Source organism: Candidatus Paceibacterota bacterium (assembly GCA_035530615.1).
In the GTDB taxonomy this organism is placed as follows: domain Bacteria; phylum Actinomycetota; class Actinomycetes; order Nanopelagicales; family Nanopelagicaceae; genus QYPT01.
The window spans coordinates 1038085-1082356 of record DATKUL010000002.1 but is presented as its reverse complement, the minus strand read 5'-3'; the positions used below and the strand labels follow the sequence as shown (position 1 = coordinate 1082356).

Sequence of the window (44272 nt, the reverse complement as noted above, 5' to 3'; positions counted from 1 at the left end):
ACTTGGAGCAAGACCAGACAGGTAGCGCTTGAGAACTGCTCGTTCGAGCTACCGGGTAGGTCGCTTGATTCCGTGAGTAATTGCGGAACTAGATGGATGGTGATCCTAGACAGGATCCGGCTTATAGGGCGACTCTTCTTTTAAATAAAATCCTTAAGACTTCGGACGAGGGCGGGAACGTCCACGGTGGCTGCGATCCACAATTGAGACCTCTTTATTCGTTGATAGTTGTGGGCAAGCATTATTCAGCGGCTAATTCCATAATGTCTTGAATGCGACGCTTATCGTTCTGATTCACAGAACTAACGCCTCTTCCCGGATGTGGGCATCTCGAGGAAACAATCCACCTTGATCGACTAGATCTACATCGACCTGGAGAAAATCAATGAGTTCTTGGCGCATGTGAACGAGGTCAAAGAGTGATGCAGTGGGGTCACAATCGACGAGAAAATCAATATCACTATCCGGGCGGTCTTCTCCTCGGGCAACGCTTCCAAATACAGAGATAGAGCGAGACTTATGGCGAGCAGCGATAGCCCTAATGGCCCCACTGTTGGCTCGGAGGTATTCCAGGCGCTGACTCATGGGTTAAAGGGTATCAGCGCGTTGCAATTTCTAGCCATGACAAACTCCGTCATGGCTAGGCAAACCCCACTTGGAGCAAGACCAGACAGGTAGCGCTTGAGAACTGCTCGTTCGAGCTACCGGGTAGGTCGCTTGATTCCGTGAGCAATTGCGGAACTAGATGGACGGTGATCCTAGACAGGATCCGGCTTATAGGGCGACTCTTCTTTTTAAGCGTATCGGCTTCGTAATACTTTTGCAGCTGCAACCATATTGGCCAAAGCTGGCAAAACTTCACCCCATTGTCGAGTCTTTAAACCACAGTCTGGATTAACCCAAAGTCTTTCATAAGGTATCCGTTCAGAAGCTTTGATCATCAAGTCAATGATGTGGTCTTGAGTTGGGATATTAGGTGAGTGAATGTCATAGACGCCGGGGCCCATCTCATTTGGGTATTTGAAATTATCAAAGGCATCAAGCAATTCCATATCAGAGCGTGAAGTTTCTATCGTTATTACATCAGTATCCATGTCAGAAATTGAACCCATAATGTCATTAAATTCGGAGTAACACATATGTGTATGGATTTGTGTCTTATCTTGGACCCCATTGGCAGCTATTCGGAATGATTCTACCGACCAATCCAAATATTTTTTCCATTCAGATTTGCGCAGAGGCAATCCTTCACGTAAAGCGGCCTCATCGATTTGAATTATCTTCACTCCGGCCCATTCAAGATCGATTACTTCCTCGCGTATCGCGAGGGCTATCTGTCGACAAGAAATTGAACGAGGTTGATCATCGCGCACAAAAGACCAATTGAGGATCGTAACTGGGCCAGTTAACATACCTTTCATTACCTTCGTAGTGAGTGATTGCGCGTACGTAATCCATTCGACCGTCATGGCTTTTGGCCGACTAATGTCACCGAACAAAATCGGCGGCTTTACACATCGCGATCCGTAAGATTGAACCCATCCAAATTGGGTAAATGCATATCCTTCTAGTTGCTCACCAAAATATTCGACCATATCATTTCTCTCGGCTTCACCGTGAACTAATACATCAATTCCCAATTTTTCTTGTTCGTGAACTGCGTATGCGATTTCTTGCTTCATGGCTTCTTTATATTCAGCAGAATTAATTTCACCTTTTTTGAACTTACTACGGGCATTTCTAATCTCAGTTGTCTGCGGGAAGGATCCAATTGTAGTTGTTGGAAACATTGGAAGTTTGAGAACCTCGGCCTGTATCTTCTGTCGACTTTCATAAGGGCTCTTTCGATTTCCCCAACTTTTATCAATGTTTTCTAGCGCTTTCTTAACTGCTTGATTATGTGCCCGGGGAGAAGTACGACGTGAATTTGCAGTTTGTGCATTTGCCGCTAGTTCCGTTGAAACTGAGCCACGACCGTGATTGAGCGCTTGTCCGATAATTTCGATTTCTTCAAGTTTTTGTTTGGCAAAGGCCAGCCAAGATATTATCTCGGCATCCAATTTTTCTTCACTTCCAAGGTCGACTGGAACATGTTGAAGAGAGCATGACGGCGCTATCCATAGTCGGTCACCTAATTTATTGGCGATTGGCTCTAGCCAATCGAGAATTGAATTAATATCACTTTTCCAAATATTTCGGCCATTTACAACACCTAATGAAACCACTTTATCGCTTGGCAACTTTGAGATCATAGTATCAACTTCCTTGCGAGCATTGATCGTGTCAATGTGCAGTCCGTCGATGGGTAAGCGAGTAACTAAATCCAAATTATCTTCTAAAGAACCAAAATAAGTTGATAGAAGGATTTTAACATCCGTCATGCCGATCTCTTCATATGCCTGAGTAAAAGCATTTGCCCATCCGGGATCTAATTCTGTTACGAGAATCGGCTCATCTAACTGAACCCATTCGATTCCTTTTTGTGACAGGGAATTCAGTAATTCAATGTATGCTTCTATCAATTGAGGAAGTAAATCCAATTTCTTTACATCATCTTTTGTTTTACCAATTGCAAGATAGGTCAGAGGTCCAATAATCACAGGTTTTATTTTTAGACCTAGATTTTCCGTTTCTTTCAATTGAGCGAATAGCCGTGATGTATCTAATGTGAATCTTGTTTGACTAGTAAATTCAGGAACAATATAGTGATAATTGGTGTCAAACCACTTCGTCATCTCACCAGCGACCACGGATTCCGCAGGATCAACTGATCTACCTCGAGCTAATCTAAACACGTTATCTAAGCTAGATCCGCTGTAACCCTGAATTCTATCGGGCAAATTACCTAGCATGAACGTCAAATCAAGAATGTGATCATAGAAACTGAAGTCACCTACTGGAACGAAATCTAATTGTGATTGGGTTTCCCAGTTAACTTTCCGAACACGTGCACCAATGTTCTGGAGTTCGTCACGAGAAATTTTGCCCGACCAGTAAGCATCTAGAGCAAATTTCAGTTCTCTTTGAGCCCCGATGCGTGGAAATCCAAGATTATGTGTTTTAGCCATTAAAACTCCTCCCGACTTTCTTCCGAAGTCAGTAAAAAGAAATTCACGAGGCGACCTGGCTGAGGTCTTTCGACCATTACAGTTGCGGGATAGCGCTGGAATCACACCAGACTTCGCTATATAAATTTCTACTATTTTGATTTCAAAATAACGTTGTCAGTATACCAGTTATAAATAAACCCAACTTGGAGCAAGACCAGAAAGGTGATGGGCTGCTCGCTCAATTCACCAGGTAGGTTGCTTGAGCACGTGAGCAATTGCGTGCCTAGATGGATGGTGATCTTCTCGCAAGAGAAACAGGATCCGGCTTATAGGGCGACTCTTCTGTTTCATAATCCTCAGGTGCGTGCGAGCGTGCCTAACTTGGACGTGGTATATGGTCACTAGAGTTGATTGAATAATTTGAATCGAGGGATGCCATTAAGGTAAATCGATGCGAGCTTGATAAGTTTTTGGCCGAATTCCGGAGATTAAGTTATTCGGCTCGCCATATTTTGCTCGTGATAACACTGGTGTTTGCGTCCGTTCTTGCATCTGCTCAGTTTGACCCAGCCGTGGCGGCGCGAACACCAAAAATTGTCTCCTCATTCAGCTCTCCTGATTGCCCTGGCTCTGCACACTGGCATATGGCCATGCTCGAATACTTCGTGGATACAAATGGTACGACTCTGCCTCGTGATGCAAGCGTGACAAGAGTAGGGACGATGTCCGTGCAACCATTTCTCAATGCCATCGCCAAGGCATCTGAGTGCGGTGTTACTGCTGATGTAGATATTTGGGATATGGGAGACAACATTTTTCCGGTAATGAGTGCAGGCTTGGATGTGATCCAAGCAGATTTCTTGGTTAAAGGTTACGACGCCGTCATGTTTCGATATCCCGATCATGGAGAGAGGGCGTATTTTGCGGGTGCGGCAGGGTCGAGGCGCGTGGTGTTTCCAATTTTGCCACAGGACCTTATTGATCCTGATGTGGGAGCACCTTATGTTGGATTACTTTGGCATGAGTGGCTACACCTGGCCATATCCAATGTTGAAGGGCGGGTTTTAGATAAAGGTTTACCTCCCGACGACCTCCACTACAACTATGCGCAGGACCCTGAGTATTTAGCCCAGACGAATGATCCAGCTCATCCATTCAAATACTTCGAGGATTTTATGAGCGGGCGTGTCTTAAGAGATGGGAAGGCATATGGATTTACAAAGAAAGATTGGATAAGAATTGGCACTCCAACTCATACTAAGACTAGAATTGGTGCAATCACAATAGATAACGGCTCCTGGGACGCAGGAACTGGTGTATTTAGCGCCACCGTTTCCAATCCTCAATTTTCAATCACTTTAACCATTGGCGGAACGAGCCCTCGGACTATAACCCCTTCCCATGTTTACGATGCAGCTAGCCGTAGTATCAAGTTCTCGCTGCCACTCGCCGCAGAATGGAACGTGTGCATAACTACAAAAAAATCCAGTGATGGCTACTGGGCAGGAGCAAAAGAATGTAAGTACTTGCTTTTTAAAGATGTAACTCCCATGCGCATCACTATTTCGCTCCCGATTTACCACCCTGCGAGTGTTGATTCCCCCACTGTTTCTCGAGAATACCTGACTATTTCGCAAGACCACTTGACTGGATACAACCAAGCGCTCTTCAAATTATGGATTGATGTGGACAAGGATGGCTGCGATACCAGGGCTGAGGTTCTAATCGAAGAGGCTGTGATAAAACCAAAGATTGGCAAGAACTGCACTCTCACTGGTGGCAAATGGTTAAGTCCCTATGATGCAAAGAAAACATCGAAGGCATTCGATTTACGTATTGACCACGTTGTCCCACTCGCAGAGGCTTGGCGCTCAGGTGCCTGGGCTTGGACCCCTGCCCAGCGCCAGGCGTTTGCAAATGATCTAGAGGAACCACAGGCTCTGGTGGCTGTCTCCCTTGGCCAGACCCGGTCCAAGGGGGATAAGGACGTTGCTAGTTGGTTGCCACAAAAAGATGTTTGTACTTATATGACAAATTGGCTTGCAATTAAATATCGGTATTCGTTGACCGTTGATATTGCCGAAGCACGAGTAATAAACTCTTACTTGGCCTCTTGCATAATCAAAAATATCGCTGTGACCGTTCTGCCCGAATACTTAGGATACTTGGGAGATAGAACTCCACAATTTACCCACAAACCTGCTCCGCAACCATCAGATACACCAACGCAACCAGCCTTAATAAATATGCCTTCTCTTCCAACCCCTGCTCTTAGGGAGTTGGATGCAACTTCATTCGAAATTTCTGTTCCTGAAATATCGGGTTGGGACTTCTCTGCAATGAAGTTAGCGTTAAAATTTGTAGGAACTGGGCCTGGGGATTGTGCAAAAGTAACTGCAATCTCTTCGCTACCTTTTACTCTCAAATGTAGTGGAATTTTGACTAAGCAACTTTGGATTGTATACCTCACGGGCAATGGTACTTACGGAAAAGTTGAACCGGATATTTTATTCTCTGAATCACTCACTTTTGATTCTCGCCCCAAATCTGCAACATCACAAAGACCCTGAGCAAAACTTCGAAGAAGTCAGCAATCCAAAACTCACAGGATCCGGCTTATAGGGAGACTCTTCTGTTATTCATTGACATCCATTTGGTAGATATCTCTACGGTGACCGATTTTAATAACGAGGATGGTTAAGCGTTTACTGTTGAAAGAGTAAATAATGCGATATTCACCAATTCGAATTCGATAACCGTCGCGGCCTTTGAGTTTCAAGGACTTTGGTGGGAGTGGATTCTCTCGGAGTAACTCTATTGCCCCAACGATTCGGAGCTTGTCCTTCTTCGGAATTGTGCTGAGGTATTTTTGAGCTTTCCTTTTTACCTCGATCGAATAATTGGTCAAAGAAGACCTAGGTCTTTCTTAACCTGCTCCCATGGAATTGTTGGATCTTTGTCGGATATCGCGTCATCAAATGCGGCAATGTCTTCCAGTTCTTCGATTGACTCAACAAATTTCTCGAACAGTGATGGGCTAATCAGTACAGCAACAGGCTTGCCATGCCTTGAGATAGTCACTGGATTTCTTTTGGCGCGAGAAACGGCTTTGGCAAGATCCGCGCGAACATTCGAGATGGACAAATCTGACATAAGAAGATTGTACTAAAAAGGGTCAATTTTGTACTATTTATCCTTGGACCTGAGCAGCGGTCAAACTCTTCATCCGGAAATTCAGAGGGGATCGAAGTCAATTTTTGCTATTAGTCGAATAGGAAGAGGTATTGACACATTAATTTTGGCAGTAGAGAATTCCTTTACCGTAGCAAATAGGTAATTTAGATCTCGGAGAGGATGGAATTGGCATGACTTTTGATCGTAGCCGCTTCGACCATATAGGAGTTATCACTGAATCGCAGCAGAGCGACGAGACTTTCGTGGATTCCACTCGAGTCTGGGTGACGAACCCGCGAGCTCATGCGGCAAATGTGGAGTTTCTTCGCTACGAGCATGACACTCCCGTTACCGGCCCAATTCGAAATCTTCCCCATGTCGCATACCGGGTAGACAATTTAGATGAATCCATCAAAGGTTACGAAATTTTGCTTCAGCCTTTCGACGTTGCCGATGGCTTTGTACGTGTTGCATTCGTTTTGGTCGGTGGTGCGGTTGTCGAATTCATGCAGTACAGAAATCCAAATGAAACTGGCTGGTTCTAACCTTAAATTCCGATTTGATCAAAGGGAGCTCCAATGAATAATGCAATTTGTCTAAACAGCAACACCTACCATGGGTTCACGTTGGAAGAGGCCGTCGAAGGTGCTCATCGCGCCGGCATTAAACTTATTGAATTAGCTGCGGTGAATGGTTGGACCGAACATGTGCGAAACGACTATTCAGATGCAGAGGTCGCGCGAGTACTAGATTTGCTAAAATTAAATGACATCAGAGCAATTGGAATGTGTGGTCATACGAATATTCAGACTAAGGATGGACAAGAGACCTTTAGGAAGAATCTTCAATTGGCAAAACGCCTTGGAGTTCAGTATGTAACTTTAAGCACCGGTGAGACTCATGGTGATGATTCAGTTGTCGGCGATGATACTGAACTCGTTGGTATCCTTCGGGAGCTCGGCGAATTTGCGCAAAACCTCGGACTCGACCTGGCAGTTGAAACTCACGGTAACAATTATGCAACGGGTCAAGGAGTTATTGCACTTCTTAAGAAAGTAGATTTACCAAATGTTCGCTTGAATTACGATACGGGTAATGTAGTTTTCTACGGAGCCACTGAGCCCTATGATGACTTAGAGGCGTCAACTGATTCGATCATAGGCATACACCTAAAAGAAAAATCCGGTGCGCAAAATGAGTGGAACTTCCCTGCGATCGGACGTGGTGACCTCGATTTCCACAGGATCCTAAATATTCTAAAGAAGAAGGGATGCACAACAGCCCTTAGCATTGAAATCGAATTCACGCCTTCTGGACCCAATGGGGTTGAAGACGTCCACGAGTCATTGGCTTACTCGGTAGATACCATTAAACGACTGTCTGCGTGAGTATGTATGCCTGACAAGTCCTCAATAGCAATTATCGGTCAGGGCTATATGGGTAATGCCCATGCAGCGGCGTGGGCAAGTGCTGGTCAAGCAGACGCGATCAAATACATATGCACACCAAGGCCGAAAGAAGGATCAGTTCCGCTTGCAAAGCATGCTACGTATATTTCGGATCTTGATGTGATTTTGAAAGATAAGGGCGTGAAATTTGTTTCTGTATGTACGCCCACTCCAACACATAAAGATATCGCAATAGCACTTCTCTCTGCTGGCAAGCATGTATTACTAGAAAAGCCCATTGCGCTGACAATTGCTGATGCAAAAGCGATTGCCGATGTGGCCTCAAGAAGTTCAGGATCGTTGATGGTCGCACACGTTGTTCGCTTCTTTTTGGGATATCAAAAATTACGTTCGGCTAGTGATTCGGGCGAGTTGGGTAAAGTCCTTTCGGTTCATGCGCGTCGATTTTCACAAAAGCCCTCATGGGCAGCGTGGCTTGACGATGCCAGCCAAACGGGCGGAATGTTGGTAGATTTTTCGATTCACGACTTTGATCAACTGAACCTCTATTTGGGAAATCCAACAGAAGTATTCGCGGTGCAAACTAGTCCGAGCGGTCCAGCCGAAATAATTGTTCAATACGAAAGTGGTGGAATAGGTCAAGTCCAAAGTTGCATGAATACAGGCGAGGGGGTTCCGTTTACTAGCACTATAGATTTACTGGGGACAAAGGGTATGGCGCACTATGAATTTTCCGCGATGTCCGCAACCGAAGAGTCTTCTCAGGGCAACGATGCGGGCGTAAACAGTTGGCACATTTTTTCGTCATTAGGAAACGCGCAACAGAGAATTGCAAACGACGACCCCTATGGCCGACAAGTTCAATACTTCTTTGAACAGGCTAGTAACGGCGGCACTTTTGACGTTTCTCCCACGTCGTCAGCAATTGCAGCACTTCAGGTGGCGCTGGCCGCTAGAGCTTCACTTTTAGAGGGTCGCTCTATCTCGATATCAAGCCTTAGATAGTTACGACCTTGCCTGTACGTGCTGATTCTTCGGCAGCGAGCGTTGCTTCGAGCGCGCGCATAGCATCTACTGGAGTGCTCACCGTGGGCGGTATACCTTTCATTGCACAGTCCGCAAAGTAAAGGAATTCTTCCCGCAGAGCGCCTCCGCGATAACCATCAAACTCTGGCCAGTAAGTTGTATCTGGACTTCGTAAGCCACTTGTCTTTGTAACGATTCCAAGATTCGGGAAAGTATCCTGAATATGAATCAGGCCCTCAGTGCCGATAATTGTCATACGTTCGTCAATATCAAACGGAGTATGTTCTGGCATGCACCATACAGTCTCTAACGTGGCGGAGGCTCCGTTTGCAAAACGGTACATAGTTTGCGCGATATCTGGGTTTTTCAACTTACGCAGGTCAACCGTTTGGGCGTAGGCGCTGATGATTCTGTCACCGGTTAGCCAGAGCATGATGTCAGTATCGTGGATCGCATCTCCGACGATTGGTCCGATCTTGTTCAAGATGTCTGGAGTCCATGCTGCGGGGATATTTCGACGCGAGCTCAATGAGAGAATCTGGCCGATTGCACCTTCACTAATTGCCTTCTTCGCCGTCCGGTAGCGTGGATTAAAGCGCACAATGTGGCCGATTTGAAGTATTCCTTTCGACTCCTCAGACGCTTCAATAATCTTCTGACAGTCGGCAACAGTGGAAGCCATAGGCTTTTCTAGGAATACATGCTTCCCGGCTCTGAGAGCGTCTATGGCGATATCTGTGTGTTGATCCCACATTGTGGTAATCGAAACGGCATCTATCTCTGGATCCGCCAGAAGATCCTGGTAATTTGTGTGTAATTTTTCGACGCCGAATTTCTCGCCTAGACTTTTAAGCCGGCTTTCGTTTCTGGTACAGAGTGAAGTCAACTTCAAACTTGGAGTCCCGATGATTGCATCGCAGTGGATTTCGCCGAACCAGCCGAGCCCAATTACTCCGATTCTTAGTTCACTCATATCTTCTTCCCTTGCTAGTAGTTAGAAATCTTCCAAAGTCAATTCACGGGACATGACAATGTTTCCAGCTGTGAGTCCGCAATCCACTGTCAACTCAGCACCACTAATCGCAGAGGCTTGTTCTGAGGCAAGGAACAGGACTGCATTGGCAACTTCAGATGGCTCTACCAAGCGAGCCAATGGGTACCAGCGGACGAGTTTTGAAAGGACCGACGGATCCTTAGTTGCCCTGTCATTCCAAATAGGGGTGCGGACGGTACCTGGCAATACGACGTTTGCGCGAATTCCGTAGCGACCGTTCTCCATCGCGATGGCTTTAGACATGCTGACAAGAGCCGCCTTTGCGGCACTATAGGCTGGATCTCCCAACGCAGAGAGCCCATTAACTGAGCCAACCGTGATGATTACTCCTTTGCGTTTCTTTTGCATTCCGGGTAGAACGGCATGCACACAGTTGTACGCGCCATTGAGATTTCCATTTATGTCAAAGCTCCATGCCTCCGGTGGAGTTTTTTCCAACGTTGGATGATCCGAAAAGCCAGCATTGTTAACCAATACATCAATAGAGCTAATATCTTGACTAAATTTTGCAATGCTCTCGGCGATGGCGGAAGCATCGCTGATGTCACAGACTTTTGCGTGTACAACAATGCCCTCCTCTGCCAGCTCGTCAGCAAGCGCCAGAACTGTCTCCTTTTTATCGACAGCAAAGATAGTTGCGCCCTCGCGCCCAAATTGGCGACAAAGCTCCTGCCCAATTCCACCAGCGGCCCCCGTAATTGCCACCACGGCTCCATCAAATCTTCCCGTCATTTTCCGACCACCGATGCCAGCGCGTTTGCAATCCAATTAAGACTTTGACTACGGATATGACCATAGTTATAGAAGCCAATATCTTCGACGCCACCCTCGTGAAGTGCTTGGACCGCGTCAAAGACTGCTTTTTCATTTATTAGGTCAGGAAATGCCGGTCGAAGGATGCCCTTAATTTTTCCATTTCCACCGATGCGACGTTTGGTATCTGCCAAGTCGGCTTTAATGCGGTCGATAGACGATTCGTAGAAACACGCCTCGATAACTCCGGTAACTTTCGCCAGCGCGGACAAATCTGCACCTTCATACCAGGCGCCACCTGTCGGTCTGGCCACCGAAGGAATGATGGCAACCTCTACCTCTTTTCGAACCCTTGCGCGAATCTCCGTGGCAAGTGAGGTAACCACACTAGATCTGAAGACCAAATATTCATGCAAGTCGGCATCTTCAGCGACGTCGGCGAGCCAGAATGCCTCGGCCATGTCATCTGGGAAATCTATCTCCCCTGATAAATATGCATCAATATTCCAAGCGACTTTGGCTTTAAGCCCCATGGCGTCGATACCACTCTGTTCGGCTCCGTTGACGCAATACTCGCAGAAGCAAAGTCCTAGGTATGACGTGAGCCACTTATTAGGTTTTACAAAACTCATCTCATGGTGATACCCATGTTCGTAGGGAGGAAAGCCGATCGATTCAAGGGAGATGCCGGAGACGTCATAGTTATCAGTCAGGTCGCTTGTCAGACCAATTGCATAGTTACGTGCTTCAGGGGCGGACGGACAGAGCGCATAGATATAGGGGTCACCAAAGGCGTTCCTGACAGTCGAATCCAAATTCTTAGAGCCAAGTCTTGAATTGTGAAAAAGTACGAGCCACGCGTTCACGGAGAAGTTTTTGATCTCCGTTAGTTCCTGAAGGACATTACCATTCCCAAAAATAGAATTCGGAATCGGCTTTATTGATCCATATCTGGACGGGTCTGACGCAAAATAAGTAGTTCCGTCCTCTGGAAAATAAATCTTTCCATTCTTCCCTTTAGGGCGGAGAAACTTTCCGGCGTGATAACTACTCGCCAGGGTTATGGAGTTGATGCCAATTTCCCTAAATTCATTGATGCTTTGAGAAACTCCATTTTCTTCTAAGTCCCATGAGTACGAAAACATAGAGAGGCGTCCCATGAAACTTCCTTTCAAATTTATGAAGATTCTCTTGATTGTATTGAGTGAAGTCGCCTCTGCTTCGAGGCGACTTCACTCAATTATGTCTGGCTTACTTAACTGAGACCTTTGCAAATACGGCGTTCAATTTGAAAGCCTTTGCATCTTTAGCGACGCGTGCATGGTCGAACTTATTTGCACCGGCGATAAGGAGATTTGAATAGGCTTCTGAAGGCTTGATCAAACGAGGCGTTTGCCCCATGTCTGCTACAACCTTTAGATAGTCTGCCCATGCTTGTGGGTAGTGGTATCCCCATCCCTTGCCATCGAGACGAGAGATCATGTGTCCCACTTGTTCCTCACGCATTGAATCAACTGCAAGTTGTGGTGCGAGGGTCGCTCCCAGAGCAGGCAAGCGGTTGTAGGTGATTTGCGCGGCTGCCCGAGGATTAACCTTCGCAAATTCGAGTCCCATCGCAACACCGCGTAAGAAACGAGTGTAAAGATCTCTGCCGGCAGCGGTTTTCAGTTCTGAGGCGCGAATGTCATATCCGTTTGATGGTTGTTTTGATGTTTCCTTGCCGATGATCCAATCGACGTTAATGCCTGTTGCTGCCCATTGGGCTCGAAGTCCATCCCAACCGAGGCCAGCATCGACTTTACCGGAGGCAATTGCCTGAGACCAGGTTGGCCATCCGGCATCAATTATTTCAACGGTACTTGGATCAACTCCAGCTTCTACCAACATTGGATTAATAATTGAAGCCCAGGCGGGTGATCCGACCGCAATTTTCTTGCCTTTTAGGTCACTAATGGATTTCAAGGGGCTTCCTTTAGGTACCGCAAAATTGAAAACTTGTCCTGGGATCATATTGAACGCTGAGACGACTGGAACTCCGGCCGCTACCGACGAAAGTAAAATTCCTGGGCTCGGATATGAAACGTCAGCTTGTTTCTGTGCAACGAACTTCGTGGCAGCTGTTCCATCAGATGGTCCGGCAATCAACTTAACCTTTATACCGAGTTTCTTAAAGTATCCGCGATCCATGGCGACGTGAAGCATGTAGTCATCCATAACATCTAGAGAGCCACGTGGTGACATCCAGGTTATCGTCTGAGTCTTTGTCGCTGCATTTGAAACCGTCGGACCAACAACAAGAGAGAGTGCGGCCAATGCCGATACCCCCGCCAGCCATAGCTTTCTATTTCTCATTTTTGTACCTCTTCCTTTGGTTGCTGTTAGCGGACTTGCTTTTCTTATCTGCGTTCTAGGTTCGGCATTAGAACGCAATTCCTAGTTTTTGCTTATGCATCCCAATTGGCCCATTTCTTATTTACCAACGTGAAGAATGAATAGATTCCAACCCCTAGCGTTGAAACGATTACAAGGACGGCACCGAAATTGGACATTTGCACTAGAGATGAAAAATAAATCAAACGGTTCCCAAGTCCGCTTCCGCCTCCAACCATTTCCGAGCCAACAGCCGTTAACAGACCAAAAATCGATCCGACCATAAATCCAACGATGATCATTGGAAGGGCAAATGGAAAGCGAATCTTACGAAAAATCTGAAACTCGGTTGCCCCATAACTCTTTCCCAAGGCAATAAGTTCCGCGTTGGTTCGGCGGAAACCAGTAGCAGAGTTAATCATTACCATCGGGCCAGTCGCTAGAGCAATGGCGATGATTCTTGGAGCCATTCCAAATCCAAACTTGAGCATTAGAAATGGAATTAATGCGACCATTGGGGTAGTAACTAGAATGATGATGTAAGGGGAAATGTAAATATCCAGCCTAGGTTTCAAAGTAACCAATACGGCAAGTGCCAAACCGATGATCGATCCAATAAAAAGACCGATGAAGAAGGTTTGCCCTGTCTGGAGCAGCGGCTTCCAATAAAGTTTGCTGAAATCCGTGAAAAGACTATAAATAACCGCTGTTGGGCGGGGGAATACGTAGGCCGGTGTTTTCGTCCAAATTAGAATTAATTCCAATAGAGTACCGACGGCAACTGCAAGGGCCAGGACAGAAGCTACTTCGAGGGCACCTTTTGCGCGGCGGATATTTGCTACAGCGCTCATATTGAGGGGGCCTTGATCGCCAGATCCCGCTTTAGAATTGAAGTCTGGAATTTTGTTTGCCAAGTCGGCGGTAGTCATTATTTGTTTCCTTTCAGAGACTTGGAACCTTCAACATCTTCGCGAATCGACTTTAATATTTCGATGAAATCAGGTTCGAATTGCAAATCGATTTGGCGGGGTCGAGCAAACTCAACGTTTACAACTCGCGATAGGCGACCAGGGCGTGGCGACATCACCCACACTCGGTCGGCTAAGAAGATTGCCTCGGAAATCGAATGCGTAACAAAGACAATCGTCTTTTTCTTCCGTTCCCAAACTTTTAGAAGGAAGAGGTTCATTTCTTCGCGAGTGAACGCGTCAAGAGCGCCAAACGGCTCGTCCATCAATAGAACTTCTGGATCTTGCGCAAGCGCCCGGACAATAGAGCCACGTTGCTTCATGCCACCGGAGAGTTCTCCAGGGTAGGAGTTTTCAAAACCTTTCAGACCTGCAACTTCTAGGAGTTCTTCGATAAGTTCGTGATTTACAGGCGCCTTTTTAATCTCAAATGGAAGTTCGATATTTTCGATAAGTGTCCGCCAAGGCAAAAGATTGGAATCTTGAAAAACCATTCCGATGCGATCCGGCAGAGGCTTTTCAAGGAGTTCGCCGTCAATATGGACTTCGCCTGAGGTTGCAGGATGTAAACCCGACAAGCACCATAGCAAGGTTGTTTTCCCACATCCGCTAGCCCCTACAACGCAAATAAATTCTCCATCCTTGACACTTTCCGTGAAGTTTTTGACCGCCTCGACGGCATTAGTCCCATTTTTGTAAATTTTTGAGACTTCAGAAATGCTGATGCGAGTTGCTTGCTCCACTAGGACTCTCCTTCATTTGGCCATGTAGTGATTAACCTGATTGACTGCTCTCGTTTAAGAGCCATAAATGTGGTTTACTCAGGTAGGCAATAGAACAAGGAGTCTTCCTATTCTGTCAAGTACCTTCTCGGAGTTTCTGCCGGCGTCCTTCATGAAGTCCTCTTCTGGGTCACCGGCAGGTTTGCGGCGGCTGAATGTGGCGCGGGTCTTCGAAACCGTGCGGATGAACAGCCCCATCACTCGCCGCGTGATAGGTGAGATATCGGGCCTGTCCAAACCAACTGTGAATGAGGCCCTGGATATCTTGCTAAAGGAGAAGTTGATCTGCCTCTCAAAGTCTCAGATCGATTCGCTATCTGGCAAGCCTGGCCCTAAGGCGCAGTTAATTTCATTCAACAAGGATCGCAAGAAGATAGTCGGAATAGATATAGGCGGTTCCAAGATCAGAGTACTCATTTCCGATTTAGAAGGAAATGTTCTAGCCAGGCTCACCGAACCGACTCCGCAAAAAGGTGGCCGAAAGGCCACTCTTTCGAAAATTCATGATTCGGTCTGGCAGCTCTTGAAGGCAAATTCGTTGAAGATTTCTGATGTTGGAGCGATTGTCGCTGGATCTCCCGGAACGATCAATCCCACAACCGGAGAGATTGCCAGAGCCTACAACTTGCCTGAATGGGAAAATTTCTCGTTGAGTGCTGAACTTTCCAAACTTTTCAAGGTGGAAGTGCACGTCGAAAATGAAGCTCATCTGGCAATATGCGGAGAACATTGGAAGGGAGGGGCAAAGGGCTTGGGCAACGCCGCCACGATGTCAATTGGAGTTGGAATTGGCCTTGGCCTTTTGATTGATGGTCAAGTTTATCGGGGCTTCAATGGGATTGCGGGTGAAGTGGGGAACTTACCTTTGCAAATGGTTAGTTCTAGTAAATCTCCTGCAAATGCAAACTTCGAATTCCAAGCCAGCGCAGCAGGGCTTGAGCGAAATTTTGAGGGCTCGAAAAAGAAGGAAGGAGCTCAAGAAATTATTGATATGGCCGAGAATCGAAAAGTCTCCGCCAAACTCATTTATGAAGCTGCGACTAAGGGTAATAAGTTAGCTAATGAGCTTGTTAGTCAACAATTGGATTTACTTTCTAGGGGAATTGCTTCGGTCTGTTGTATTACCAACCCCGAGATTTTCATTTTAGGTGGCGGGCTTGCGCCCGCACTAGAGCCATATCTCGGGAAGATTTCGGAGTCGGTTCATAAAATAACGCTGATCGCGCCCACGATCGTTATCTCCGAACTAAGGGATTTGGCGACAGCCTACGGCGCCCTTCGTCGTGGCGTTGACGCGGTTGATCGAGCGACTCTTATGTCGATTCTTCGCGGGGCCGCTTAGGAATTTTTAGCAGGATCGGATTGCTCGGCCTGGCAGATTATCAGTTCGTTTACCGCCTTTTAGGGTTTCAACGCCTGCAATCCAAACTGTTTCAAACCCAGCCGCAGGAATTCGAGGATTTTCATAGGTCGATCGATCGATAACGGTGGTTGCATCAAAGAGGGTCAAGTCAGCTACATAACCCTTTCGGACTAGGCCGCGGTCCTTTAGGGAGAGTCGCTGCGCTGGGCGCCCCGTCATGCGGTTGACGGCACCTTCCATGCTCAGGATCTTCTCTTGTCGAGCATAAAATCCTAGGTACCTTGCAAAAGTGCCGTAACCACGAGGATGTGGGCGATTACCTGTAAGAATGCCGTCGGTGCCAACCATATGTTTTGGATGTTGCATAATGGATCGAACATTTGGTTCGTAGCCAGAAAATAAAATGCATGAAGCACGAAAATCTTCGTCTACTACGAGATCAAGATAAAACTCAGATGGGTCTTGGTTCTTGGCAGTGGACAACTCAAGAAGTTTACGGCCAATATATTTCTCATTGTGTTTTTTCGTGACGCCAGCAATAACAATGCTTGACCAGTTGACTATGCCCCCTTGATTTCCATCCGAACCTGTGACTTCTAGGTTATTCTTAATTCTCGCGCGCATCTCCGGGTGAATAATTCGATTGCGCATTTCCTCCTTGCTGCCAGCCTGGCACCACGAGGGAAGAAGAGCGTGGAGGTACGTCGAACCCGCCAAATAAGGATACGAATCCAATGTTATATCCAAGTTATCGGCCTCGGCTTTTGCTAATCTCTCAAAGAGTAGTTCTGTCTTATCATGGAAAATCGGTGCGCTCATATGGCAATGCGTGAGGTGTAGCGGGCACGATGAAGATCGTGAAATTTCAATGCATTCATCTATTGCTTCTAGAAACTTTGCTCCGTAATTTCTGTGATGGGGCGCATAGTAACCACCGTGCTTAGCGACTACTGCTGTTAGTTGGGAAATTTCCTTGTCGCTGGCATACATTGCAGGGACATATGTAAGGCCGGCGGACATCCCTACCGCACCCTGGAGCATACCTTCTTCAACAAGTGCGAGTTGATAAGCCATCTGCTCCGAAGAAGCCTCTCCGGGCTCATTGCCACATGCAAGCATTCGAACATTGCCATGGGGAATTAGATATGCAACATTTACCGCAGCTCCACGGTCCACAACGGCCAGATAGTCTTTTACTGACCTAAAGTTCCATTCGATCCCTGCGGGATCAGCATTCCAACCAAACAGTTGTTCGCGCAATATCGCCAACGTGTCCTCATTTGATGGAACGTAACTAAGTCCGTCCTGTCCAACAACCTCTAGAGTGACGCCTTGCGTCACTTTTGCCAGGTGTTCGTGATCTGAAATGACAGCAAGATCGGAATGAGCGTGCATATCGATAAATCCGGGCGAGAGGGTCAAATCAGTGGCGTCAATAATTCTGCCGCGCTCGTCCCCCTTAAGTATCCTTCCAACTTCAGCGATTCTCCCGTCTATCACCACAACGTCGGTCTTAGTGCCTGCGCTTCCAGACCCATCGATCACGGTGGCCCCGCGGATTGTAAAAGACTCAAAAGCCATAAGTAATGTGCCCCCGTTTTCATGTGGGAATCATGGAAAAGAATTTAGTAATCATAGGGATTAATGGGTCGCGGCGAAATCAGCCACCCATTCTTATTTTGCCTTACTTTGTGTTTGGGATTACAGTTCAGATGTTTAAGGGGAGTACCTCACTACAGCTACCTCGTCAATACGGTGTAAAAACCCGAGATGCTGGCCGTGAAAACGGTTAGGGAGACCTTGACCATGTCTTACTAATGGCTATCAAGGGAGTCTTCAATGAATGTGTCTTTATTAACCTGGTCGATAACTGTTGCGGTCATTTTGATTTTAGTTTTTATTGATCTGTTTACCGCAAGCAGAAAGCCTCACGATGTGAAGTTTAAAGAAGCAATTGCTTGGACTATCTTCTACGTCAGCATCTCAGTTGGCTTCGGACTCTGGGTGTGGAACTATTTTGGCTCGACCTCTGGGTTGGAATTCTTTGCCGCATATATGGTCGAGTACTCTCTTTCCGTCGACAACCTCTTCATCTTTGTCATAATTTTGACTCAATTTGCGGTGTCAAGTATTTATCACCAGCGAATACTTCTTATTGGTGTCTTACTCGCGCTGGTATTGAGGGCGGCCTTTATCGCTGTGGGGGCAGTGGCTCTTGCCTCATTTAGTTTCACGTTCGTTATCTTCGGAGCAATTTTGGTCTGGACTGGTATTGGTTTGTTTAGGCATTGGGATGAAGATCCCGATCCCAATGAGAATTTCGTTGTCCGCCGACTCCGAAAGTCAATCCCGATAGTTGATGAATTTCATGGAAGCGACCTCTTTATCCGTGTAAATAGAAAGCGCTTTGCTACCCCCATGCTCTTAGTCATCGTTACCATCGCCTCGACTGACTTGCTTTTTGCCCTGGATTCAATTCCAGCAACCTTTGGTGTGACATCTGAGCCTTACCTAGTGTTTGCCGCTAATGCGTTTGCCCTCTTGGGATTACGAGCTCTATATTTCTTGCTTAAGGGCTTGCTTGATAAGTTAATTTACCTATCGCTTGGTCTCTCTTTCATTCTTATTTTTATTGGCGTCAAATTGATCTTGACTTATTTTCATGAGATTTTCGAAGAAATTCCTAAAGTCCCGACGGTCGCAAGCCTCGGCGTTATTGGATTAATTTTGGTGGTCTCAACCGTAGCCAGCTTGATCAAGAGTAAGGCGGATCCTTCGGCGAAGGCTCACGCTGGTCGAATTACCCTTTTGGATACGGATGAAGACTCATGATGGTCTGGCGCAAACTCTGGGCGGCTCTTCCGGGATCTGTTCGAAAAACTATCGTTCTGGTAATTGGCTCTACTCTGATCGCGTTGGGAGTCGCGCTCGTTGTACTCCCAGGACCATTTACTATGCCACTTGTAATTCTAGGGTTGATAGTTCTGGCCGTTGAATTTACTTGGGCTGAATCACTGTTGATCAAAGCGAAATATCACGCGAAAAAAATTGATCCTAGAAAATTTCGAAAACGTTAACCCCACATGAGTGGTTGCGATCGATGTCTAAAGAGTGGAGAGCAGCTAATCCAGTTAAAACAACAGATAGACGTCCATGAGTGCGAGCAACATAATTGTTGGATGTCCAAATTTTCTTGGGTTATAAGTGATCAATGCAATTGCGAGGGGAAGTGAAATCACAAACCAAGGAATCAGAGTTTGCCGGTGCATTGAAATAATTAATGAGATAGAAATTAGGCCAATTGCAGCAATAAAGATACTTTTTTTGGTACCAACGATTTGTGGCAGGCCACGGATTCCAAGTGTGAGATCTTCGTCCATATCCTTCAGCACGTTTGCGAAGTGTCCAACTATTCCAAATAAACCCCCACAAATAACTATCCACAGAGGGGGAGTCTTGTGTGCAGCAACATAGAGAGTGGCAGGCAGGGCAGCGAAGGCAAACATGAATGGAATGGGGGAAAGTAAATTGTTCTTAAAGTAGAGATTGTAAGAAAGGCCAAATCCAACAGCGAGCAGGTGTAGCGAACCTCCACGAATACCCAAGGGTCCAAGGAGTGAGAGGGCTACGCAAAGTGCCAATACAGCATAAATGGCCAATTTCAAGTCTGATTCAGCAAGTTCGCCCGATGCTACGGGTTTTCTCCATCTTTTTTGTAGTCGATCTCGCGGTGCATCAATCAGATCATTGTTCCAGCCAACAACTAACTGACCGCTAAAAATTGTAAGTGCAATCAGAATTGAATCTCCAGTATTGAATAACGTTCTCGAAAGTAGTAGGACGAGCGTGGTTACTATAAGTGTTGGCAGAAAGTGCGCCGCGCGGAGATATTTAGCTACCATTCCGACAGCCGCATTCCATCTATTCTCTCCAGAAACTAGTTGGATTCCTTCACTGTAATCCTAAAAGCAAGTCGTTATTCTATAAATTCTCTGTGAATATATCTTCAAAGATGTGCATTTATTGAGACATTTTTCGTTGTTATTGTTCCTCTTTAGGCGTACCGTGAAAAAATGAAGCAATTTGATGTGGTTGTTTTGGGTGCAGGATCGGCTGGAGAGTTGATCGCCAAGACTCTCTCCAAGGCTGGCCGCTCGGTCGCTCTCATTGAAAAATTGCGAGTGGGTGGAGAATGCGCCTATGTATCCTGCATTCCCAGCAAGGCAATGTTGCGAAGTACCCAAATAAGAAAATTGGCAAAAAATACTGTCGCATTTGGTGCTTCAAGTACGCCCCTCATTATGGATAGTGACAATGAGGCGTTCCATTGGTCCGCTGCACGACGCGACCGGATAGCTGACTATCGAGACGATTCCGCAAGCAGCGCGGCCGTGAAGGCGGCGGGTATCGCACTATTTCGAGGCAGTGGGTTTGTGACCGGACCCAATCTGATATCGATTAATCAACTGGAGTTGGGTTGGAAGGATCTGGTAATCGCCACGGGATCTCTATCCACAATTCCAAAAATTGAGGGCTTGGAAACGGTGGACTCTTGGACGAGTGATGAAGCGTTATCTGCGGGTGACTGTCCACGCTCCGTGCTGATTATTGGTGGCGGACCCGTTGGTTGCGAATTGGCGCAAATATTCACTCGTTTTGGATCAGAAACCACACTTGTCCAATCTGGACCCCAACTCGCCGACCAAGAGCATTTCGATGTTGCCGCCAGACTTGCGGAGAATTTAGAGGATGATGGCGTAACTATTCTGCTCAATACAGAAGTGCTTAAAGTCGAACTTGCAACCGAAAACCAGATTCTGGTTCATCTCTCAAGCGGTTCTTATTGCATCGTGGAGAAAATTATTATTGCCTCCGGCCGCCATCCAGATACGACGAATCTTGGCTTGGGAATTCTGGGGATCGAGCTCGACAAGAAAGGGACCGTGCTTATTGATGAACATTGCCGGGTCGTCGGCCAAAGGCATGTTTGGGCAGCCGGAGATGTAACAGGTATTGCTCCATTCACCCACACGGCAAGTTATCAAGGGCACATTGTTACTTCTAACCTGCTAGGTATGGAACAGGTCGCGAATTATGTGGCGATTCCACGAGCAATATATACAGATCCACCAGTTGCAAGCGTTGGGAAAATGGCCAATTCGATGAACCGGGAGGGATATCTAACGGCTAGCATCGATCTGAAGGACGTCTCTCGAACGGTTACCGATGGGGAAGCAGGCGGTCTACTCGTTCTGACGGCCGATCCCGTCCGCGGCGTGCTCATTGGCGCTTCTGCTATTGGTCCGCACGCTGATGAGTGGATGGCCGAAGCATCGCTGGCTATTCGGGCGGAAATTCAATTATCACTCTGGTGCGATGTCGTTCACGCTTTTCCAACTTATGGCCAAGCCTTTGAAACTCCGCTTAAAGAACTGGCTAGCCAAATATTTACTGAATTATTACCGCTTATTGCGTGAGACCAGGGAATGCTGAAGCGATAGCTGACATCACGGTGGAGACTGCAATTGCGAGTAGTAGCAAGCCAAAAATTCGTGTAACCACCATGAGTCCTTGCTCTCCCAGAATTCGTTCGATGGGCTCTGCTGCAAGTAGCAAGATGCCGGTTAGAATCGAAAGAACGAGAATTATTATCACATCCGCGATACGGACTATTCCGACGTCAGAATTGCCAATTGCTATCACTGTTGCAATCGCGCCAGGTCCGGCCATCATCGGGATAGCGAGGGGGACAATGGCAGCCCCCATAGGAGAGGCTTCGAGGATGGAATTTTTCCGACCCATGACCATGCTCCACCCGATGGCTCCGATGATTAGCGCGCCCGCAATTCGAAAAGCATCCATCTGGATGCTAAGTAATTTAAGAATGACATCACCGACGAAGTAGGCAACGAAGAGCGTCAACCCCGAAACGAGGGCGGTTTGCAGGGCGATGATTCGCCTCTTCTCCTTAGAGACGGTTTCGGTCAAACTAAGAAAGACGGGGATCGAAGTAATAGGGCTGACGATCGCAAAAAGTGCGACCAGCGTAGTTACGTCGCTACTGAGTTTCATGTCACCTAGCCTCTCACAGTAAATCTTGAGTATAAGTCAGCTTTGGGTTGATCGATAAAATGCCCATAATTGCTGGCGCTGGTACTCTCATCAAGTGCTGTCATCGCCGAGCAATATTCGCAAACTGAGCTTCTGGTTGATGGGCATTATTCTCATTTTTTCTGGAGTCGCCATCGTGCATTATCAATGCATGGCGTCTCAATCGGTCCACGGAACGGGACTGACTTCAGCGGCGGGGCACCACGGTATTTCTTCTGGCGACTCAAGTTCGTTCGGTGTATCCGGAACCAGTGCCGAAGTATGCGTGAGCATTGCCTTGATTGTTCTACTTACTTGGAGTCGTAAACTTTACGCGAAGTCGCAAAAGTGGCGTGATGAGCTTGTTGGGCGGGATCTCTTCGTATTCTCAAAATTCTATCTAAGCGGAGCCCTGTCACCCACACTCGTTCTTTCACGCATAGGAGTTTCAAGAACATAATTCTGACCCCTCAAATGTATTTTCCATGTCCACAAATTGAGAGAGGTCCAATAATGTTTCGTCGAATTTTCTTACCAGCAGTTGTATCTGTCATGTTTAGTTCATTTGCTATTTTCCCAGCCAGCGCTCTGCCGCCACGGCTTTCGAGTGCCTCCACTATGGCTTACGGTGATATGGAGATCATGTTCGCCCAGGCGATGATTCCACATCACCGGCAGGCAATAACCATGTCTTGGTACACGTTGAAGAATTCAAGCAATGCCAATGTTATTGGACTTGCTAAGAAAATTATTGCTGCTCAGAAAGGTGAAATCGCTCAAATGACTTCCTGGATCAAGAGCTCTGGCCAATCTATGACGTCGAGTCACTCCATGGGAGCGTCCGGAATGCTAAGCCCAACTCAACTTGCCCAATTGAAGAGCCTCAAAGGAAGAGCGTTCGACAAGAGCTTTTTGATGGCGATGGTTGAGCACCACGCCGGAGCCTTGCAGATGGTTTCGTGGATTTCCGCCTCGACAAGAAGTGATGTGAAAGTTTTGGCGGCCAATATCAAGAAAGCTCAGAGCACAGAAATTGCAGCCATGAAGAAAATGATTATCAAATTAGGAAAGTAGGCGGGGAGGTAGTCTTTTTTGAGATAGGAGAGCTAAATGAATAACAATGTAATCGAGTACACGTGTCCGATGCATCCGGAAATTGTGAGATTTGAGCCAGGGAATTGTCCCAAATGCGGAATGTCGCTTGAACCAAAAGCGGATTTCGAGACCGAGGTCGAGAATGTTGAGCTCCTTGATCTCAAGAAGCGTTTTCTCTGGTCATTACCACTTACTGTGCTAGCGATTTTCGTCGCCATTGTTGGATCTGGTCTTCCGGGTGCGCTTGCGGACCGTGGAGAGTGGTTGTCTCTACTAATTGCGACACCAGTGATTCTCTGGGCTGGGAAACCATTCTTCCAGCGTGCGTGGATGTCGTTCATATATAGGAGTCCAAATATGTGGACCCTCATTGGTTTGGGCACCGGGGCGGCGTACGTGTATAGCTTCGCCGCCACAGCAGTCCCAGACATTTTTCCCGCTTCGTTCCGGACGGATGGGAAGGTAGGCGTCTATTTCGAGGCTGCCTCAGTAATCATTTCCTTGACCTTGCTGGGGCAGGTCATTGAGCTTAAGGCGAGGGCAGAGACATCTTCGGCAATTAAGGCTCTTTTGAAATTGGCCCCTAAGACTGCCCGCCGACGCAAAGCTGACGGGTCAGATGAGGAGGTTCTGCTTACGCAGGTCATGGTCAAAGATATATTGATTGTCCGCCCTGGAGAGACGATTCCTGTCGATGGGGAAGTGATAGAAGGTATGAGTAGCGTTGACGAGTCCATGCTTACCGGTGAACCTTTGCCAGTACTAAAAGAAGTAACCAATAAAGTTATTGGAGGGACGATAAATTCCGATGGTTCACTTCACATTAGGGCCGAGAAGGTTGGATCCGCTTCCGTCCTTTCGCAGATTGTAAGTCTGGTCTCTCAGGCGCAACGGTCCAAAGCGCCCATGCAGAGGATGGCGGATACGGTCTCCCGCTACTTCGTCTTAACTGTAATTGCCGTGGCAATACTGACCTTTATAGTCTGGGGTTTACTCGGTGGCGAATCTTCTTGGACGTATGGGGTAATAAATGCGGTAGCCGTACTCATCATTGCTTGCCCTTGTGCCCTCGGCTTGGCAACACCGATGTCTATCATGGTCGCATCGGGTAGAGGAGCAACTTCTGGGATCCTCTTTAAAGACGCCGCTGCAATTGAGAATTTTCACAAAATCGATACTTTGATCGTTGATAAAACTGGCACCTTGACGGAGGGACGGCCATATGTGGAGAGTGTCATCGCGGTTTCTGGAATCGAAGAAAGTCGTGTTCTATCTGTTGCAGCGACTCTCGAAAGTCTAAGTGAACACCCTCTGGCGACCGCAATTGTTCGGGAAGCAGCCAAGGAAAATCTGCACGTGGGAAAAGTGATTGAATTCAAATCTCACCCCGGCTTCGGAGTAGAGGGAAAGTTGGATGGAAAACGCGTACTGGTTGGAAACGCTCAGTTCTTGGTCAATTCAAAGATTGATATCGAACCGATGCGACTCGAAGCCACTGAAGTTAGTTCCCATGGATCAAGCATCATGTTTGTCTCAGAAGATGATGCGATATTGGGATTGATCTCTCTCAACGACAAGATAAAGCAGACATCCCCTGAAGCAGTTGCTGATCTCATGAGTTCAGGCATCCATTTGGTTATGGCTTCCGGAGATAACTTGAGTAGTGCCAGGAGTATTGCCTCAAAATTAAATATTACAGAGGTTTATGGCGATGTGAAACCATCCGACAAACTGGAGTTAGTTCGCAAATTTCAGAACCAAGGAAAATTTGTGGCAATGGCTGGAGATGGTGTGAACGATGCACCGGCACTTGCTCAGGCTAATATCGGAATCTCAATGGGTACTGGCACCGATGTTGCGATGCACAGTGGGCAAGTTACATTGGTAAAGGGGGACTTACGTTCAATTGCAGCGGCAAGGAGACTTTCGAAGGATACGGTCGCAAATATGCGCCAGAATCTATTTTTTGCCTTCGTCTACAACTCTCTAGGGGTGCCAATTGCGGCCGGAGTCCTGTATCCCTTTACTGGATTGATCCTTTCGCCCATGATTGCAGCGCTGGCAATGAGTCTAAGTTCTACCTCCGTGATCGCCAACGCTTTGAGACTTCGAGGTAGGCATGCATGAGTAATCCACTTCGTGTCCTTGTAGTCGAGGATGAAGCAGAGCTTGCGGCTGTGATCGTGAGTTATTTTGAACGTGAAGGTTATATCGTCGATCAGGCACTTGATGGTCCAAGCGCGGTGGAGAAAGCTCGCTTAGCACCGCCCGACCTCATAATTCTAGATGTGATGCTGCCAGGCTTTGACGGTATTGAAGTGTGCAGGCAGGTTCGAACATTTTCTGATGCATACATCTTGATGCTGACCGCTCGCGATGAAGAAGTAGATAAAGTGGTTGGCTTTGCGGTAGGCGCAGATGACTATGTGGTGAAACCATTTTCGCCGCGAGAGCTCATTGCACGCTCTAGAGCAATCTTGCGTAGGCCTCGAACGAAATCGAGTGAAGGCGATGATGAATCACTTTCAAATGTCTTTCTTTTTGAATCCGTCACCTTAAATGCGAGTTCGAGGACGGTTATGGTCGGGCAGGCGTCAGTAGAGCTCACAAGGACAGAGTTCGATCTCTTGGAAACCATGATTGAACACCCTAAGAATGTCTTTTCTCGTAAGTCTCTTCTTGAGTCAGTATGGGGAGGCGAGTGGTTCGGTGAGGTTCACGTCGTGGACGTACATATTGGCCACCTGCGAAAGAAGCTCACTGATGCGGGGGCTTCAGAGGATTTAATTCGAACTGTCCGTGGAATTGGTTATGGAATGGAATTGAAGTGAGAATCCATCGCAAGCGGAGTCTCATGACTCAGATGCTAGTCGGGCAGACACTTCTTATTTTGTTATCTGGATTGATACTTATCGGCACCGCGTCATATATCGCGCCTTCAATATTTCACAAGCACCTGGAAGAAGCGGGGATCACCTCCGAAGAGGCTCATGCACACGTAACCGAGGCTTTTACTGCCTCATTTAATCTTGCACTCATTATCTCGGCACTCACTTCACTGATACTTTCTGGGTTAATAGCTTGGGTATTTATGCGTAGGATCGTAAAACCAATAGAGAGGGTGACTTTATTCGCCGAAACGCTCGCTGCGGGCAATTCGGGAGTGCAACCGAATTTTGATAGGTCATCGTCAGAACTCGATCGACTGGCCACCGCGTTGGCAGGGATGTCGGCGGACTTGGCGCTTAGTAAAGAAAATCAAGAGCGCATGTTAAGCGATCTTGCACACGAACTTCGTACTCCGATCGCTACCGTTGGCGCAATCATTGATGGTATTGAGGACGGGGTTGTTCGTGGCGATGCACATTCGTGGAAGACAATTCGTGATCAACTTGGAAAACTTAACCGTTTATCCCACGACGTTCGGGATGTATCCCAAAATCTTGATCAATCGCTCAGCAAAGTCATTTATCCTGTTGATCCCAGCGCGATTGTCATCTCGGCCTTTGCCGCGTGGCGGCCAAGATATGAGAACAAGGATGTGAGACTTAAATTTCAAGTAGCAGACCAGTTGCCGATGCTGCATGTTGACGCCCAGCGCATTGGACAAGTTCTCTCCAATCTTTTGGAAAATGCCCTCCGACATACTTCTCGTGGCGACGAGGTGACTTTAGAGGTCAAAGCAGTGAAGAGTCTTGTGCAGTTCATAGTCCAAGACAGTGGAGAAGGGATGGAGGCACACCAACTTCCACACATTTTCGACCGCCTCTACCGAGGGGATAGCGCTCGGACGTCGGGAGATTCTGGTTCTGGGCTTGGCCTAACCATTGCCCGAAGCATCGCCCAAGGTCATGGCGGAACGCTCACCGCGACTAGCGATGGCCGTCACTTAGGATCGATATTCACTCTCGCCCTACCGATTATTTGATTTTTTTACATGCGGTGTGCCATAGGGAAGAGAAACATCGCCACATTTAGAGCCATGAGGATTCCGACGAGTGCCGTATAAGGAATCAACGTTGACTTGCGCATTCTGGCACTCGAGTAACGGCGATAGGTGATTCGACGAACTGTGTACATTGAACCCCAGAGTCCAAGTGCCAAGATGAAGAACTGAAGGATTCGAATTGTCCCGTTACTCACGAGAGCAGCGGAGCCAGTGGCCTGGCTTCCAAATAATGATCCCACGGAATAGTAGACCGACTTGCCCTCGGCTAGAAGATGAAAGAGGTTATGGGCGACATGGCCGGCAACATCTAGGGGGATGAGCGCATATCCAAATCGTGCAAAATTTTGGAATGTGCTCTCTAAGTTACTCCGCGAAGCGATTCGGGCGACAAGGGAGAGTAATGCAACTGGAAGCATGACACCCAGGGCAAATACTCCTGTGAAAATGATTGCACTGTTTGTTATCCCAGTTATCCGATGCACGGAGGAAAGTATTTGATCCCAAACCTCCAACATCGTTATGTTTTGGATAAGGACAATTCCCATAATTGCCATCGCCAAAAATGACTCTTCAACTTTTGGACTGCGAATAAACCAAAGTTCTTTCGTTGGTTTCCGTAGTGTCAATGTAATCGCATCATTTGGGCAGTTCTTTATGCAGTTTGCGCACAGAACGCAGTTCGAGTTCGAGTCCATCGTCCTCGGAAAAGTGAATAGCGGACAAGCTGGAGCTTTTTCGGTGCCGTTAAAACACGCCGCCTTAGAGGAGCATGTTTCGCAGATATCAGTATTTGCCCTTAAGGCGATCATTCCAGTTCGTGCATAGTTTCCGGAGAGGCCACCCAGAAAACAGAGGTAGCGACAGAAGGTGCGGCGTTGGAAGAAAGCGCCAGAGACTATTACTGCGAAAGTTATGAGCAAAAGCAGGATCCCAGAGCCCCATGGGGACGAAACGATTCCGAATACATGATCAGCCCACGTGATCGCGATAAAAGTGGCGTCGATAATCCAGATCCCATAACGCTTTAGAAACGCTGGAACTGGTCGGTTAACGCCAACCAATTTTTGGACAAAATCCGAAAGCGTGGCAAATGGGCAAATAGCGCACCAGAACCTGCCTAAGAAGAGAAAAACGATCGGAATGAGCGGCCACCACAGAACCCACATGAGGGCCGTTCCGGGATTTTCATGTGCGCTAGATGGGCCGGCAAGAAGTTGGTATCCGATTAAACCGAAGACGGCTGCGACGGGAATTTGAAATATTTTGGGAAAATATCGGCTCGTCATAAAGGCTTTTACTGGTCGAAATTTAAGTAGATCGACTCCACGAGACTCGATGGTTTGGTCTTCAACTTCCAATTCCGTTAAATTGTCTGTAGTTTTCATTTCTGGTCACCGCGTGTTTTTCTTTGCGCTAACTTCTTTTCACGCGCGACTCGGTCTTTTCGTTTCAATACCCCCGCAGTTGAAATCACTACGGACGAGGCTAGTCCGAAGACTCCGAGAACAGCGGCGAGTGGGCGTTTTGGCTCCTCGTTATGTTCATCAGATGAGGCTGAGTGGTCCATCCCAGGCATGTTTGGATCCATGTCACTCGTTGGTTGATCTGCAGCAACGTCCGAATTGAGGGAATTGCTTGCGGCCTTGAGTGGAGACCAACTTTTTCCACGATCAGAACTTATGAATATGCGAGCAAATGGAGCCTGCAAGGATGCGGCGTATATTCGTTTTCCATTCTTGGAAAACGAGATTGCCGCTGCTCCACTCGGAACAGCAATACTTGACCATGTCTTTCCGCCGTCCAGGCTCATTCCTGCGCCGGTCATACCTATAACTACTATCTCTGAATTATTGGATGGATTCCACGCCATCGCCATTGGGCCATCGGGACCACCCAAGCTTTTCCAACTCTTCCCGCCGTCCATACTCGAGAGCGATCCTTGTTGCATGTCAGCGGCGAGAATTTTCATAGGATTTTTTGAATCGACCAATATCGAACCCATGAATCCCTTTCCCATTTGGGAATTTCGAAGAGTCCATGTCTTGCCATCATCCACCGAAGCCATGAGTCCGATATCGGGTGAGGCTAGGTATACAAATTGTCCGGACGCACCCACAGAGTGAACATCTGATAATCCCTCGTAGAATTTAACCCGAGCAAAATCATCATTATTGCCTTGAGATCTGAAAAGGCCGATGTGCCCTCCTGCAAAGACTGTATTGGTACCGGAGGCCCACCCCATGACATCGGCACCTGCAAGAGTCTTGAGGGCTTTCCAGTTGCTTCCTCCATCTGTGGAGATCGCTGCGCTCTCATGACCTGTGACGACGATTTGTGAACCTGCCACGGTCAGCGTGTGTAGGTCACCTCCCACAAAGATCTCAGAGGAAACGATTGGATTGATCGAAGTCGAGTCCCTAGTGAGTTGGATGCTTAAAAGTGCAACCCCACCCACGGCTATTAATGCAGCCGCAATCTTGCCAAATTTCTTCATTTCATCTCCTATGTGCGATAAGCAGGGTATGCAGGAGTTGATTCTGGCGGCTGACTATCTCGAGTACGACGCATTTTGCGTAAAGATTTGAGAAAGAAAGTCGTGATTGCTGATGTTTAGGATATGGAGGTTCTGCAGGTCTCAACGAATAGTTCGATCGTCACAAATTTGCAATGCGATATTGGCTGCAAGAGGCAAATAAACCATTCTTTTACTGCGGATCAGGTATTTGCGGGACGTTTCCAGCTATCCTTGACTTGCACGATCCCAGCGAAAGGTTTAAGAAAGTTATTGTGTGACGCATGGAGTATGTCGTTTTCAAAAAGTGTGATGTAGCGAATACTTTGCGAAATACATATGTGACGTAGGGAATAGTTAAAAAAAACAGTGTGTGACTAATGGAATACTTTGCGAAGTGCTAGCCCTCAACTAGAATTACCTCGATCAAGGATGGGGTGAAAGGATTCAGGCATAAGAAAAAGAGGCTGTAACTCAGGGAGAGATGAGGAATTAAAGTGAAAAACGTACGTAAATCAACATTAGCAAAAGCATTAATTGTCATTGCGGTATTTGGTCTAGTCACCGCGAATACAACGGTTGCAAATGCGGTAACTAAAAAGACGATCAAGTGTTACAAGGGAAAGATCGTAAAGAAGGTAACTGCTGTTAGTCCAAAATGTCCAAAGGGTTATACAACGAAGAAACCAGTGGTGAAAGTAACGCCAAAGCCAACAGCGACTCCGGCGAAAACCACTGCGGGAACGGTCGCCTTTTCTGGAACATACAAAGGAAAGATGTCCATTCTTTGGAGCGACAGTGACGTCCGCGCCACTTCAGTAACGGCAGCTGGAACCGGAAACGTCCTTGGCTTGGATGAGTTAACAGGAACCGGATCAGCTGCGCCACAAAATCAATGTGACGCATTTGATGGTACTGGAGTTCTTAGTGGGGGCGGAAACACCTTGAAGGTTGCCTTCGATTCAACCGCTAAGGCATGTGCAGCTGAAGGCGCCGCACCAACCACAATCACAATTACAGGCAACGCCACTGTCACTGGTGGAAGTGGAAAATATGCGGGGGCTACTGGAACTCTCAAAGTGACGGGATCCTTTGCTATTAAGTCTAAAGACGCCGGTTTTAGCGAGAGCACGGCACTGACTTTGACTCTCACCGGCAACATCACCACCAAATAGTTCTCAAACAGACGCGTATAAATAGAGAAAAAAGGAGTAGGGATATGAAACGATTTATCTCGAGCATTGTCATCAGTGCTCTTGCAGCAGTCGGTGGCGCAGTTGTGGGAGGTGCCCCTGCTTTTGCAGTGGCTGCTCCCTCAACGCTCGTGCTTTCTGGAGGAAGTGCGGTGTTTGGACTTACTCCAGCGATTATCAAAGCCACCGCAAATAACGCAGGAACTGTGAAGTTCTCAGCAGCCGGGGTAGTAATTAAGGGTTGCGAAGCAGTTGCTACCACCACAGTTACACCATTTGTAGCACAATGTTCATGGATGCCGGCAGCAAGTGGCGCCACTGTTCTTAATGGATCATTTACGCCAACTGATGCCGCTGCCTTCACTCCAATTGATGCCGCTGCCTTCACCGTAAAAGTTGGTGTACCAGTTCAAGGGGTAGTTTCACCGATTCACATGTACGTTGATACCGTCCTCGCGAGCGGAACTTCTGGTCCACTTGCACCACGATTTGGCGTAAGTTGCGCGATCACGAGTGAGTTCATCGTTGGACAAGGAATCGTGTTCCGCGTCTACGCCAATAACGCTGATTTGGCTGGAGCGGTAATGGATCCAACAAATACGGAGAAGGCATACATTGAAGTTGCTGGCATTGCTGATCCAATTCCTCTCTCTTATGGAAACCACAGTGGCGTTGCATTTTGGACCGCCGTTATTAGGACTGGAACAGCTGTAGGTCAGTACAGCACCTTGGGTGTCATCAACTTCAAGGTAACGATGATTGCTAAGGAGCAGACTTCGGTGAAAGTCCTTACAACCAGGTTGTCACGCAAGATGGTCAACGGCGTTGCTGTGAAAGTAGATGGAAGATACGTTTATGAGCGCGTTCCATTCTTCCGAACCTTGGCGGTAGACCCTCCTCTCGCAGGCGCAGTTGGAACCTGGAAGTCAAACTTCACTCCTTCCTCCCAGCTCACGCTGTACGCAGTTCCAAAGGCTTAATCCAAGCCAACTGATGACTCTTGGAGTCCGAGTTGACGATCACAAGGATCGAAGTCTCGGACTTCAAGAATCAGGATAAAAAAATTTTGTCCCGAATCCTTAAACTAAGAAACTCTTAGTTTTTAACGGAGAGAAGAGAAGATCATGAGATCAAAATTCTTATCAGAACGAAGACGAACCTTGGTTCTTCGCGCGTTAGTAGTTTCAATACTTCCGATAGCGATGATGAGTCCAGCTAGCGGCGCCGACACTAATCCAGTCGTTCCAATTCCACTGGTCGTACCATCTGGTCTGCCAGACGTGGCACCACTTCCATTTACAGGAGTGAAGTCCGCAGCTTTCACCACTCCAGAAAATATGCTCAATTTAACCGTCACTCCCGATCAGAGCACAGTCGGAAAGCCGATGGTGATTTCCGGAAAAGGACTTCCTGCCAGCACTGCTCTGATGTTGACTTGGTCGACAGCAGATGGAACCTGGGTCGCAGATGTTCAGCCAAATAGCGTCAATTATTTGGGCACTAAGTACACCAAGTACAACGTAGATATCGCATCTGTCACCACAGATGCCAGCGGAGCTTTTACCTATCCGACCAAAGTCCCATCAGACTTCGGTGGCATTCATGATATTTTTGCAGTTCAAAATGGTGTCGCCGTGGGCCACGGTGGTTTCCAGATGACACGCACCCTGACTATCTCGCCCAAGAGCGGCCCAATTGGAACACCGATCACCATCACATATACGGGTCTTGGTGCAAGCCTTTACACCGCGGGTGCGGCAGTCCACTGGGATAGCAGTTATGCAGGTGAAATGCAGGCTCTGTGGACACGTGGAACCGGTAAGGTTGTTATTCGTGCCGCAGGACCAATCGGAACTCACTATGTAGAAGTAAAGGATGCCATTACTTTTGCCTACCTCAATATCTTGCAATCACCAGTTCCTTATGCAAATGGTGCCGTAGCCGCTTTCAAGGTCACGAAGGACAACGGGGCCCCTAAGGCGTCAATCACTTGGCCAGCGAAAGTTGAACCAACTTTGACTCAACGAACCACGTTGTCGACTGTCGGGTTAGATCCGAACACCACTGCTGTAGCAACATTGTCAGCTACGAGCGGTCCTATCAACACGAAGACCACCGTTAATGTCACCGGATTGACTACAAAGGGCACGCACCAAATCGTGTGGGCTACCGTCGTCGGTAACCGTGTCAATTGCACTGGAACTTGCTGGGTCTATAACTCCTTGCCATTAGCAAGCGTTGATGTCACGGGAAACACGATGAGCAAAGAAGTTACAATTCCAGATCACCTAGGTGGATGGCACGTCATTCAAGTAAAGCAAGGTGACGTAATTGAAGCTCAGGTTCCATTCTATGTAAAGCAGAGCATCGTACCTTTCTACGATAAAGCAGGCAAAGTTATCGGAATGGGTATCGCAAAGGCCGATAACTCTGGAACCCCAGAAGCCTTTGCTACAGGTGGTACCGGCAAGCCAACCACGAAGTTTAAAGCCGGTGAAGAAATCACTATAAGCATTAAGGGAGTTGGTTGGACGCAACTAGATAACACTCTGGCCGTCACCTATGACAATAGTTACATTGGGTATGGCTGTGGATTCAATTCAAATGGGTACATGGTGGTGCACATCAGGGCTACAGGAGCCCCAGGTACTCACATCATTGATCTTCACCCAATTCTGTACACACAGCAGCCGTCATTTGCCAATACTCCATACGGAATGGTGCCGGTGTTATCGGCTGACCGCGACTATGTCGGTTTAGCTCTTGGCTATCAGATCCCTGCGTACCACTTCGCAATAACAATCGTAAAGTAGTTCGCAAGCAATCGTTCTAAAGCCTCGCCTCTCGCTCTCCGAGAGGCGAGGCTTTAGTCTTTACAATTTTGGCTACTGACGCTGGAAGCCACCAATTCCATCGGCCCAGTAGAACCATCGCACTTGGTAGTAGGAGTCCACGAATAATCGTCGCATCAACAAGGACTCCCAAGGAGAGGCCGATACCGAGTTGCTGTAAACCGGCGAAGTGGCCAAAGACCAGACCGCTGAGTGCACCCACGAGAATGACGGCCGCTGCGGTAACAACGCCGCCGGTATGTGCCATACCCTCAACAATTGCCTCAGTATTTGTCGCTCCACGACTGCGGGCTTCTCGCATTCTTGAAACGATGAAGACTTCGTAATCCATTGAGAGTCCGAAGAGAGCTGCAAAGAGAAAGATAAGGACCCATGCTTCAATTTGATCAAGTCGATAGGTGCCAAGAATCGAGGATCCTGCCCCAAATCTGAAGACGAGTACCAATGATCCGTATGCGACCGCGATTGAAATCAAATCCATCAAGATGGCTTTCAGCGGGAGAATGACTGAACGGAATGCGCGAAGCAGAACTGCGTAGACAAGCAGGAGTATGAGCAGAACTATCCACGGGAATGATGTAAAGATTCTTTCAAGTAGATCTGCTCCCTGGGCGGGGGCTCCACCGATAAATATTCTCGTACCGTCTGGGAAGTCAGATTGAGGGATGTACACTTTGCGCAAATTGCCCACTAATTTTTGAGACGCTTCGGCTCCCAAGGCGTGACTTCCGATCACAAACATTCGCAGGTAGCGTCCGGTGGGATCAACAAATGGTGCCTTTTCGCCGATTGCAACAGTGAAAACCTCGGGGTCTTTAAGAATTCGTTCTGCCAGAGAGATTCGAGCGTCGACAACCCGTTCAAGAGTCGCTTTTCCTGGTGCACCAAGATCAAAGGCGATTTCAATGGGAGTGATAATTCCGGATCCCAAGTTGCCTTCCACCACCGAGAGTGCGCGCGCTGACTCAAGTTCGGCAGGTATTGCGGTCAACGAACTAGGAGTTGCTTGTAGCCAGAAGAGCGCGGAAGTGAATATTCCAAGAATTGCCATTGAAGAAAGCAGGACAGATACTGGACGACGAATGACGAAGTGGGCAACTCTGGCGAATATCCCATTCATAACATCCTTCTTCGCCAGGAGTCCTGCGAAACCTCTCGGGCTGGTTCCACCTTTGCCAAGGTAAGAGAGCAAGGCCGGTTGGAGGGTAAGGGCAGCGGTAATCGATGCGATCGGAACCAGTAGCCCTGCCGCACCTAGGGAGCGCACGAATGGTACGGGCACGAGTAGCAATGTAGCCAGACCGATCGCGACGCTTACGCCCGAGAGTATGACCGTGCGACCCGCAGTCTGCATTGTCTTGACAACCGCATCGACTGTAGCGGTCTCATCCTTTTCAAGGAGTTCTCGCCGGAAGCGATGGACGATGAGTAAGGAGTAGTCGATAGCGAGGCCGAGACCGATGAGCTCGACGATATTTGGAATATATAGGACCATCAAGAATTTTTGCGCCAATAAGTAAACGACTCCGAGCGTCAATGAAATTGTGGCAGCGGCAAATATGAAAGGAACTGCGATAGCCCAACACGCTCCAAGAACTAAGAACAGCAGCAACAAGGCGAGCAGAATCGCCACCCCTTGACCGCGATGTAAATCGGAGGCAAGAACGGGCGTGACATCTCGATAAATCGCAGGAGGGCCGGTTACGAGTGCGCCCTCTAATCCTTGTTCTGATAGAGCGCTTCGGAGTTCATCGGTGTAGTAAGCGGCATCAGTCAACTTGAAAGATGTTCCAACATTTGCGTAAAGAATGCCACCTAACGCCTTCTCAAGAGTTACGGTCGCCGTAGGAATTGTCGATGTCGCTGATCTAATTTTTGCCTTAAATCCTTCAATTTCATCTTTTGATGCATTCTTGAATTTGAAAACTACCGTGAAGGTGCCTTCAATATTTTCTTGAAAATGTCTGGAAAGTATTTGATCGGCTTTTTCCGACTGGCTACCGGGGACTGAAAGCGATGTCGTGAGATGAGGACCAAGATTGGATGCCGCGATGAGCCCAAGGACGATCAGAATCAGCCATCCCGCAGTAATTACCAATCGATGGCGTATTACCGCGCGCGTCCATCTTTCGAGCATTCTTGGAGTCTAACCAGAACTCTCTTTTTTCTACTTGAGTAACTTCTTCGCCTCATTGGTCACTTCATAAAAGGCCCACTTGCCTTTCTGTGTTCTGCTCAAGAGTCCTGCCTCAACCAAGATCTTGAGGTGGTGGCTTACCGTGCTCTGGGCCAGACCTGTATCCGGGGTCAGATCGCAGACACAGGCTCGCGCATTCTCACCTTGAGCCACCGCCATGAGGAGGGAGAGTCGCGTGGCATCGCCCAGAGCTTTGTACTGCTCTGCTAAGCGCGCGGTTGCCTGGGGTGATTTCTGGAGGAAGAGCGACTGGATCATATGCCCAACTATACATCGACAAACTTCGATAGGAGAATCGAATGGCTGATATAAAGATTGAAACCAAAGAGGATTGTTGTTCGGATGCCACTGTATGTGCGTGTTCGACTGACTCGGAAGCCTGCTGCTCAACGGATTCAGCAAGTTGCTGCTGAGTTAAGAGAATGACGCTTGAGGCCCGCCCAGTATGAAGTTAAGGGAATATAGACCGGTGCGCGCTTGCCTTCTGGTTAGTAACGAATTAAGGCAGAGTCAGATGGCAACTTCCTCGTTCGGCAAATTGAGTGAGTTTCACCTTATTTACGTTCATTCCCGAATGGGATACGAGTCCTCGGATCAACCCAAGATGAACCGAACAGATAACCTCGGGTTCTTCACGGGCTGCGGCCAATAGGGGACACGTTTCGAGCCGGATGAGATTCTTCTTGGGATGTGGTTTAGGTGAAAATCCAAGCGAAGTAAGAACCTCGATGAGGCGCTTTCTTACTTGTTGCGGCCTGAGTGAAGAATGTATGTCAGAATTTCGAAATACTTTTGCCCATTCTTCCCCAGCAGATACAGCATTGGCTTTTGTATTCCCCTTTGTAAACGCAAGCTGTTTCGCCAGAGCCATCGCTAGGGATGCATACTCCCTGGCTGCGGGCTCAACTTGTGAAATAAAATCATTGAGTGCTTCATATCCATAAGAAGGACGTCCGCGGCCAATCGAAGGGATTGAAATTCTACGAGCGTGGTGGGAAAGAACTAAACCGTCGAGATGTTCCCGGACTGTGTTTTCATGCAACCTGAGTTCGTTTGCCATTTCCTGCACTCGGATCGCGCTCTTCTTGCGGCGTAGGAGAGTGAGAATGAGCCGCCTCTCCATAGAGAGAGTCTGATTAATGTGTTGGTCTTCACAGCCCTTTGGGCCTAATTTAGTATTTTCCACGGAACCAAAGTGTAGTAAATTAATGGCATGGAATCTATAGAAATAACGGAAATTTCAAAGAATAATGAGGCTCACACTTGCAATTGCGGTGCCGAGAGTGCCTCAAACTACCCAGAGCTCGATGCTACGTTGATCCCGCATGAAGTTCGGCATGCAGCGATTTTTGGAGCGCTCGATTCTCTTAAGGTTGGCGCCGGAATGATTTTGTTGGCGCCACACAAACCGGTTCCACTTCTAGCCCAGTTGGAAGATCGATCTCCTGGTGCTTTCGAGGTCACTTTCTTAAATGAAGGTCCCGAGAAATGGCATATTCAGTTTATTCGCCAGAATTAATTTGTTCAGGTTGATTGGTTTGGGAAAACCCACGTCCGGTAGCCAATGAATCGGAAGATTGTGCCGAGACCGACCCCAATAATATTTGCAGAGATATTGTCGCTCAGGGCTGAGTGGAGATCGAAAACGTAACGTGAAATACCAAGGCTTAGTGCACTAAAGCCTAAGCCAACGGCATTAACCGCAAAGAAGATGATCACTTCGCGTCTGAGAGAGTTTTTTGGGCGATGTCGCCATGTCCAATATCGGTTTCCGATGTATGCGACCAGAACCGCGAAAACTCCTGAAATAAGCGAGGCAGTAATTGGCTTGTCCGCAAGAGGAGCACTAGGAATATGGACAAGAAGATTAAAACCGCCTACACCAACCACATAGGCAATCGCGCCGACGCTACCAAACTTAAGTAGCTCGTTGCGTAACAGTAAAAGTCTCTTAGGCATTTGTGAAGTCTATAGAGGCAAACTCAAGAATAGAGACACAATTCATACTCTCTCGCGCAGGATTCCTCCCTTTAAATGCGACTTTTACGCACAAATATGTCCTTAGGGCGGGCTCTCCTCTTTTTGGAAACTTTGTCACATCGCGTATCTGTTTTATTGATGAAGAGTTGATAGTAGTGTGCCTACTAAAGGAGAGATAATGAAGAGATTACTTGTTCTGGGTGGCGGTACTGCGGGAAGCATGATTGTTAACAAGCTTCGCAAGAAATTGAAAAGCGATGAATGGTCCATAACCATCGTAGACCGTGATAACAATCACCTTTATCAACCAGGGTTGTTGTTCCTTCCGTTTGGAGGGTATAAAGCAGAAGAACTCGTTAAGAAGCGGGACTCTTTTTTGCCGAGTGGCGTAGATTACATTCAAGCGGAGATTGACGTAGTAGAGCCGGAAAACAATCGGGTTAAACTTGCCGACGGCAGGACGCTTGAATATGACCAACTTGTCATAGCCACCGGCGCATCTCCTCGTCCTGACCAAACACCTGGTTTGCTGGATCCGGCTATTTGGTACAAAAGCGCCTTTGATTTCTACACGCTAGAAGGATCCGAAGCACTTGCAAAGGCTTTGGACACTTGGCAAGGCGGTCGGATGGTTGTACATATTTCGGAGATGCCAATCAAGTGTCCAGTGGCTCCGCTTGAGTTCGCTTTTCTTGCCGATGCATACTTTGCAAAGCGGAATATGCGCGACAAAGTGGAGATCGTTTATGTAACCCCACTCGAAGGAGCCTTTACCAAACCGGTTTCTTCAGAGAAATTGGGTCTGATGCTTACCAAACGGGACATCGCCCTCGAACCAGATTTTATGATCGAGCATGTTGATCCAGAGACGAAGACTTTGGTTTCGATGGACGAACGGGAAATACCTTTCGACCTACTCGTCACCATTCCCGTAAACATGGGGCAGGAGTTCATAGCGAGATCAGGTATGGGCAACGAATTGAATTTTGTCCCTGTAGATAAAGAGACCTTTTTGTCAAAGAAGTATCCGAATATATTTGCCCTTGGTGATGCTTCCGATATTCCAGCTTCAAAGGCCGGATCGGTCGCGCACTTTGCCGTCGATATGTTTGCGGACAATTTTATTGAACACGTCAACGGGCGGAAAATGAAGGAACTCTTTGATGGGCACGCCAACTGCTTTATCGAATCTGGAAATGGCAAGGGATTGCTCATCGACTTCAATTACACGACTGAGCCACTCACTGGAAAGTTCCCAATTCCGGTAATCGGACCACTTCCGTTGTTGAAGGAGAGTCGCCTCAACCACTTGGGCAAATTAGCCTTCAGATGGATCTATTGGAATATGTTGATTAAAGGTAGGAAAATCCCGATCTCGTCTCATATGTCCATGGCAGGGAAAAATCAGGTTTCCAAGAAGTAACAACTCTAAGGAGAGAACGAAATGCCAGTTATCGAGATCGCAGGCAAGCAAGTCAATGTCAATGAAGAGGGCTTTCTTACCAAGTATGACGAGTGGGATGAAGAGATCGCCAAGGCTCTTGCCGTACAGATAGAAATCGACCTTACGGATGAACATTGGAAGGCCATCAGATTCCTTCGCGAGGATTACAAGACTGAAGGCGAGACTGCAACATCGCGCCGGGTGCAGACCGTGGGCGGCATCCCAGTAAAAGAGCAGTTTGCACTTTTCCCAAAGAAGCCAGCTAAGAAGATGGCTTACATAGCAGGACTACCAAAGCCCAAGGGCTGTGTGTGAGGAGAATGAAATGACAACACCATCTATAGTTCCGAATTTTGGTTCAGATAACTCTGATCGTAAACTCGCCATCATCTGTTCAAAGGGAAATTTGGACATGGCATACCCAGGTTTGATTCTTGGAAATGCCGCGCTCGGAGAAGGCGTAGAAGTCCACCTCTTTTTCACCTTCTGGGGTTTTGACATAATTACGAAGTCTCGGATGAATGATCTTCAATTCAGTCCCGCTGGCAATACGGCACTGCATATGCCGGGGGGCGATGCGCATATTCCGCAATTTATGGCACCCGGGATGACAGGTATGGCCACAAAGATGCTAAAGAAGTCATTGGCTGACCTTGACATTCCGGAAGTACCAGAGTTTCTGGATCAAATTGTTGCCGCAGGCGGGCACTTGTGGGCATGTCGCCTTTCGGCTGACATGAATAAATTGGAGGCAGGCGATCTGCGGGATGACGTCGAGGCGATCATCAGTGCTTCTGATTTCATTGAAATGACTGAAGGGGCTCAACTTCTCTTTATTTAGTCGCTGGCGCACGGAAATTCCATGCGAGCGAAGAGAAGTATGTGGTTTTGTCAGACAGTTACGAGGTAGTCGGTCTGCCCAACATCAATAGGTGGATGTGGGATTTGCACGCTGTGCGACTTCTCATTTGGGGAGTAAGTTTGCGCCATGTCACAACCTGTTCTCGGTCGTTCTGAGATCCTGGATACGCACAGTCCCATATTTGGGATGAAGAGGTTTAGGTGCCCATGACCGAAATGGTCCTAGTCTGGATAGTCGCGCCAATCTTTCTCCTGGTACTTTCTTTCGGCGTCGGGCTACTGCTCGCTTTGTTCGCTCGAAGACCTATTAATTTTGTAGTCGCGACAGCGTTGGGTTTCTTGCTTATTGCAATCCTTGGAAGTTTGCTCACCATAAGTACCTTTACCGCTCCACACACTGCACTGATCATCGGGGTACTCAGTCTTGCCGGCTTAACCCTTGGGTATGCGCGGCTTCGCTCATTGATCCACTTTGACTTCGCTGCAATGTGGGCCGGAGTGCTTACTTATCTGGCATTTGGACTTCCTATAATTGCATCTGGAACTCCAACGTGGGCGGGTTGGGTCAAACTCGATGACCCAGGGACATTTCTCGCGATCACTGATCGGCTCATGTCCGTAGGCAGAACTACTCCTGAATTTGTCACATCAACCTATTCGCGTGTTATCCAGACCATCTTTGACCCAGTCGGAGCGGGGCACTTTAGTTACCCTGTCGGATCGTTCATGCCGTTTGGCGTGACTGCGAAATTGACCCGAGTGGAAAGCGCTTGGTTTTTCCAGCCCTACATGTCGATTTCTGCGGCGTTGGTGGCAATGCTTTTTGTTTATATTCTCAGAAGTTACACCAGCAAGAAAACTTATCAGGTACTTTTTGCCACCTTTGCGTCACTGGCTTCAACGATTTATTCCTACGTTATGTGGGGGGCAATCAAAGAAATTGTAATTCTGATTCCGATTGTGCTTTTTGCGCTCATGATTTTTGAGCCCCATAAGGCTTCAACGAGCAAACAAAATTATCTATATGCATTCGTATCCGCCCTAGGCATGTATTTCATTGGGGGAGCCGCAGGATTTGGCTTCATCCTGCCCATACTCTTTATCGCTGTATTGGTGAAATTGTTTTCTAGGAGTCGAATACTCGCATATACCGCGATGGGTGGGCTTGTCGCCATTTTGGTTGTAGTTACTTATTTTCTCAGGGCCGGGAATAACGCAATTGCCAATATTCTGATCCCGATCATCGGCGACACGGGCAATCTTTCCAGAGCGCTTAAACTCACCCAGGTCGCTGGCATATGGCCCGCCCAGGATTTCCGGATGGATCCAATGCATCCACTCTTGACTTCGCTCATGATTGTCACTGCGGCCGTATTTGTGCTGGCCGGTCTCTATTTTTCGATCAAGGGATCGTTATGGATCGTGCCATCCCTATTAATCGCAGTACTTGCGGTGGTAGCTAATTCCTTTTTTTGGGGCGGAATATGGCTCACCGGTAAAGCAATTGCTGTTGCTTCCCCAATATTCCTCCTTTGTTCGGCAGTAGGAGCAATTGAACTTTGGCGATTCTTTAATTCGAGCCAAAGGCCTGCTTGGGGCAAGGCCAAACTTAAATACGTGGTGACCCTTCTAGTCTTGCTCCTTGGTTCGGGGGTCTTTATATCGGATCTCATGACATACAAAAATGTCTGGCTGGCGCCATTCTCGCAAGTTGATGAACTGCGCAAGATTGGTCATCAATTTGCCGGAGAAGGTCCCACACTCATGACAGAGTACTCAGTCTTCGGCTCCAGATACTTCTTAAGAGATATGGATGCTGAGGCAGTGAGCGAGCTTCGAGTACATGTGATTCCAACACGGGACGGCAATCAAGTTCCCAAGGGGTTCGCTGCTGACATTGATCTCTTTGATAACTCGACGATTGATTATTTCAAAATACTGGTGTTGAGGAAGTCACCAACCGCTAGCCGTCCACCGTTGAACTACGAATTAGTTTGGTCTGGGCAACACTACGAAGTGTGGAGACGCGTAGACAGGAATATTCTCATCAAATCGACTCTTCCTCTAGGAAACAATTTCTACCCCGGGCAATCTCCCACCTGTGATCAGGTTTCGGCTTTTCTCTCGACGATGGTAGAGGGAGACAAAGTATTTGTTGCCGATAGAAAGAAGGTTTACGTCGTCAATTTTGCCGATGGAGATCTTCCTGCGACGTGGTTTCCAACAAATCCTTTCACGGGTGGAGTTGATCGAGTGGGTTCAGGCGGATTCTCACGATCAATCACGGTAGATGACACACACAATTACGATCTGTCGATAGCTGGTTCGTTCCCAGGCCTGCTCAAGATTTTAGTGGATGGCGTTCAGGTTTACTCTGGAAGATCAATGGTTGAACAAAATTCATTCCTCACTAATACGCTCACGAAGGTCAAACTTGCTGCCGGTCGTCATACGTTGACTGTTCTTTATGATAAGCCTGCATTACTTCCTGGAGGCGATGTCGATTCCAGATTCGGCCCCATTTATCTTTCGACCCAGAATGCTGGTGATGTAAAAGCGAAACTAGTCCCAGTTTCAAGACTTGGCCGATTGTGTACGCGCGATCTCGATTGGATTGCGATCGCTCAATAGTTTTGATTTTGCCTACTCTGCGCCCTTGAGTGCAGGTGATATCGTGACGGTGCTAGACGCTCATGGGAAAGTTATGAAGAAAGAAAGTACTTTCCAGCTTGAGCCATCGCCCTTGAAATCTCTTCGGGCGTGAATTCTCGAGCGCCAACTGTTTGAATCGAACTGACCTCATTGGGTTTCACTTCAACATTAACGCTTGACATGCCATCGATCAACATTAAATTCTTGGTGACAGATTGCGCGCAATGATCACAGGTCAATCCGGTGGCTTTCCAGTTCTGCTCAGACATAGGACACTCCAACAACTACTAGGTGAATATCAGATGACCACAAGTTTACTCAGGAAGTCGCTCTCTCGCTCTGCGAGGTGAGGACTCTAAATGTGCGCAGGGACGGATCAGACGCGTACGCGATGCGGACCCCATCAGATCTCGCAGAGATCAAGCCCTCCGAAATAGTCTGCGTAATGATTTCACCCGGTGCCAATACCGCGACTCCAGGTGGGTATGGAGCAATCAGGTCGGCACTAATTCGTCCGATGGCATCGCGTGCGGAGACCATTTCACTCTCTGCAAAATACGCCTCTCGCAATGACATCGCGATTGTTGGTTTAATAGACCAACTTAGTGCTGAGTGGCTCTTTCTACGCGGCCCGGAATTCCTTTTCAATATTGGAATTAAGCCCTCCGCTAACCGAGTAAGAGTGTGAATGTCATCGGCAATAGTGACGTGAATAACTAAGTTGTCTCTATCAGCCATCTCAACCGTGACTCCAAGACTGGCGAGATCCCTTTCGATAGTTAGACCGTTTGCTCCGAGAACATCGGCTCTCACCACAATTTTTGCGGGGTCAAATCGACCGCTGGCGAAGTTCGACGGACTTAGGAGAATTTCATCTCCAAATTCTTCGGTGAGCCGTCGTCGGAAAAGATCAACATTCGCAAGCAATCTCTCCAGCAACTCACTTCCGTGATGTTCCATAAGCGCACGCACTGCGTCGATCGAGGCTAACGGAGCGCCCGCGGGAGAAGTTGTATGCGTTGATTCGAACCCTTGCTCTAAGCGAGCACGGTTGAGAAGGCGAGTTCGCGCAACCGCAATGGCTGATGCGCTATACCCTGGCAGTGCTTTGTGAATACTGGTAACAAAAGCATCGGCTCCTAGTTGCATTGGATTCTTTGGTAGCGCGGGATGAAAACCAAAATGTCCACCCCAGGCAGCATCGAGAATGACAGGAATTCCGCGGTCATGGGCGCTCTTAATCAGTGGCGGAATGTCAGAAAGCGTTCCGAGGTAACCAGGTTCGGTGAGCAGAAGCGCAATAGGTTTCTGGGGTAACACTCTTTCAAATTCACTGAGCGAAATTCCAGTTGGGACACCCGTTGCGACATCTATGTCAGGAGAGAGCCAGAGGGGCTCGAGTCCGGCGAGGACGAGCGCGGTGAGTTGGGAGCGGTGTGCGGTTCGTGTCATGGCGACTTTATCGCCAGGTTTTCCGAGTGAAAGAAGAATTGCCTGA

The 44272-nt window shown here is 47.7% G+C and carries 42 protein-coding genes and 1 riboswitch (1 of these 43 cut by a window edge); of the genes, 21 read left to right on the top strand and 21 right to left on the bottom strand.

Features of this window, described 5'->3' with window-relative positions; translation table 11 throughout:
- Window positions 1-294: 294 nt before the first annotated feature.
- Window positions 295-585: a nucleotidyltransferase family protein gene (locus VMW30_08470; protein HUW88391.1), complete on the bottom strand. Its 291-nt coding sequence runs from the start codon at window positions 583-585 to the stop codon at window positions 295-297.
- Window positions 586-794: 209 nt separating this feature from the next.
- Window positions 795-3068 carry a 5-methyltetrahydropteroyltriglutamate--homocysteine S-methyltransferase gene (gene metE, locus VMW30_08465; GenBank protein HUW88390.1) on the bottom strand — a complete coding sequence of 758 codons (2274 nt, stop codon included), beginning with the start codon at window positions 3066-3068 and terminating at the stop codon, window positions 795-797.
- A gap of 2 nt (window positions 3069-3070) precedes the next feature.
- Window positions 3071-3211: riboswitch (adenosylcobalamin (AdoCbl) riboswitch) on the bottom strand.
- Window positions 3212-3568: 357 nt separating this feature from the next.
- Between metE and VMW30_08460 the strand changes: the two genes are divergently transcribed.
- Window positions 3569-5620, top strand: a complete 2052-nt coding sequence (locus VMW30_08460) for an HNH endonuclease family protein (GenBank protein HUW88389.1) — start codon at window positions 3569-3571, stop codon at window positions 5618-5620.
- Between the two features lie 65 nt (window positions 5621-5685).
- On the opposite strand, the gene VMW30_08455 is transcribed toward VMW30_08460, so the two are convergent.
- Together VMW30_08455 and VMW30_08450 are read right to left on the bottom strand one after the other, a co-directional pair.
- Entirely contained in the window at window positions 5686-5958 is a 273-nt protein-coding gene (locus VMW30_08455) for a type II toxin-antitoxin system RelE/ParE family toxin (GenBank protein HUW88388.1), read from the bottom strand.
- Complete coding sequence (locus VMW30_08450) at window positions 5955-6203, bottom strand: type II toxin-antitoxin system Phd/YefM family antitoxin (protein ID HUW88387.1); 249 nt, start codon at window positions 6201-6203, stop codon at window positions 5955-5957. Before VMW30_08450 ends, VMW30_08455 begins: the two co-directional genes overlap by 4 nt.
- Window positions 6204-6415: 212 nt before the next feature.
- On the opposite strand from VMW30_08450, the gene VMW30_08445 reads away from it, so the two are divergent.
- From VMW30_08445 to VMW30_08435, 3 genes are read left to right on the top strand one after another with little or no spacing between them, the layout of a single operon-like run.
- Window positions 6416-6769 carry a hypothetical protein gene (locus VMW30_08445; protein HUW88386.1) on the top strand — a complete coding sequence of 118 codons (354 nt, stop codon included), beginning with the start codon at window positions 6416-6418 and terminating at the stop codon, window positions 6767-6769.
- A gap of 33 nt (window positions 6770-6802) precedes the next feature.
- Entirely contained in the window at window positions 6803-7612 is an 810-nt protein-coding gene (locus VMW30_08440) for a sugar phosphate isomerase/epimerase (GenBank protein ID HUW88385.1), read from the top strand.
- 6 nt (window positions 7613-7618) lie between these two features.
- Window positions 7619-8638 carry a Gfo/Idh/MocA family oxidoreductase gene (locus VMW30_08435; GenBank protein HUW88384.1) on the top strand — a complete coding sequence of 340 codons (1020 nt, stop codon included), beginning with the start codon at window positions 7619-7621 and terminating at the stop codon, window positions 8636-8638.
- Here the strand turns inward: VMW30_08435 and VMW30_08430 are convergent.
- The 6 genes from VMW30_08430 to VMW30_08405 form a co-directional block, all read right to left on the bottom strand.
- Complete coding sequence (locus VMW30_08430) at window positions 8631-9632, bottom strand: Gfo/Idh/MocA family oxidoreductase (GenBank protein HUW88383.1); 1002 nt, start codon at window positions 9630-9632, stop codon at window positions 8631-8633. The two genes, VMW30_08435 and VMW30_08430, sit on opposite strands and share 8 nt — an antisense overlap.
- 21 nt (window positions 9633-9653) lie before the next feature.
- Window positions 9654-10445: an SDR family oxidoreductase gene (locus VMW30_08425; protein ID HUW88382.1), complete on the bottom strand. Its 792-nt coding sequence runs from the start codon at window positions 10443-10445 to the stop codon at window positions 9654-9656.
- The gene (locus tag VMW30_08420; GenBank protein HUW88381.1) at window positions 10442-11626 is read right to left on the bottom strand and encodes a hypothetical protein; all 1185 of its coding nucleotides are present in this window, start codon (window positions 11624-11626) and stop codon (window positions 10442-10444) included. The genes VMW30_08425 and VMW30_08420 overlap by 4 nt, the downstream gene beginning before the upstream one ends.
- 91 nt (window positions 11627-11717) lie before the next feature.
- Window positions 11718-12818 carry an ABC transporter substrate-binding protein gene (locus VMW30_08415; GenBank protein HUW88380.1) on the bottom strand — a complete coding sequence of 367 codons (1101 nt, stop codon included), beginning with the start codon at window positions 12816-12818 and terminating at the stop codon, window positions 11718-11720.
- A gap of 92 nt (window positions 12819-12910) precedes the next feature.
- The gene (locus VMW30_08410) at window positions 12911-13765 is read right to left on the bottom strand and encodes an ABC transporter permease subunit (protein ID HUW88379.1); all 855 of its coding nucleotides are present in this window, start codon (window positions 13763-13765) and stop codon (window positions 12911-12913) included.
- Window positions 13765-14547 (bottom strand): ABC transporter ATP-binding protein, encoded by a 783-nt coding sequence (locus VMW30_08405; protein ID HUW88378.1) that lies wholly within the window; start codon window positions 14545-14547, stop codon window positions 13765-13767. Before VMW30_08405 ends, VMW30_08410 begins: the two co-directional genes overlap by 1 nt.
- Window positions 14548-14698: 151 nt before the next feature.
- Between VMW30_08405 and VMW30_08400 the strand changes: the two genes are divergently transcribed.
- Window positions 14699-15928: an ROK family transcriptional regulator gene (locus VMW30_08400; GenBank protein HUW88377.1), complete on the top strand. Its 1230-nt coding sequence runs from the start codon at window positions 14699-14701 to the stop codon at window positions 15926-15928.
- Window positions 15929-15934: 6 nt separating this feature from the next.
- Here VMW30_08400 and VMW30_08395 read toward each other — a convergent pair whose 3' ends face one another.
- The gene (locus VMW30_08395; GenBank protein HUW88376.1) at window positions 15935-17494 is read right to left on the bottom strand and encodes a D-aminoacylase; all 1560 of its coding nucleotides are present in this window, start codon (window positions 17492-17494) and stop codon (window positions 15935-15937) included.
- 294 nt (window positions 17495-17788) lie between these two features.
- Between VMW30_08395 and VMW30_08390 the strand changes: the two genes are divergently transcribed.
- Together VMW30_08390 and VMW30_08385 are read left to right on the top strand one after the other, a co-directional pair.
- Window positions 17789-18781: a TerC family protein gene (locus VMW30_08390; protein HUW88375.1), complete on the top strand. Its 993-nt coding sequence runs from the start codon at window positions 17789-17791 to the stop codon at window positions 18779-18781.
- On the top strand, window positions 18778-19026 hold the full coding sequence (locus VMW30_08385; protein HUW88374.1) for a PGPGW domain-containing protein: 249 nt from the start codon (window positions 18778-18780) through the stop codon (window positions 19024-19026). Before VMW30_08390 ends, VMW30_08385 begins: the two co-directional genes overlap by 4 nt.
- A 54-nt stretch (window positions 19027-19080) precedes the next feature.
- Here the strand turns inward: VMW30_08385 and VMW30_08380 are convergent, their stop codons facing one another.
- Complete coding sequence (locus tag VMW30_08380) at window positions 19081-19851, bottom strand: UbiA family prenyltransferase (GenBank protein HUW88373.1); 771 nt, start codon at window positions 19849-19851, stop codon at window positions 19081-19083.
- A 171-nt stretch (window positions 19852-20022) separates the two neighbouring features.
- Between VMW30_08380 and VMW30_08375 the strand changes: the two genes are divergently transcribed.
- A complete protein-coding gene (locus tag VMW30_08375; protein HUW88372.1) occupies window positions 20023-21426 on the top strand; it encodes an NAD(P)/FAD-dependent oxidoreductase in 1404 nt (467 codons plus the stop codon).
- Here the strand turns inward: VMW30_08375 and VMW30_08370 are convergent.
- Window positions 21416-22021 carry a MarC family protein gene (locus VMW30_08370; protein HUW88371.1) on the bottom strand — a complete coding sequence of 202 codons (606 nt, stop codon included), beginning with the start codon at window positions 22019-22021 and terminating at the stop codon, window positions 21416-21418. The genes VMW30_08375 and VMW30_08370 overlap by 11 nt on opposite strands.
- A gap of 94 nt (window positions 22022-22115) precedes the next feature.
- Between VMW30_08370 and VMW30_08365 the strand changes: the two genes are divergently transcribed.
- Genes VMW30_08365 through VMW30_08345 form a run of 5 tightly spaced genes read left to right on the top strand, consistent with a single transcriptional unit; the run spans window position 22116 to window position 27062 of the window.
- Window positions 22116-22499 carry a hypothetical protein gene (locus VMW30_08365; GenBank protein ID HUW88370.1) on the top strand — a complete coding sequence of 128 codons (384 nt, stop codon included), beginning with the start codon at window positions 22116-22118 and terminating at the stop codon, window positions 22497-22499.
- 53 nt (window positions 22500-22552) lie between these two features.
- On the top strand, window positions 22553-23113 hold the full coding sequence (locus tag VMW30_08360) for a DUF305 domain-containing protein (GenBank protein ID HUW88369.1): 561 nt from the start codon (window positions 22553-22555) through the stop codon (window positions 23111-23113).
- Window positions 23114-23149: 36 nt separating this feature from the next.
- Window positions 23150-25261 carry a copper-translocating P-type ATPase gene (locus VMW30_08355; protein ID HUW88368.1) on the top strand — a complete coding sequence of 704 codons (2112 nt, stop codon included), beginning with the start codon at window positions 23150-23152 and terminating at the stop codon, window positions 25259-25261.
- A complete protein-coding gene (locus VMW30_08350; protein HUW88367.1) occupies window positions 25258-25965 on the top strand; it encodes a response regulator transcription factor in 708 nt (235 codons plus the stop codon). The genes VMW30_08355 and VMW30_08350 overlap by 4 nt, the downstream gene beginning before the upstream one ends.
- 23 nt (window positions 25966-25988) lie before the next feature.
- Window positions 25989-27062: an ATP-binding protein gene (locus VMW30_08345; GenBank protein ID HUW88366.1), complete on the top strand. Its 1074-nt coding sequence runs from the start codon at window positions 25989-25991 to the stop codon at window positions 27060-27062.
- A gap of 5 nt (window positions 27063-27067) precedes the next feature.
- Here VMW30_08345 and VMW30_08340 read toward each other — a convergent pair whose 3' ends face one another.
- Complete coding sequence (locus VMW30_08340; protein ID HUW88365.1) at window positions 27068-28468, bottom strand: 4Fe-4S binding protein; 1401 nt, start codon at window positions 28466-28468, stop codon at window positions 27068-27070.
- Complete coding sequence (locus tag VMW30_08335) at window positions 28465-29577, bottom strand: sialidase family protein (GenBank protein HUW88364.1); 1113 nt, start codon at window positions 29575-29577, stop codon at window positions 28465-28467. Before VMW30_08335 ends, VMW30_08340 begins: the two co-directional genes overlap by 4 nt.
- A 515-nt stretch (window positions 29578-30092) precedes the next feature.
- Here VMW30_08335 and VMW30_08330 point away from each other — a divergent pair.
- The 3 genes from VMW30_08330 (at window position 30093) to VMW30_08320 (ending at window position 33601) form a co-directional block, all read left to right on the top strand.
- Entirely contained in the window at window positions 30093-30770 is a 678-nt protein-coding gene (locus tag VMW30_08330; protein ID HUW88363.1) for a hypothetical protein, read from the top strand.
- A gap of 44 nt (window positions 30771-30814) precedes the next feature.
- On the top strand, window positions 30815-31768 hold the full coding sequence (locus VMW30_08325) for a hypothetical protein (protein HUW88362.1): 954 nt from the start codon (window positions 30815-30817) through the stop codon (window positions 31766-31768).
- A gap of 144 nt (window positions 31769-31912) precedes the next feature.
- Window positions 31913-33601 (top strand): hypothetical protein, encoded by a 1689-nt coding sequence (locus VMW30_08320; protein ID HUW88361.1) that lies wholly within the window; start codon window positions 31913-31915, stop codon window positions 33599-33601.
- A gap of 16 nt (window positions 33602-33617) precedes the next feature.
- On the opposite strand, the gene VMW30_08315 is transcribed toward VMW30_08320, so the two are convergent.
- The 3 genes from VMW30_08315 to VMW30_08305 form a co-directional block, all read right to left on the bottom strand.
- On the bottom strand, window positions 33618-35777 hold the full coding sequence (locus VMW30_08315) for an MMPL family transporter (protein HUW88360.1): 2160 nt from the start codon (window positions 35775-35777) through the stop codon (window positions 33618-33620).
- Window positions 35778-35807: 30 nt separating this feature from the next.
- The gene (locus tag VMW30_08310; protein HUW88359.1) at window positions 35808-36095 is read right to left on the bottom strand and encodes a metalloregulator ArsR/SmtB family transcription factor; all 288 of its coding nucleotides are present in this window, start codon (window positions 36093-36095) and stop codon (window positions 35808-35810) included.
- Window positions 36096-36336: 241 nt separating this feature from the next.
- On the bottom strand, window positions 36337-37023 hold the full coding sequence (locus VMW30_08305; GenBank protein HUW88358.1) for a hypothetical protein: 687 nt from the start codon (window positions 37021-37023) through the stop codon (window positions 36337-36339).
- A 27-nt stretch (window positions 37024-37050) separates the two neighbouring features.
- Between VMW30_08305 and VMW30_08300 the strand changes: the two genes are divergently transcribed.
- Complete coding sequence (locus VMW30_08300) at window positions 37051-37356, top strand: DUF2249 domain-containing protein (protein ID HUW88357.1); 306 nt, start codon at window positions 37051-37053, stop codon at window positions 37354-37356.
- 5 nt (window positions 37357-37361) lie between these two features.
- On the opposite strand, the gene VMW30_08295 is transcribed toward VMW30_08300, so the two are convergent.
- Window positions 37362-37796: a GtrA family protein gene (locus VMW30_08295; protein HUW88356.1), complete on the bottom strand. Its 435-nt coding sequence runs from the start codon at window positions 37794-37796 to the stop codon at window positions 37362-37364.
- 199 nt (window positions 37797-37995) lie between these two features.
- Between VMW30_08295 and VMW30_08290 the strand changes: the two genes are divergently transcribed.
- From VMW30_08290 to VMW30_08275, 4 genes are all read left to right on the top strand, one after another.
- Window positions 37996-39240 carry an FAD/NAD(P)-binding oxidoreductase gene (locus VMW30_08290; protein HUW88355.1) on the top strand — a complete coding sequence of 415 codons (1245 nt, stop codon included), beginning with the start codon at window positions 37996-37998 and terminating at the stop codon, window positions 39238-39240.
- A 21-nt stretch (window positions 39241-39261) separates the two neighbouring features.
- On the top strand, window positions 39262-39576 hold the full coding sequence (locus tag VMW30_08285; protein HUW88354.1) for a TusE/DsrC/DsvC family sulfur relay protein: 315 nt from the start codon (window positions 39262-39264) through the stop codon (window positions 39574-39576).
- Window positions 39577-39586: 10 nt separating this feature from the next.
- Window positions 39587-40102 (top strand): DsrE/DsrF/DrsH-like family protein, encoded by a 516-nt coding sequence (locus tag VMW30_08280; GenBank protein ID HUW88353.1) that lies wholly within the window; start codon window positions 39587-39589, stop codon window positions 40100-40102.
- A gap of 227 nt (window positions 40103-40329) precedes the next feature.
- The gene (locus VMW30_08275) at window positions 40330-42753 is read left to right on the top strand and encodes a hypothetical protein (GenBank protein HUW88352.1); all 2424 of its coding nucleotides are present in this window, start codon (window positions 40330-40332) and stop codon (window positions 42751-42753) included.
- A 71-nt stretch (window positions 42754-42824) separates the two neighbouring features.
- Here the strand turns inward: VMW30_08275 and VMW30_08270 are convergent, their stop codons facing one another.
- Together VMW30_08270 and VMW30_08265 are read right to left on the bottom strand one after the other, a co-directional pair.
- Window positions 42825-43043 carry a heavy-metal-associated domain-containing protein gene (locus VMW30_08270; protein ID HUW88351.1) on the bottom strand — a complete coding sequence of 73 codons (219 nt, stop codon included), beginning with the start codon at window positions 43041-43043 and terminating at the stop codon, window positions 42825-42827.
- A gap of 49 nt (window positions 43044-43092) precedes the next feature.
- Window positions 43093-44272 carry the 3' portion of an aminotransferase class V-fold PLP-dependent enzyme gene (locus tag VMW30_08265; protein ID HUW88350.1) on the bottom strand. 293 nt of this gene lie beyond the right edge of the window, so only the last 1180 of its 1473 coding nucleotides appear in the window; the start codon falls outside the window, past its right edge; its stop codon occupies window positions 43093-43095.

What these genes read in the sequence shown, in the direction of transcription:
- VMW30_08470 (HUW88391.1), bottom strand. Translation starts at nt 585, where the DNA reads ATGAGTCAGCGCCTGGAATACCTCCGAGCCAACAGTGGGGCCATTAGG.
- metE (HUW88390.1), bottom strand. Translation starts at nt 3,068, where the DNA reads ATGGCTAAAACACATAATCTTGGATTTCCACGCATCGGGGCTCAAAGA.
- VMW30_08450 (HUW88387.1), bottom strand. Translation starts at nt 6,203, where the DNA reads ATGTCAGATTTGTCCATCTCGAATGTTCGCGCGGATCTTGCCAAAGCC.
- VMW30_08445 (HUW88386.1), top strand. Translation starts at nt 6,416, where the DNA reads ATGACTTTTGATCGTAGCCGCTTCGACCATATAGGAGTTATCACTGAA.
- VMW30_08440 (HUW88385.1), top strand. Translation starts at nt 6,803, where the DNA reads ATGAATAATGCAATTTGTCTAAACAGCAACACCTACCATGGGTTCACG.
- VMW30_08435 (HUW88384.1), top strand. Translation starts at nt 7,619, where the DNA reads ATGCCTGACAAGTCCTCAATAGCAATTATCGGTCAGGGCTATATGGGT.
- VMW30_08430 (HUW88383.1), bottom strand. Translation starts at nt 9,632, where the DNA reads ATGAGTGAACTAAGAATCGGAGTAATTGGGCTCGGCTGGTTCGGCGAA.
- VMW30_08425 (HUW88382.1), bottom strand. Translation starts at nt 10,445, where the DNA reads ATGACGGGAAGATTTGATGGAGCCGTGGTGGCAATTACGGGGGCCGCT.
- VMW30_08420 (HUW88381.1), bottom strand. Translation starts at nt 11,626, where the DNA reads ATGGGACGCCTCTCTATGTTTTCGTACTCATGGGACTTAGAAGAAAAT.
- VMW30_08415 (HUW88380.1), bottom strand. Translation starts at nt 12,818, where the DNA reads ATGAGAAATAGAAAGCTATGGCTGGCGGGGGTATCGGCATTGGCCGCA.
- VMW30_08410 (HUW88379.1), bottom strand. Translation starts at nt 13,765, where the DNA reads ATGACTACCGCCGACTTGGCAAACAAAATTCCAGACTTCAATTCTAAA.
- VMW30_08400 (HUW88377.1), top strand. Translation starts at nt 14,699, where the DNA reads ATGAAGTCCTCTTCTGGGTCACCGGCAGGTTTGCGGCGGCTGAATGTG.
- VMW30_08390 (HUW88375.1), top strand. Translation starts at nt 17,789, where the DNA reads ATGAATGTGTCTTTATTAACCTGGTCGATAACTGTTGCGGTCATTTTG.
- VMW30_08385 (HUW88374.1), top strand. Translation starts at nt 18,778, where the DNA reads ATGATGGTCTGGCGCAAACTCTGGGCGGCTCTTCCGGGATCTGTTCGA.
- VMW30_08380 (HUW88373.1), bottom strand. Translation starts at nt 19,851, where the DNA reads ATGGTAGCTAAATATCTCCGCGCGGCGCACTTTCTGCCAACACTTATA.
- VMW30_08375 (HUW88372.1), top strand. Translation starts at nt 20,023, where the DNA reads ATGAAGCAATTTGATGTGGTTGTTTTGGGTGCAGGATCGGCTGGAGAG.
- VMW30_08370 (HUW88371.1), bottom strand. Translation starts at nt 22,021, where the DNA reads ATGAAACTCAGTAGCGACGTAACTACGCTGGTCGCACTTTTTGCGATC.
- VMW30_08360 (HUW88369.1), top strand. Translation starts at nt 22,553, where the DNA reads ATGTTTCGTCGAATTTTCTTACCAGCAGTTGTATCTGTCATGTTTAGT.
- VMW30_08355 (HUW88368.1), top strand. Translation starts at nt 23,150, where the DNA reads ATGAATAACAATGTAATCGAGTACACGTGTCCGATGCATCCGGAAATT.
- VMW30_08350 (HUW88367.1), top strand. Translation starts at nt 25,258, where the DNA reads ATGAGTAATCCACTTCGTGTCCTTGTAGTCGAGGATGAAGCAGAGCTT.
- VMW30_08345 (HUW88366.1), top strand. Translation starts at nt 25,989, where the DNA reads ATGACTCAGATGCTAGTCGGGCAGACACTTCTTATTTTGTTATCTGGA.
- VMW30_08340 (HUW88365.1), bottom strand. Translation starts at nt 28,468, where the DNA reads ATGAAAACTACAGACAATTTAACGGAATTGGAAGTTGAAGACCAAACC.
- VMW30_08335 (HUW88364.1), bottom strand. Translation starts at nt 29,577, where the DNA reads ATGAAGAAATTTGGCAAGATTGCGGCTGCATTAATAGCCGTGGGTGGG.
- VMW30_08325 (HUW88362.1), top strand. Translation starts at nt 30,815, where the DNA reads ATGAAACGATTTATCTCGAGCATTGTCATCAGTGCTCTTGCAGCAGTC.
- VMW30_08320 (HUW88361.1), top strand. Translation starts at nt 31,913, where the DNA reads ATGAGATCAAAATTCTTATCAGAACGAAGACGAACCTTGGTTCTTCGC.
- VMW30_08315 (HUW88360.1), bottom strand. Translation starts at nt 35,777, where the DNA reads ATGCTCGAAAGATGGACGCGCGCGGTAATACGCCATCGATTGGTAATT.
- VMW30_08310 (HUW88359.1), bottom strand. Translation starts at nt 36,095, where the DNA reads ATGATCCAGTCGCTCTTCCTCCAGAAATCACCCCAGGCAACCGCGCGC.
- VMW30_08300 (HUW88357.1), top strand. Translation starts at nt 37,051, where the DNA reads ATGGAATCTATAGAAATAACGGAAATTTCAAAGAATAATGAGGCTCAC.
- VMW30_08295 (HUW88356.1), bottom strand. Translation starts at nt 37,796, where the DNA reads ATGCCTAAGAGACTTTTACTGTTACGCAACGAGCTACTTAAGTTTGGT.
- VMW30_08290 (HUW88355.1), top strand. Translation starts at nt 37,996, where the DNA reads ATGAAGAGATTACTTGTTCTGGGTGGCGGTACTGCGGGAAGCATGATT.
- VMW30_08285 (HUW88354.1), top strand. Translation starts at nt 39,262, where the DNA reads ATGCCAGTTATCGAGATCGCAGGCAAGCAAGTCAATGTCAATGAAGAG.
- VMW30_08280 (HUW88353.1), top strand. Translation starts at nt 39,587, where the DNA reads ATGACAACACCATCTATAGTTCCGAATTTTGGTTCAGATAACTCTGAT.
- VMW30_08275 (HUW88352.1), top strand. Translation starts at nt 40,330, where the DNA reads ATGACCGAAATGGTCCTAGTCTGGATAGTCGCGCCAATCTTTCTCCTG.
- VMW30_08270 (HUW88351.1), bottom strand. Translation starts at nt 43,043, where the DNA reads ATGTCTGAGCAGAACTGGAAAGCCACCGGATTGACCTGTGATCATTGC.